Below are 57671 nucleotides of genomic sequence, written 5' to 3'. Positions count from 1 at the left end.
TCCGAAGTTTGCCTCGTCGAAGCTGATGTCTATGTATGGTGGAATGGGATCTCTGAATGATGTAGTTATTTACAGTCGTGGCCAGGTATTGATTGCGGAGAGCAATGAGTTCGACATGCTAAGAACGCAGCTTTATGAGCTTGTAAAAGTTTAAAGGAAGGAAAACGGGGATAGACCACGTTTTCTGCATATCGGTATGGTTCGCGATCAATAGAGTGAAACCAGCAGGAAAAAAGGGGACAAGGAAAAAAGGGGACAGATTTATTTTCTAAGCCTTTGCTACGCTGTAAGCTTCCACGGAGGAGAGGTCAAATATGCCCAGGATGGGACGTATTGTTTTGCCGAATTACCCACACTATATCGTGCAACGCGGTCACAACCGTCAGGTAGTTTTTGCGGTCCCCGAGGATTATCAACGCTACCTGACGGATCTGCGCGAGCTCAAGGACGCGTTTGGGGCCAGGGTCTACGCCTATTGTTTGATGACCAATGATGTTCATCTGTTACTGGCTCCGGGTGAGTCCATCGCTGGATTGGGACAGATGATGAAGGCTTTAGCGGCGCGAGCCACGCGATACCGCAATCGACTCGAAGGGCGCTCCGGTACGCTATGGGAAAGTCGTTACAAATCCAGCGTGGCGCAATCAGATGCCTATCTCCTTGCCTGTTGTCGTTACATTGAATTGAATCCCGTACGCGCTCAAATGGTGGCCGATGTGGCGGACTACCTTTGGTCGAGCTACAGAAGCAGGGTGGGTGATGGGCCTGACAGCGAATGGCTGGATGTCGATCCCTGCTTCGTTGCTCTAGGCGCTACGGCTTTGGAGCGGCGTCGTAGGTATGAGGCTTTCGTGTGCGAGGCCATACCTGCAGAGCAGGTCCGTTTGATCCGTGATGCGTTGCAGCGAGGCCAGTTGACTGGGATGGGACGCTTCGTTGATGAGGTAGAGCGGATAGTTGGTATCCGGGTAGAACAACGAGGTCAGGGGCGGCCAAGGGTGAAGACTGGAAAATAAATCCGTCCCCTTTTTGTCTATACGACCACTGCGGTTAAAATTGCCAATCCAAGTCAGGTTTATTCATCGCTCAAGGGAAATATTGATACCGCCGCAGGGTTTACTGAGTACGGTTTGAAGGACGTAACAGTATCCTCTAGTCAAATTACTAGTCGTGAATTGCAAGTGGCAGTTCCAAAGGCTACGACGAGTGCTCAATGGGATCAAATTAATAGAGCTATGGTCAGAGCAAAGGCGTTACGGTGAAAATTACCAAGGTAGATTAAGATGAGTGATGTCGTAAAAACAGCTTGGGCAGATGCGAAAATGAATAAAAATTTCATTTCCATAAAAACGTTTTCTGGATATCGAAGTAGCCAAGCAGACCCACAAGGTGTAGAGCATTTTTTCAGCCCTGACGCTGCCGATAAAGAGCTAGGCCTTGCTGTGCTTGACGCCTTGGCTCATAGCCGATTTGTGCTTCCCGAGCCGCGTAAGGATGTTTGGATTCATCCTGAAGCTACTTTTGATATGGAGCTCTACGATTACAATCTGACCAATCAACGATATGATCAGTGGGCTGGCAGCACTTTGGAACGCTATGGCTACAAGACCAAGCGTGCATTATTTAAAGATATGAAAAAGTGCAGTATCGAAAATAAGAGCGATCAGATCACTATTCGCCCCAGCCATCACGAAAAGCTAGAGGCTTGGAGCGGCAAGGGTATAAGTGAGAGTAAGTATGTCACTATCCCCAGCGGTAGTAGCCCTTCTGATATAGGTGCGGCCCTGCGCTTGGCTTTTAGTAGGTGTACTTAATGTGTAGAGGTTTCGAATAATCTAACACCGGCTTCGTGCTGGTCCAAAAGGGCAAGAACCGAGGCAGAATCGGGGACAGGCAGCAGAATCGGGGGACAGACCACGTTATATGTGCGTTTCCCCGATAGCAGGAAAACGTGGTCTGTCCCCGTTTTTTTTCGGTGCAAATCCAAGGGGGAGCGTTAAGTGAAATGTATAAAATTAATGGCGGATTATCAGTGTTATCCGATTTGGAATATGTCTCCAGGTGAGTATGGGGACATGGACCCTTGTGAACTTCCGATTTCTAAAGAGCTTCAGGAACGTCTATTAAAATGGGCCGCCATTTATGACGAAACGCTGGATGTTGATTGTCCGCCAAACTCTGGGTTCAAGAGTGAGGAGTTGGAGCGTGAGTTTAAGTTTGAGGGGGAGCGATTAGTTATAAGTTTGAGGGGGGAGCTCTGGCCAGAATTTTATGTGTCTCTTAAAGTTTAATTGTTGCAAAAGTAACTGGCGGGGCGGTAGACCGTGCTACTACTGGGATTGAGTGGGGCAAGGGTATTCAAGGTCAAGGAAGAGAAAAAAGAGAAAAGAGGAGAAAAGGGGACAGATTTATTTTCTAAGCCTTTGCTACGCTGAAAGCTTCCACGGAGGAGAGGTCAAATATGCCTAGGATGGGACGTATTGTTTTGCCGAATTACCCACACCATATCGTGCAACGCGGTCACAACCGTCAGGTAGTTTTTGCGGTCCCCGAGGATTATCAACGCTACCTGACGGATCTGCGCGAGCTCAAGGACGCGTTTGGGGTCAGGGTCTACGCCTATTGTTTGATGACCAATCATGTTCATCTGTTACTGGCTCCGGGTGAGTCCATCGCTGGATTGGGACAGATGATGAAGGCTTTAGCGGCGCGAGCCACGCGTTACCGCAATCGACTCGAAGGGCGCTCCGGTACGCTATGGGAAAGTCGTTACAAATCCAGCGTGGCGCAATCAGATGCCTATCTCCTTGCCTGTTGTCGTTACATTGAATTGAATCCCGTACGCGCTCAAATGGTGGCCGATGTGGCGGACTACCTTTGGTCGAGCTACAGAAGCAGGGTGGGTGATGGGCCTGACAGCGAATGGCTGGATGTCGATCCCTGCTTCGTTGCTCTAGGCGCTACGGCTTTGGAGCGGCGTCGTAGGTATGAGGCTTTCGTGTGCGAGGCCATACCTGCAGAGCAGGTCCGTTTGATCCGTGATGCGTTGCAGCGAGGCCAGTTGACTGGGACGGGACGCTTCGTTGATGAGGTAGAGCGGATAGTTGGTATCCGGGTAGAACAACGAGGTCAGGGGCGGCCAAGGGTGAAGACCGGAAAATAAATCCGTCCCCTTTTTGTCGACGCGGGAGGTGGACGTAGGGAAAAATATTGGGACGGATAAATTTAATGATTTTTCTCCCACAACGAAAATGAGTGTGCTAACAGATGAGGCTGGGAATTTAGTGTCCGCGTTTCCTGGGGTGCTTAAATGAAACTTATAGGCAGTGTGACTGAGATGAAAATTAGAGAGACGCTAATTTGTTCAGCATGCTACATATTTAATAATGTAATAATTTTGACATTTCTTGAGGGAATGTTCGGCCCGATTTCGTCTGCCTATGTGCTTAGCCACACGCCCGACCAGGGAGAGGACTTTTACGTGCTTCTGGTAAACGGCTCTATTGTGGTCAGTTTTGAACTGTCTCGAAACTGTGGAGATCCGAAGCCTGAAAACTTCGTCGCTATTGAAATTGAACAGTATCGTAAAAAACTACGAGGTCGTCATTCTCAGTTAAAGTTAGCTATTGCGATGGATTTAGTTGTGAAGAGTTAAGCAAAGCCACAGCGGTGCAAAATGGGAAGTGTCCGGTCTTCTTCGGGAGTGTCAGATTTTTTGTGTGCGGGCCGGTAATGGCCTGCCGTCAGGCAGACCTTCATTGAGAAACGGGGACGGATTTATTTTTCTTTAACCCGGGCAGCGCATCCTCAATTGCGGAAAAAAGGGACGGATTTATTTTCCTCGTGACTAGCGGAGTGCTCAGCATTTTGACCTGATTTGCAGTGTGTCTAGTCCTGAAATAGGTTTACACCTATTTCACCCCAACGCCCGATGCATCGCATCGGGCGTTTTGTATTTCAGAGACAGGTGTGGACGCTCGCGGTTGTAGATCGATACCGACTCACTGACCATCTTCTTCGCCTGCGTTAAATCCTGTGGCCGCTGGAGCAAAAGCTCTGTCTTCAATATCCCGTTGACCCGCTCTGCCAAGGCGTTTTGGTAGCAGTCATAGCCATCAGTCATCGAGCACCTGATGCCGTGCTTCGCATGCAACTCCTGATACATTCCCGAGCAATACTGGCTGCCTCTATCTGAGTGATGCACCAGCGGCTGCTCCGTTCGACGGTATTTCACCGCTCGGCGCAGCGCCTGCGCGACCGACTTGGTGTGTAGGCTTTCATGGACGTGATAGCCCACGATCTTTCGTGAAAAAGCATCCGTCACAAGGCTCAAGTAGGCCACACCTTCCTGAGTGGGCAGATAGGTGATGTCAGCCACCCAGACTTGTTCCGGGCCGCTGGGAATAACTTGATTAGGGCCGGGTTTGAGCAGGTTTGGATGACGCCGAAAGCGGTGATGGCTGTCGGTTGTCTTGTGATACGCCCGCTTGCGGGCTACCAATAAACGCCGTTCACGCAGAATCGAAAACAGGCGATCTCGACCCACTTGCAGCTCAAGCTGAGGTTGGCACTGCAGCAAGTAATGCAGCTTTCGGGCGCCCAAACGTGGCTGCCGCTGACGTTTTTGCTGAACGAAATCGGCAACTTTCTGATCCAGAGCGAGACGCGCCGCATCGGCGCGATTGCGTTTGTAGTAAGCCTGGCGGCTTATCCCCATGAACTGGCAAGCCCTGCTGATGCTCAGGTTTTGGATTCGTTTTTGGGCGAGGACTTGCCGGGACGCTTTTTTACGACAGAGAGACCGTAGTCATTTTTCAAGACATCCACGACCGCCTCGAAAAACTGCGCTTTCTGATTGGACAGCGCCAACTGCTCTTCAAGCTCTTTGATGCGTTGCTCTGGCGTTAATGGTCGGTTTTTGTCGGGCATAGACCCCATCCTCGGCGAGCCAATGTATGCGCCTGGGCTCCAATCCTGCCGACCGTGCTTGCGTAACCACGTCAGAACGGTCGTTTTGCCTTGAATCCCGTAGCGCTCCTGAGCCTCTTTATAACTCAGCTCGCCTTTTTCGACCTGATCGACGACCGACAATTTAAAGGTCAGCGTGTAGTCTCGCTGACTACGCCTTTTTACTGACTCCATTACGTCCTCCTGAAAAAGCAGATCAGAGGTGTAAACCTTATTCAGGACGGGACAGTGACTGAAAATAAATCTGTCCCCTTTTTTTTCATGAAGGCTTTAGCGGCGCGAGCCACGCGATACCGCAATCGACTCGAAGGGCGCTCCGGTACGCTATGGGAAAGTCGTTACAAATCCAGCGTGGCGCAATCAGATGCCTATCTCCTTGCCTGTTGTCGTTACATTGAATTGAATCCCGTACGCGCTCAAATGGTGGCCGATGTGGCGGACTACCTTTGGTCGAGCTACAGAAGCAGGGTGGGTGATGGGCCTGACAGCGAATGGCTGGATGTCGATCCCTGCTTCGTTGCTCTGGGCGCTACAGCTTTGGAGCGGCGTCGTAGGTATGAGGCTTTCGTGTGCGAGGCCATACCTGCAGAGCAGGTCCGTTTGATCCGTGATGCGTTGCAGCGAGGCCAGTTGACTGGGACGGGACGCTTCGTTGATGAGGTAGAGCGGATAGTTGGTATCCGGGTAGAACAACGAGGTCAGGGGCGGCCAAGGGTGAAGACTGGAAAATAAATCCGTCCCCTTTTTGTCTGCAGTGTCCCGTCCTGAATAAGGTTTACACCTCTGATCTGCTTTTTCAGGAGGACGTAATGGAGTCAGTAAAAAGGCGTAGTCAGCGAGACTACACGCTGACCTTTAAATTGTCGGTCGTCGATCAGGTCGAAAAAGGCGAGCTGAGTTATAAAGAGGCTCAGGAGCGCTACGGGATTCAAGGCAAAACGACCGTTCTGACGTGGTTACGCAAGCACGGTCGGCAGGATTGGAGCCCAGGCGCATACATTGGCTCGCCGAGGATGGGGTCTATGCCCGACAAAAACCGACCATTAACGCCAGAGCAACGCATCAAAGAGCTTGAAGAGCAGTTGGCGCTGTCCAATCAGAAAGCGCAGTTTTTCGAGGCGGTCGTGGATGTCTTGAAAAATGACTACGGTCTCTCTGTCGTAAAAAAGCGTCCCGGCAAGTCCTCGCCCAAAAACGAATCCAAAACCTGAGCATCAGCAGGGCTTGCCAGTTCATGGGGATAAGCCGCCAGGCTTACTACAAACGCAATCGCGCCGATGCGGCGCGTCTCGCTCTGGATCAGAAAGTTGCCGATTTCGTTCAGCAAAAACGTCAGCGGCAGCCACGTTTGGGCGCCCGAAAGCTGCATTACTTGCTGCAGTGCCAACCTCAGCTTGAGCTGCAAGTGGGTCGAGATCGCCTGTTTTCGATTCTGCGTGAACGGCGTTTATTGGTAGCCCGCAAGCGGGCGTATCACAAGACAACCGACAGCCATCACCGCTTTCGGCGTCATCCAAACCTGCTCAAACCCGGCCCTAATCAAGTTATTCCCAGCGGCCCGGAACAAGTCTGGGTGGCTGACATCACCTATCTGCCCACTCAGGAAGGTGTGGCCTACTTGAGCCTTGTGACGGATGCTTTTTCACGAAAGATCGTGGGCTATCACGTCCATGAAAGCCTACACACCAAGTCGGTCGCGCAGGCGCTGCGCCGAGCGGTGAAATACCGTCGAACGGAGCAGCCGCTGGTGCATCACTCAGATAGAGGCAGCCAGTATTGCTCGGGAATGTATCAGGAGTTGCATGCGAAGCACGGCATCAGGTGCTCGATGACTGATGGCTATGACTGCTACCAAAACGCCTTGGCAGAGCGGGTCAACGGGATATTGAAGACAGAGCTTTTGCTCCAGCGGCCACAGGATTTAACGCAGGCGAAGAAGATGGTCAGTGAGTCGGTATCGATCTACAACCGCGAGCGTCCACACCTGTCTCTGAAATACAAAACGCCCGATGCGATGCATCGGGCGTTGGGGTGAAATAGGTGTAAACCTATTTCAGGACTAGACACAGGCGACGACGGCTCAGTTTGTTGATCCGGCCTTGTTCAATACCGCCTCCCAATGGTCCAGCAACAACAATTGGGCCAATGAGCCTGAGATCGTTCCCACGGCTTGGAGGGAGCAATTCGGTCGGGACGCCGTCACTTATCTTAGGGAAATCGCTGGAGTTTCCAGTAGCCGGCAAGAGTTCGACGACCTGGTGCAAAGGGTTTCAACTATAGTCGGCGGTGGGATCGAAAGGGTTACCTGGGATTTGGATGCTGCGCTTGCAGTTACGGGGGCGCCTGCGGTATTAAGGGCCTTGCTGGCTAGGCGGCTTGCTGCGGCTGGTGGTGCTGATGCGGTGGTGGTGGGTGCAAAAGGCGCAGGTACATCCTTAGAGCGAGGTCTTGCCTATGACAACCCATCAAACCTTGTCCAAAATCGTGTAAGTGAAATTCAGTCACAAATACCTGCGAACTCTCAAGGCCGAATAACTATGGGGGTTGCGGTAGTAGAGGATGCGAATGGTGTTCGCTCTGTTCTGGTCAGTACAAGTGAACCTCGTGGCTATCTTCGCCCTGGAGTGAGTTTGCAAGAAGGCGAGAAAGTAGTTGTTGGAACTGGCCACGCAGAAGCGGATATTGTCAGCTATGCCAACGCTAACGGATTGAAAGTTGTTGATATCGGTGCGACACGCCCTGTCTGTGCATCATGTCAGAACGTAATTGAGCCGACAGGGGCCAATGTGTCAACACCATTAAAACCACTGCCAAAGGCTAAACAATGATTATGCGTTTAGAAATGGTTGAGAAAGGCCTTGTAGAAAAGCTTAAGTTAGTCAGTCAAGAGCAACGAAGAAGTGCTGTAAAAGTGGCTTGTGAACTTGCTTTTCAGGCCTGTCCAGTAGAGGTGCCTATTGTTGTCGAATCTCTTAGGCAGCTACGATCTGGTAATAAACTCACGACTGATCAGGTTTCTGGGCTAGATGCTTTAGCTGCACAGTTAGATGAGAAGTATTTTGACTTGCAAGACAGCCTGGATGAAGGGCAAAACTTAAATGAAGAAGGACTTCAGTTGTTTAGCCAGGCCCGCGCTGTATCGGCGCTGTCCTTAGCTGGCGGAGAGGATTCGCTTATGACAGCGACCGAAGCAATATATGAGGCATCATCAGCCGTTGATGATGGAGCTTATATTTTTAAAGCAGTACTTTCGGTTTTGCCAGAGTCTTAATCAGCAGGTATTTTGCTTTGTCTGTGATCCGGCGCACTCTTGCGCCGGTATTTTCAGTTGCTGCTGCACCCTGATTGCGCCCTCTCTGCACTCAAGTTGCACCCGTTCTGTAGTCTTTCTGCACCCCAGTCTGACGACCTTCGGTCTACCTAACCAATACGCCCTTTTTGAGCATGATTTTTCGCCCCTTAACAGGAGCAAAATCTCAATACACAACACGCACCTCTCGCGAGGTGTCTAGTCCTGAAATAGGTTTACACCTATTTCACCCCAACGCCCGATGCATCGCATCGGGCGTTTTGTATTTCAGAGACAGGTGTGGACGCTCGCGGTTGTAGATCGATACCGACTCACTGACCATCTTCTTCGCCTGCGTTAAATCCTGTGGCCGCTGGAGCAAAAGCTCTGTCTTCAATATCCCGTTGACCCGCTCTGCCAAGGCGTTTTGGTAGCAGTCATAGCCATCAGTCATCGAGCACCTGATGCCGTGCTTCGCATGCAACTCCTGATACATTCCCGAGCAATACTGGCTGCCTCTATCTGAGTGATGCACCAGCGGCTGCTCCGTTCGACGGTATTTCACCGCTCGGCGCAGCGCCTGCGCGACCGACTTGGTGTGTAGGCTTTCATGGACGTGATAGCCCACGATCTTTCGTGAAAAAGCATCCGTCACAAGGCTCAAGTAGGCCACACCTTCCTGAGTGGGCAGATAGGTGATGTCAGCCACCCAGACTTGTTCCGGGCCGCTGGGAATAACTTGATTAGGGCCGGGTTTGAGCAGGTTTGGATGACGCCGAAAGCGGTGATGGCTGTCGGTTGTCTTGTGATACGCCCGCTTGCGGGCTACCAATAAACGCCGTTCACGCAGAATCGAAAACAGGCGATCTCGACCCACTTGCAGCTCAAGCTGAGGTTGGCACTGCAGCAAGTAATGCAGCTTTCGGGCGCCCAAACGTGGCTGCCGCTGACGTTTTTGCTGAACGAAATCGGCAACTTTCTGATCCAGAGCGAGACGCGCCGCATCGGCGCGATTGCGTTTGTAGTAAGCCTGGCGGCTTATCCCCATGAACTGGCAAGCCCTGCTGATGCTCAGGTTTTGGATTCGTTTTTGGGCGAGGACTTGCCGGGACGCTTTTTTACGACAGAGAGACCGTAGTCATTTTTCAAGACATCCACGACCGCCTCGAAAAACTGCGCTTTCTGATTGGACAGCGCCAACTGCTCTTCAAGCTCTTTGATGCGTTGCTCTGGCGTTAATGGTCGGTTTTTGTCGGGCATAGACCCCATCCTCGGCGAGCCAATGTATGCGCCTGGGCTCCAATCCTGCCGACCGTGCTTGCGTAACCACGTCAGAACGGTCGTTTTGCCTTGAATCCCGTAGCGCTCCTGAGCCTCTTTATAACTCAGCTCGCCTTTTTCGACCTGATCGACGACCGACAATTTAAAGGTCAGCGTGTAGTCTCGCTGACTACGCCTTTTTACTGACTCCATTACGTCCTCCTGAAAAAGCAGATCAGAGGTGTAAACCTTATTCAGGACGGGACAAGGTGAAAAAAAAAGGGGACAGATTTATTTTCTGAGCCTGTGATGATGGGGGGCGATCCGGACCTGGTTGATCGCGTGGGAGGTAAACGCCGATGGGAAAATAAATCTGTCCCCTTTTTTCCTCACTAAACGACCTGACGAACCTGGCGAAGGTCACTGATCAGTGGGAAAACGCAACGAGCGTGGCTGCGCTGGTCATACCTACCTCAGGCGGCGCGCGTGGTGCTGGCACTGGCGAAGCAGGGATCTCGCCTCGGGTTCAGGCGGCTTTGGATAAGTTTACTGAAGCCAAGGCCATACGTACGGGAGCGACCCTAACGGCAGAGAAAACCGCTTTGCCTGCAGGCTATCGTGAAGGCAGTTTCTCGGGAGCCAGCGTGACGGGTGGTTTGCCAGAGGGCTACCGTCGGGTCATTGGTAACACGGAAGTGTTGGCAGCGGACGGCAAGCTCTACCTTGAGACCAGTAATGGACTGACACCGAAGGCTGGGGGTAATCTTGCGGGGGCGGTTGATGCAGAAAAAAATATTGCTGGGACAACAAAAGAGGATGTAGCTAAGCTCCTTGACGATGCTAATCAAGAGCTAGAGAAGTACATTGGAACGTTTGGTAAGTATAAGCCGCCAACTGTTATCGGTGCGGTGGATCCATTAACAGGGAAAATAGTTACTACTTCTAGTGGAGCTGTTCCGAGTACGATTGCACCTGAACTGCAGGCGTACGCGGACAAGCTCGGAGGTTTGGGTATTAAAACAGCATGTGGCAACACCCTGGGTCGTTGTGCTGAGTTTAGAGCTGCTAATGAACTGCTTTTGAGCAATCCTAGCCTTAAGCTCAGTGATATTAAATTTACTCCTGCGATTCGCCCTCGAACAGGAGACGTAGTTCTACGTTGCGAGAATTGCACAAATATCTTTGGAGCGGAATAATGGAAATGGATGATGAGTTTTTGGAAGTCAATGACTTAGATTGGTTTGCTTCTTATAAAGATGGGTTTCTTGCGCATTTTGCGACTGGAGGAAAGGGGGGCGTTCCGCAGTCAATAAAAGAGTCCCTTTCTAAATATGAGTTGATATATGAGTATTTTGATTCGTTAAAAGAATGCTTTGAGGTTGAGGTGGTCGAAGAGAATCTACCAGTGTTCAGCTCCGAAGCTCAACGGAATAGATACTTGCAGTCGTTTGTTTCTATGGCGAAAAAGGGGCTGTATAGTCATGATTTTAGTGGGGGAGAATACAAGTTGGTCGCCAAACCCAAAAGTGGTAAAAAGGGATCTGAGCTGCCCGCAGAAATTTTAAATATTATTTGCATGCTGTCAGTGGGTTCCAGTGAGGGTGTGAATAGTATTAGCGATTTTTGATGTTTGTGAGCAGCAGAACCGGGGACAGACCCTGAGGGATCCCCACAAATCTACGCCAGGCTCTGCGCCTGATAATGCACCTCGTCACGCAGGGCCTGCTCGAGCTTTTCTAAATGCTCTCGTCCGCCAAAGTCCGTACAGCAACGCCAATACTCCAGTCCCAAGCGCCACAACGAAAGCACCCGTCTATCTTTTAGGCTGTTGCTTTGATAACGCTGTTCCAATTTGCTTTCACGGGCCTGTAGCCCTGTCAGGAAGATGAGGTAGTTGGCCAGAGCCGCAATCAACAGCAGCGCCTCAATGCGCCGAGGGCAATGACTTCTATGCAGGTTCAGCCCCAACCCCAAGTGCTCACTTTTTACATCCCGGAAGCCTTCTTCGATCTGCATGCGCCTTTTATAAATCGCGACGATTTTCGCCGGATTCCACTCACTGTGCTCCAGATTGCTCGCCAGCAACCAAGGTTCACGTTCACGCCTGGCGGACTGTCGACTGAGCTTGCTTTTGGCGATTGAGCCTGTGACGCGTTGATGCTTTCGTCCTTTGGCTGAGTGCCGGACACAATACAAGTCGATGAAATGGGGAGCGCTACGGGTCATCTCGACATGGCCCAACAATCTGGGTGATGAAGTGGCCAGAGCATATAGGCTTTTCACGGGTTGCCAGTCAGCGCCACCAGTGCGATAAAGCTCACGATTTCGTATGCGAGCTACGTAATACCAGCCCTGTGCTGCCACCGCCTTCATCCATGGACGTCGAAAACCCGCGTCAGTTACCAAGATGGGAATACAGCCGTCAGGCAGTAGTTCAGCCAGTGTGTTGAGCAATCGTTTTTGGTATCTCGGGCAACTCTCACGCTCATGCACACTTTCATAAATGGGAAATGAGCGTCCGGCCAACGGAATCGCTGCTCTCAACAAGAACGCGTCTCCTGGGGCGTCAATTCGAGACCAGTCGACCAAAATCAATGGATGTTTTAGCGAGCCCAGCAACGCTCGTAACATCACCCAGTAGAACAGTGGGCGCTCTGCTCTGAGGTGCTGATTACCCAGCAATCGATCTACTCGCTTGATGGCATGTTTGGGGTAAGCCCGGCCTGGCATCGACCGCCCTAGTCCTGTCAGCGTCAGACGACGGCCTTGCAGCAATGAACTAACACAACTCATCAACGTAGTCAGACGACGGGAATGGACAGAGGGAAGTGCTTGAGCGAGCGCTCTGTGTAAAAATCGGATGGCCTGCATGGGTTCGGGATCTTGTTTTTGCGTGGTGCAAACCAAGTTGCCGACTCATGCAGGTCTCTTCAATGTTCCAACTTCTTGATTTTCTATAAGAAAATTCGGGGATCCCTCAGGGTCTGTCCCCGTTTTTCCGTCCCCGTTTTTCCTGGCAGGTTGGAGCAGGTGCACGGCAAAACAGGAAAACACATTGGCGAATATTATTTTGATTTGGTTGCTGTTCCTAATTCAAAGGACACATCTGGTGGGCATGATTTGAGGGTTAAATAATGAAAGGTATCAAATTAGTCGATAGTCTGGCTCCAGCGATAACTCGTGGGCAGATATTCCGACTCCCTGCTAAATGGCCGTATGAGGAGATCGTAGATTTCATGGTCGTTGATATTCCGGACGACCAGTACGGGCATTCTATTGCCGTTGCGTCCGGTAATAAGGCGGGGCTTTTGGTGGTGCGCCTACCTCTTGAAAGTCGTTTTTCAGATACCCGAGAGATTTCAAGGGAATGGCTGATTAAGAACTGGGCCAAATGGATCTATCCCGATTGCCCTGTTGAGAAGGTTTATTTATTTAAGCAAGCAGCGATTCCGTCTAATTTTGTAGGTCGTTAAGTGTTGGCTTGTCCTTAAAAGGATGTCTAGTCCTGAAATAGGTTTACAGCCGTTTCAGGACCAGACAATACAAACCTTAAATGAGAGCACAGATGGAGCTAAGCAGAACCGGGGACAGACTACGTTATCTGTGTCCCTGGTTTTCTTTAGCTTTCCGCACATGTGAAAACGGCGACCCAAAGGTCGCCCGTTTTCGTCACTCAGCAGCTTGCGCCCGCAACCGTCTCCCAATTACATCCAGCACGTCACACCCATCACGCAACGCTATCGTCAGCATTTTGCAAAAGTCCGAAAGCACAACCGTATCGGAGCTGATATCCGAACGAAACGCGATGTTTTCCAGCAGTTGGGTCACGGTGCGGATGCGGTAGTCGGCGGTTTCGAAGAGGACGTCGAGTGGGGCTTCGGTGTCGATGAGCAGGGTGGCGGGCGTGCAGTCGACGCCAGTGATGGGCATGAATCTAGTCATAGCAAGAGCCTCGGAAGTTGATGAGTCTCTCTGTTTATTCGGGTCGCCAAACCCGGTCGCCTTTTTGGGCGACGAGGTGCTATAAGCTGGTCCACTCCGGAGCCACAAGACGCCGCTTTCTGAGCTTTATGTAGGACGTTTGGCCTGGCATTTGTCGGCTTAAAGCAAGCGACTGCTGCGCAGTCGAGCGGGAGCAAGCTCCCTCGCCACGGGGCGGTGCTCGGCTAGATTGTGCTTATCCGCATCAGTGGCCGCAGGGCTTGGCCTCTTAGCGTCCGTTGGGATGCGGATAAGTCCTCGTTTCTTCCATTTACGAGCTGTTTTGTCATCTGTCCGTTTGTAGGAAGTTTCAACCTTCGAGCGGGATCCTTCGTACTTCTATACGGGACGCGTCTGATTTCAGAAGGACGGTTTCGACAGTAGTCTCTTTGGTCAAAGGTGCGCCGCGTCGAACCATTGGTCTGATCAGTATGTGGTTGGCGTGGTGGGCTACACCGAACGGCGAGGCGATGAGGTCTGCATGTCTCCACCCGATAGCTACTAAATAGAAGGCATACGTTATGTCGGAAACATCGAAAACCGATTGGGAGCGCCTGCTCAAGATGAACGACTCGGACATCGATACCAGCGATATACCTCCGCTAGACGAGGACTTCTTCCACCGCGCCGAGCTGATTAACATGCACAACCCTCCCCATCCCGGGGTGTTCATTACTGAGACTTATCTAGAGCCCAACGGCATCAGCAGCCGTGAGCTGGCAGTAAAACTCGATGTAGCCCCCTCGGCACTGAACGGTGTCTTGAAGGGCACTAGCCCCGTGTCGCCCGAAATGGCGATGCGGCTGTCTGTAGTATTTGGCCGCTCGCCGGAGAGTTGGCTGGCGATGCAGGATGCTTACGATCTCTGGGTGGCTCGTCAGCACATTGATTTGTTGTAGTTAAGAAGCTCGCTTTCGCCTGAGCCATCCTGTTGGTGCCCGCGGACACAGAAGGCGACCGCTGCGCAGTCGAGCGGGAGCAAGCTCCCTCGCCACGTCGCTCGACTGGGCGGGCTGACGTATCAGCTGTGGCAGCAACCCTGGGGCCTGGCCTCTTCGTACTTATCATGATGCCGCACCCAATCCATGATCTCGTCTTCATTGCGGCCCTTGGGCGTGAGGTCGAGGTAGTTGTAGGTGCCGACGAGGATGTCGAGGCCGCGGGCGTAGGTGGAGTAGGTGTGGAAGATGTCGCCGGCTTCGTTGCGATAGAAGACACTCAGGCCGGGGAGTTCGCCTTCGGTGGTGTCGGTTTTTTCGTAGTTGTAGGTGGCTGTTCCGGCGGCGGTGTCTTCGGTTTTGAAGCTGACGCCGAAGTCGTAGTTGAAGTCGCAGCCTTGCGACGAGACCCAATCGAAGGCCCAGCCCATGCGGCGTTTGAAGGGTTGGAATTCGGTGAAGGGCGCGCGGGAGACGGCTACGACGGCGACGTCGTGGTGGGCCAGGTGTTGGTTGGCGCCGTCGATGTGGTCGGACAGGAACGAGCAGCCTTGGCAGCCTTCGGTCCAGCCGGGGCCGAACATGAAGTGGTAGATGATCAGTTGGCTGCGGCCGCCGAACAGGTCGGCGAGGCTCAATTCGCCGTGGGGGCCTTGGAAGCGGTAGGGTTTGTCGATTTTTACCCAGGGCAGGGCGCGGCGTTCGGCGCTGAGTTTGTCTCGTTCACGGGTGAAGGCTTTTTCGTGGGCCAAGTGTTCGCGGCGGGCGGCGAGCCAGGCTTCCCGCGAGACGACCGGAGGGTGCTCGATGTTCATGGGGCTTCTCCTCAGGGATTCAATTATCGACGTTTGCAATGCCTAGTCGTTTGGGCGGCCACGGTTTCGACACACCGTTGGTCGGTTGGCTGGTGGATCCGTTGGAAAACCAAGCTGAACGGCGCTGAACCGCCTCGGTCACACTTTAAGTAGGCATCTCACTCTTTAAGCATTAGAGGATGGACCAGGATGACGACTTATAACTGGGACTTGATCGAACGGTTGCTGCACGAAGTGCAGAACGGCGCCGGCCACAGTTTTACCCCTCGGCCCTACGCGGAGCAGCACGCGGCGGAAAAGGCGGCTCAGGGCGAGGAAATCGAGAACCTTGATCATCTGAAAGCGGTCGCCGGAGAGTACGAAAAATTACTGCTGGAGCGTGGGTATATCGAGCCTCGGCCGGAGGAAGAGGGCGGTAATGGCGAAAACTTCGTGCTGACGCCTCGCGGCTCGCGGTTGTTGAGCCTGATCGACAGCAGTATTCCGGGCAATGATCATCCGCGTCAGGTGCTGGATGAACAGGAAGATGCGCTGGATGAGTTTACCTTTGATGATTTGGCTTCGAAGGCGCAGATTGCCTGAAAGGCTGGCACTGAACCGTGTGGGAGCGAGCTTGCTCGCGATGGCGATTAAACAGGCAAAACACCTGTTGAATGTCAGGCCGCTATCGCGAGCAAGCTCGCTCCCACATTGGATCTTCCACATGGATCACAGTGGTTTTACGAGCGTGCTGCCTTCAAGCATTTCAGATCACTGAAATCCTTCTTTACGCCGTCGATTTTCTGCAATAGCCGTTCACGCTGCGCCGGGGTGCTGTCGGCCATCAGGTCCACCAACAGGCTGCGGGCCTGGGCTTCGGTTTTGTTGTAGGCCTCGCGATAAGCGGGCGTCCACAGGCTCTCGCGGTTTACCAGCAGTTGCTCGATGCGTTTCGGGAAGTCGGGGCTGTGGCGTTGGGCGACGGCCTCGCTGAACTGGTTTTGCCAGTGGGCGCGGTTGGCGATCCATTGCTGGTTTTGATCGCCAAGAGCGGTAGACCAAGCCATCACACGCTGGCGCTGGGCGTCGTTGAGCGGGCCGATCCAGTCGTTGAGCCGTTTCTCCATGCGCTCGGCACGTTCCTGGATCTGCTGCTGCAACGTCGGCTTGAGGTATTCGCGCTGACGCTTTTGTTGGTCCTTGACGAACGCGGCGTCCATGTCGGCGACTTGTTCGTCGCTCAGGCCTTGCAGCAGTTCGATGGCCGACGGGGTGATTGCCCGGGCGGTTTCGGCGATGGCCGCCTTCGCCTCGCGGGTGCGTTGCTGCAGGGCTTCGTCGGTTACCGCGTTGGTTTGCACCATGGTCTTCAGGCGGTCCAGCCAATCGAGATAGCCCGGCAGTTGCGTGGTGCAGTGCCAGCTCAGGTGTTCCTTGAGGCGATCGTCGAACCAGTCCTTTTGCTCGCCGTTGATCTCCAGGTAATCGTTGAGGGTCCAGGGAATGATCAGGTCGAGGTTGCGGTAGGCCAGGCCGACACGGCTGCAAGCGGTGAGTGTCAGCAGCAGGGCGATGAACATGGCGGTGCGTGTTAACCAGCGCGACATGAGCGGGTCCTTGCGAAGGCGGAGGTGATTTGTTTGAGCATGGCAGGCGCGCGGCAGTTCAGCCGAACGAATAAGTAACGCTTAGTAAAAAGGATGGGCCATCTTCAGGGTCAGCAGGCTGTCGCATTCGCTGTTGTGCCCGGAATAGGCCGAGCAACTGCTGCCGCTGAGGCTTGAGTCGCTGTAGATCAGGTCCAGGTCGATACCTTTCCAGGGACGGGATATTTTCAACGACCAGTCGCTGAAACTGCCCACGTAACCATTCTCCACCGAGACCGGGGTATTGAGTTGGTGGGTGGTGTACTTGGCGCTGATGCCGATGCCGAAGGGCACGTTGCCACCGAGGTCGGCGAACAGGGTGCTGTTCTGTTTGTCCGGGTCGTTGCTCAAGGCAGCACCGAAGCGGCTACCTAGAATGGTCAGGCCGCCATAGAATTCCTGGCTGTCGACGGTATCGACGGTGGGGTAGCTGTAATGGATCAGGCCGACTTCGTAACCCAAGGTCTGGTCGAAGGGCTGTTTGAAACCCATGTAGGAATCGACTTCCAGGTCAGCGGAGAAGCCGGCGCTGGGTGACCATTGTCCGACGTACCAGCCGCTGTCATGGCTCAGGTCCAGGCCGCCATGGAACGAGCCGGTGCTCGACGGCGTGACGAGGCCCTGTGCCATGCTGCGGCTGGGTGTGGTGCCGAGTTTAAGGTCGAAGTCACCGAGCTCGCGCTGAAACACCTGCCCATAAGAAGCAGGACAAGGGAGCAGACTGAACGCCAGCAGGACAACAGTAATGCGCAAATGCTTCACTCCATGAATAGCGAGGAGCAGGGAACCGTAACCAAGCTGAAACGCTTGAGCTAGAGAGGTGCAAGCATACCGGCGAATGCTCGACCGAGATGGCCGTTCGTCGATTTTTGCGGGGAAGGGGGCTGAGAGAGGGGTTCCAGTCCAAGCGCTTCGAGATTCAAAGCGCTTTGGGACCAGGTGACGCGGGGATTACTTCTTGCCCAGGCTGATCTGCTTGGACGGGCCGAATGTCTGGCCGCTGACACCTTTGGCAATCTGCTGGATTTCACCGCCGGACTTGAGGAACGCAGCGATCTGGTCGTTGATCGACTCGCTGGTTTCAACGGCTGGAGCTGGCTTTGCTTTGCTGTTGGATGCTTTTACGCGCATGACGGCCATTAACCTATGGATAATTAATTGGGCCAGGCATCGTACAGGAAATACTTGACAATTGCTTGGCAAATATCCCCCTGAATTATTTGCAGCAGGGCTGGAATATCGACCGACTCATGCCTGTGTATTGACCTAAGCCACTGTTTTAAATAACAACCTGTCTTGAAAATTAAAACGTAAGCGGGGCGATTCAAACCCAGTGTCTTCTGACGAATGGCCGCCTGCGGGCCAAAAAGCCAGAAAAATCAAGGGGCGCACGCCGATCGATGCTGGCGGCGACGAATCGCACGCCAAAACCGGGTAGAATGCCGCCCACGTAACGAGGGTATTTGGAAATGGCTTTAGTCGGGCGCTACAACAGTTTGCAAGTGGTTAAACATACTAACTTCGGTTTATATCTGGACGGCGGCGCGGACGGTGAAATCCTGCTGCCCAACCGTTATATCCCCAAGGATATTCCCAGCGAAGATGAAGACTGGCTCAATGTTTTCATTTATCTGGACAGCGACGACAAACTGATCGCTACGACAGAAAAACCAAAAGTCCAGGTGGGCGAATTCGCCAGTCTGAAAGTGGTTGAAGTCAACAGCATCGGCGTGTTCCTGGACTGGGGCCTGCCCAAGGATTTGCTGTTGCCGTATTCCGAAGAGAAACGCCAGCTGACCGCCGGCGAGTACTGCGTGGTCCACGTCTATCTGGACAAGCACACCCGCCGCATCACCGCGACGGCACGCCTGGATCGTTATCTGGACAAGACCCTGGCCAACTACACGCCTGGTCAGGAAGTGGATTTGCTGGTCGCCGAAGCCACCGACATGGGCTTCAAGGCAATCATCAATAACAAGCACTGGGGCTTGATCCACAAGAACGAAATCTTCAAGTTCATGCGCGCCGGCAAACAGGAAAAGGGCTTTATCAAGGAAGTCCGTCCGGACGGCAAGATCAGCCTGAGCTTGCAGCCGGTGGGCCAGGAAGCGGCGACCAGCCTCAACGCCAAGATTCTTGCCAAGTTGCGTGAGAACAACGGCACGCTCGCGGTGAGCGACAAGAGCGATCCTGCGCTGATCACCAGTCTGTTTGGCGTCAGCAAGGGCAACTTCAAGAAAGCCATTGGTGCGCTGTACAAGAATGGCCAGATTATCATTCATGCTGATCGTATTGAGTTGACTTGATCGTTAGGCCGAGCAAACCACCGTTGGCTAGGTCATCCTGTGGCGAGGGGATTTATCCCCGCTGGGCTGCGAAGCAGCCCTGATTCGAACGCCTCGGTGTACCTGCCAGATTGAGTGGTTATTCTTGGGGCTGCTCCGCAGCCCAGCGGGGATAAATCCCCTCGCCACAAATCTTCGCTGTATACAAAAATCCTTGCACCTTAACCATGCACCCGCGCCCCGTTCGTGGGCGTTCTGTTGTGTTCGTTCGGTTTTTACCTGCGCTGAAAAGCGCGGTTTGTCTCGTATCCACCATCCATGGCACGCATTCTGCGTAGGAACCCGTATACAAACCACGCCGGCTCCCGTGCGCAGTATGGTGGACAATCAAACGCGGGAGCACGGCGGCACCCCAAGGAGCCCCGCAATGTCCGAGCAATTGCCCAACGGCTACAGCCCCCGCCTCTATAACGAAGACCTGGGCCCGCTGCCGCAGAAATGGAATTGGTACAACATCTTCGCGTTCTGGATGAGTGATGTGCACAGCGTCGGCGGTTATGTGTTTGCTGCCAGCCTGTTCGCCTTGGGCCTGGCGAGTTGGCAGGTGCTGATTGCCTTGCTCGGCGGGATTTGTATCGTGCAGTTGATTGCCAACCTGGTCGCCAAACCGAGCCAACAGGCGGCGGTGCCTTATCCGGTCATTTGCAGGCTGGCGTTCGGCGTGTTCGGGGCGAATATCCCGGCGGTCATTCGTGGGCTGATCGCCGTGGCTTGGTATGGGATCCAGACGTACCTGGCGTCCAGCGCTCTGATCATCGTGGTCCTGCGGTTTTTTCCTTCGATGGAAGTCTACGCGACGCCACATTTTGCAGGGTTGTCCTACCTGGGATGGTTCGGTTTCCTTGGGCTGTGGTTTGTTCAGGCGCTGGTGTTCTGGACGGGCATGGAGTCGATCCGTCGCTTCATCGACTGGGCCGGGCCGGTGGTGTATGCCGTGATGTTCCTGCTGGCCGGCTGGATCGTCTGGAAGGCCGGCTGGAGCAACATCAGTTTTACCTTGGCGGAAAAATCGCTGTCCGGCTGGCAGGCATTCGGCCAAGTGATCGTGGCAACGGCCCTGGTTGTGTCGTACTTTTCCGGCCCTACCTTGAATTTCGGTGATTTCAGCCGGTACTGCCGGAGCATGTCCGACGTACGTCGCGGCAATTTCTGGGGGCTACCGGTGAATTTCCTGGCGTTCTCCCTGGTCACCGTGGTGATCGTTTCCGGGACGTTGCCAGTGTTCGGCGAGATGCTCCACGACCCGATCGCCACCGTGGCACGCATCGACAACGACGTGGCCGTCTTGCTGGGAGCCTTTGCGTTCGTCACCGCAACCATTGGCATCAACATCGTCGCCAACTTCGTGTCCCCGGCTTTTGATTTCGCCAACGTCGCGCCGAGCAAGATCAGCTGGCGCGCCGGCGGCATGATCGCGGCAGTGGCCTCGATTTTCATCACGCCTTGGAACCTGTTCAATAACCCTGAAGTGATCCACTACACCCTGGACGTGCTAGCGGCGTTTATTGGCCCGCTTTTCGGGATCCTGCTGGTGGATTACTACCTGATCAAGAAGCAGCAGATCGACGTTGATTCGCTATTCAATGATGGCCCGACCGGGCGCTATTACTACAGCGGGGGCATTAACTGGACAGCAGTCAAAGCGTTGATCCCGGCGACGCTGATGGGCGTGGCGATCACTTTCACGCCGCTCCTCCAGCCAATGGCCAACTTTGCCTGGTTCACCGGTTGCTTCCTTGGAGGCGTGTTGTATTTCGCCTTGGCCCGACGCCAACCCTTCCTACACCTGAACCCGTCGTTAAACCCGGTCGGCCCGGCTTGATCAGCGCAGGGCGGTCTGGGCGCAAGGTTTCACCGCGCTCGCATTGGTGGGCCGCAGCAACAGGCCGCCCGCCAGCACCAGGCCGCTGCCGGCAACGATCAATGCCGGTTGCAAGCCGCCGCTGAAGTGACTGCTCAGTGCCGCCAACAGGGGGCCGCTGAGTTGGCCGACGGCGAAGCATGCGGTCAACAAACCGATGTTGCGCTGGGTGGCATGGGGCGCCAGTTCCCGGGCGCGCATCACCATCAATTGCATGCAGGCCAGAAACGGGGCGCCACACAGGATCACGCCCAGCGCCAGGCCTGTGCCACTGCCCAGCATGCAGGCAAACACGCCCGCGGCTTGCAGCCATAAAGTGGCCATCAACCACCGGGCAGTGGTGTCCGGGTTCGGCCGCCGCAGACTCACCAACAGCACGCCCGTGGCGGCCGCCAGGCCGAAACAAGGCCAGAACAGATCCGCCTGCCATTGCCCGTGGAACTGCGCCGAAGCCATCTGCGACAGGAACGTCGCCGGTATGATGTAGCCCACGCCATACAAGGCGTAGACCACGCAAAGCCGGGCGATGCCGCGATTGCTGGATGCAACGACGGATGCTGCTGGGGCGGCTGCCGACGTGGGTTTCGGCAGGGCCGGCAGGATCACCAGCAACATCAACAGTGCCGCGCCGGCATATACCAGCCACAACACGTCGGAGGTCTGGCCCAGCAGGTTCGAGCCAAGGGCCAACAAGCCTGTGAGAAAAATCCCCAGCCCCGGTCCGGCGAATACCAGTGCACCAAGGCGTGGCCGTCCTGCCGCCGCAGCCAAGGGTTGGCTGAGGGCGGTGATCATCACCATCACCCAAGCGCTCGCCACGCCTGTGCCGAAGCGCAGCGCCAAGTGCGGCCAGAAGCCCCAGGCCCAGAACGACGCCAGCGTCAGCAGCACGCACAACCACAGGCCGCCCAATAAACGCCGCTGTACCTGTTCGGCGCGACGAGCAAACATGGCGTCCAGCGCCCCGAGGAAATAACCCAGGTAGTTGGCGGCGGCGATCAGACCGGCGGCGGTCAAGTCCACCTGGCCTTCGCCGATCAAATGAGGTAACTGCGGTGTAAGGGCGAAGCGGCCGATGCCCATGGCCATCATCAGGGCTATGAAACTGGCGAGCAGGCGAATCAAGGGCGACATGGTCGTACTCCAGCGCTGAGGCGAATGACCGTCAGGCTAGGACTGATTGACTTTCATTAAAAATGAATAATAGTGAGTAACTTGTTCTTTTTTGGAGAAGGTCATGGAGTTCAGCCAACTTAGGATTTTCCAGGCCGTGGCCGAGGAAGGTTCGATCACCCGGGCTGCCGAGCGCTTGCATCGGGTGCCGTCGAACTTGTCGACGCGGCTCAAACAGCTCGAAGAGCAGTTGGGCGTGGATCTTTTCCTAAGAGAGCGTCAGCGTTTGCAATTGTCGCCTGCGGGAAAAGTCCTGTTGGACTATGCGACCAAGCTGTTTGCCCTGCATGACGAAGCCCACGCGGCGGTGCAGGGCGGTCAGCCGGCCGGGGATTTCCTGCTCGGCACCATGTACAGCACGGCAGCGACGCATTTGCCTGACTTGCTGGCGGCTTATCACCGGGCCTACCCGGCGGTGAACCTGCAAGTGCAATCGGGGCCAAGTGGCGAATTGCTTGAAGGCCTGCTCACCAATCGCCTCGACGCGGCGCTGGTGGACGGCCCGCTGGAACTGGCGGGGCTCGATGGCGTGCCGTTGTGCGACGAGCGGCTGGTGCTGATCACCGAGGCTGACCACGCACCGGTACGCGGTGCGCTGGACGTGCAAGGCCGCGCAGTGTTCACCTTTCGCCGGGGCTGTTCGTACCGGATGCGCCTGGAGGCCTGGTTTGCCCATGATCATGCAACCATGGGGCGGGCGATGGAGATCGAGTCGTACCAGGGGATGCTGGCGTGTGTCATCGCCGGGTCCGGGGTGGCGCTGATGTCCGAGTCGATGCTCGCCAGCCTGCCGGGGCGCGAGCGTGTGATGGTCCATCCACTGGCCGAGCCATTTGCGAATGCGACAACGTGGTTGATGTGGCGTAAAGGCATGGTCGGAGCCAACCTGAACGCCTGGATTGAGATGCAACAACAAGCGTGGCCGCGGGCGCCAATGATGACGGCGCAATCGGCTTGAACTCACAGCCTGGGATTCGGATCAATTCAGTAACAGATCATTGCAATCTGTAACGAGCATTGCGTAGGACTTCGGACTATTATCAGTGCGAAGGGGCCACAGAAATCTGCCGCTCGCACCACCTGAGGGGGCACCACGATGAAAGAGAAAATCCAGAACTGGCTTCACGACTTGGGTGTCGCGCTCGGCCTGATCGAGCCGCCCATGCAGCCGATACCGATCCGCACTGACGATGAGCAACGCCGCCGCCAGCCGCGCCGCCGGTAAACACCGCCGAATTTGGAGAGATCGCAGCTGCGGACCATTTCAGTCGAGATGGCCCGCAGCTGCGATCTTTTTATTTCTGAAAGACAGAACCTGTGGGCGGGAGCTTGCTCGCGATAGCGGTGACCGGCATGCATCCATGTTGAATGTACCGCCGTCATCGCGAGCAAGCTCGCTCCCACAGGAATCTCTTCTTGCCGAGAGTTGACGATCAAGCCGCCTTTGGCACCACATTCGACCGTGGCGAAAGCAGGCTGACCACCACGAAACTCACCAATGCCACGCTCAGGCTGTAATAGATCGGCGTATTCGCGTCCAGGCCATCCTTGACCATGAAGAACAGCGCGGTCACGAAGCCCAGCGACATGCTGGTAATCGCGCCGGCCGTGGTAGCGCGTTTCCAGTAAATGGCGCCGATCAGCGGGACCAGCATGCCGCCCACCAGCAGGTTGTAGGCCAGGGTCAGGGCGCTGATCACGTCGCTCACCACCAGGGCGATCGCCAGGACCACGGCGCCCAGTAGCAGGGTTGCGATGCGGTTTTCATGGACGTCGCCGTTGCCGCTTTCACGACCCTGGCGCAGACGCGGCAGCAGGTCCTGGACCACGGTGGTGGAGGCCGCCAACAGACCCGCCGCCGCAGTGGACATCAGCGCCGCGAGGGCCGCGGCGATCACCAGACCGCGTATCCCGTTGGGCAAGCTGTGTTGCACCACGCTGGCGAAGGCGTTGTTGACGTTTTCCAGGTCCGGCAGCAGCACCTTGGCGGCCATGCCGATCAGCGCACCGGCCAGGCCGTAGAGCACGCAATACAGGCCGGCGGCGGTGCCGGCGACTTTTGCCACGCCTTCGCTGCGGGCGGTGAACACCCGCTGCCAGATGTCCTGGCCGATGAAGATGCCAAAGAAGTAGATCAGGAAGTACGTGATGATGGTGTCCCAGCCAATGGCCGTGAAATCGAAATAGCGCGCCGGCAAGGCCACCACCATCGCGTCCCAGCCACCCGCGTCACTGATGGACAGGGGCATCAGCAGGAACACCAGGCCGATGGTCATGATCAGGAATTGCACGATGTCGGTCAGGGTCAGCGACCACATCCCGCCAATGGTTGAATACAGCACCACCACGCCGCCGCCCACCAGGATCGAAACCCAGAAGGGCAGGCCGAACAGCACCTGCATGACCGTGCCGATGGCGATGGTCGAGGTGGCGCCGATCATCAGCGCGTAGACCAGCATGATCAATGCGCTGGCATGGCGTGCGGCCGGGTTGTAACGGCGCTCTAGCACTTGGGTCACGGTATAGATCTTGAGCTTGAGCAACGGCTTGGCGAGAAACAGGCTCAGCCCGACGATGCCCAGGCCGATGGCGCCGCACAGCCAGAATCCGGAAATGCCATGGACATAGCCCAAGCGCACGGTGCCGATGGTCGATGCGCCGCCGAGCACGGTGGCGGCCATGGTGCCCAGGTAGAAGCCCGGGCCGAGGTTGCGTCCGGCGACGAGGTAGTCGTCACGGGTCTTGGCGCGGCGCATGCCGTACCAGCCGAGGGCGATCATGCCGGTGGCGTAGATGAGAACGACGATTAAATCCAAGGCCATGATGGCGTGTCTCCGATTTTATTTTTTATGTACGGGATGAAGTGCTGCCGTCCCTGGCGAACGAGCGTTGGTGGCGAGGGAGCTTGCTCCCGCTCGACGGCGCAGCCGTCGTCGCTTTTCAGTTCAGAAAACCGGGGCTGCTGCGCAGCCCAGCGGGAGCAAGCTCCCTCGCCACGGAATTTGTCAGTCAGGCGGCCTGCCGGAGCGCTGGTTTCGTGAGCGGCGCTATGCTCCGCGGATCCTGCGGCCCATACACCGCCGCCGGTTCCGGAAACAGCCCCAGCAACGCGAGGTACACCACCGAGGCCAGCCCCAGGGTCACCGGCAGGCTGATGTCGATCCCGCCGGCCAATTCACCCAGCGGCCCGACGAACTGTCCCGGCAAGTTGACGAAGCACAGCCCGACCAATGCACTGGGAATCCACGCTCCCAGACCGCGCCAGTTCCAGCCGTGGCTGAACCAGTAGCGTCCGCCGGTCTCGCCTCGGGTGAACACTTGCAGGTCATCCGGGCAGTAGAAGCCGCGGCGCACCAGCAGCCCGATGATCATGATCACCATCCACGGCGTGGTGCAGGTGATGATCAGCACGGCGAAGGTCGAGACGCTCTGCACAAGGTTTGCCGCGAAGCGGCCGATGAAGATGAAGGCAATCGACATGACGCCGATCAACAGCGTCGCCTTGACCCGCGACAGCACCCGTGGGAATACGCTGGACATGTCCAATCCCGTGCCATACAGCGACGTGGTGCCGGTGGACATGCCACCGATCACCGCTATCAGGCACACCGGCAGGAAGAACCATCCCGGCGAAACCGCCAGCAGCCCGCCCACGTAGTTGTTTGCCGCGATGTAGTCCGGCGCCTTGGTCGCCACGATGGTGGCGGTGGCGAGGCCGAACAGGAACGGGATCAGCGTTGCCAACTGAGCGGCAATCACCGCCAGCATGATGTGTCGCTTGGGGGTATTTCGCGGAATGTAGCGCGACCAGTCACCCAGGAAGGCACCGAAAGAAATCGGGTTGCTCATGGCCACCAGTGCCGCGCCGATGAAGGCGGCATAGAAGCCTGTTTGGCCGAGGGCGACCGTGCCGGCGAACTGGCTGTCGAAACTCGGCGCGAAGGCGAAGATGCCCAGCAGGAACAACAGGCTCGCGGCCCACACGGCGATGCGATTGACCCACAGCATGAAGCGGAAGCCGTAGATGCACACCGTCAGCACCAGCAGGGCGAACAGGCCGTAGGCCAGGCCCAGACTCAAGTCGGTTTCCGGCACACCGACCAGCCGCTTGGCGCCGCCGATCAGCGCGTCCCCCGAACTCCATACCGACAGGGAGAAGAACGCGATAGCGGTCAGCAGCGACAGGAACGAGCCGACGATCCGGCCGTGAACACCGAAATGCGCGCCGGACGAAACCGCGTTGTTGGTGCCGTTGAGCGGGCCGAACAGGCCCATCGGCGCAAGGATGATCGAACCGACCAACACCCCCAGCACGATCGCCCAGACCCCGGCCTGGAACGAAAGGCCGAACAACACCGGGAAACTGCCGAGCACGGCGGTGGCAAAGGTATTGGCGCCGCCGAAGATCAGTCGAAACAGATCACCCGGGCCGGCGGTTCGTTCATGGTCCGGGATCTGCTCGACCCCGTTGGTTTCAATCTGCGTAAGGCTTTTATCGTTATTGTTATTCATGATCTGCTCCGATCATCAAGGCGCGTTCATCGTGCGTGAACGTCGCCTGCTTGGCTAAGGGGGTGGCAGCCCTTCCGGCATTGCGGACAAATGTTCATGACAGGCCAGCCATAGGCCTTGTTGTTCTTGGCGAAACACGATGGTTTCGCGCTCCTGGCTAAAGTGAAGCTCCCCTTGCATGCGCAGCTCGGTGGCCACGTCATGGATGAAAATCGCCACGTTCCCTTGCAGGCTGACGAAGGCGTTGCTCGAGGTGCAGCTCAGCACCTCGAAGCCATCCTCGGACCGCCAGCGATCCCACAACGCCTGGTAGGCATCGCGCGACAGCAGCGGCTGTTCGAGGGTGTGGAACACGAAGCTCGCATCGGTGCTGAACGCACCGAAGTAAGCCTCGCGATCGTTGCGGGCGAAGGCCGACACCAGATCGGCGGCGGCTTCGAGGACTTGATCTCGATCGTTCATGGCCGCGCCTCAGCGATGAACCACGCCGGGCAGTACGCAGAGCATCTCGTACAGCAGGTTGGCGCCCAGCAGCGAGGTGTTGCCGGTGGTGTCGTACGGCGGCGAAACTTCTACCAGATCGCAACCGACCAGGTCGAGGCCCTGGCAGCCGCGGACGATTTCGATTGCCTGGATGGTGGTCAGGCCGCCGATTTCCGGGGTGCCGGTGCCTGGCGCCCAGGCCGGGTCGATGCCGTCGATGTCGAAGCTCAGGTACACCGGTCCGCCGCCGACTTTCTCGCGCACTTCGGCCATCAGCGGTGCCAGGGATTTGTGCCAGCACTCTTCGGCCTGGACCACGCGAAAGCCCTGGTTGCGACTCCAGTTGAAATCCTCGGCGGTATAGCCCTGGGCGCGAAGCCCGATTTGCACCACGCGGTCGCAATCGAGCAGCCCTTCTTCCACGGCGCGGCGGAAGGTGGTGCCGTGGGCGATTTTCTCGCCGAACATGTGGTCGTTCACGTCGGCGTGGGCGTCGATGTGTACGAGGCCGACCTTGCCGTGTTTCTTGTGGATGGCCCGCAGGATCGGCAGGGTGATGGTGTGGTCACCGCCCAGGGTCAGCGGGATGACGTTGTGTTCGAGGATCTTGTGGTACGACTCCTCAATGATTCGCACGGCATCGAGCAGGTTGAAGGTATTGATCGCCACGTCGCCAATGTCCGCCACCGACAAGGAGTCGAACGGCGCGGCACCAGTGGCCATGTTGTAGGGGCGGATCATCACGGATTCGGCGCGGATTTCGCGCGGCCCGAAACGGGTGCCGGCGCGCAGGGACGTGCCGATGTCCAGCGGCACGCCGACAAAGGCAGCGTCCAGGCCGGCGGCGGTGGGCACGTGGGGAAGTCGCATCATGGTGGCGATGCCGCCGAAGCGCGGCATTTCGTTGCCGCCCAGTGGTTGGTGAAGAATCTTGTCCACGGGTAGGGCCTCATCGTTTGTTTTATTTATCAGGGGCCGATTCTGCGAAAAGCCTGTGCCGTGAAGAATCGCTGGCGGCAAATACTTAGTTCAGATTTTTCTAAACTAATGGCGGGCGGGGCGATAGACTCCGATCCGGCGCAGTTGTAGCGGACATGATGCCCCCTGTGGCGAGGGAGCTTGCTCCCGCTGGGCTGCGAAGCAGCCCCAAAACCATTCACCTCGGTGTATCAGGTAGATCGCGTGGGCAGGTTTTGCGACGGCTGCGCCATCGAGCGGGAGCAAGCTCCCTCGCCACAAGAGCGCTACTAAGCCCTGAGTAATTCGGAGACCCCCATGGCCAACGCTCTACCCGACCTGAAACTGCTGCGCATCTTCGTCAGCGTGGTCCGGCACCAGGGGTTTGCCAACGCGCAGCACGAGCTCAACCTCTCCACATCCGCCATCAGTACCTACATGAGCCAACTCGAATCGGCCCTGGGCCTGGTGCTCTGTCATCGCGGGCGGGGTGGGTTCAGCCTGACCAGCAAGGGCGAGTTGTTCCATCAGGAAACCTTGCGCCTGCTCGGCGAACTCGAAGGCTTCGAGCAATATGCTGCGGCCCTCAAGGGCGAGTTGCGCGGCACCCTGAACCTGGGGGTGATCGATTCCACGGTGAGCGACAAAGCCTTGCCGTTCGCCGAAGCCATCGGCGCGTACAGTCAGGAACACCCGGCGGTGCATCTGCACCTGTCGGTCCTGAGCCCTTACGAATTGCAACTCGGCGTCCAGGACAACCGCCTGGACCTGGCCATCGGCGCGTTTTCCACGCGCATGAGTGGGCTGGTCTACATGCCGCTGTACCGCGAGCAGCACTGGTTGTATTGCAGCAGTCGCCACCCGTTGTTCGGTGAACGACGTATCCCGGAGCAACTCATCACCCAGCAGCGCATGGTCGGACGCGGTTACTGGAGCCAGGCCGAGCTGGCCCGCCATGGCTTCAAGCACAGCGCGGCGACAGTGGAAAGCATGGAGGCACAGTTGATCCTGGTACTGTCGGGCGCCTACATCGGTTATCTGCCCGAACATTACGCTCAGGCCTGGGTCGACAAGGGCGATTTACGCGTGCTGCTGCCGGCGACGTTTGGTTATCAGGCGCCGTTCTCTATGATCGTGCGCCGTGGCCGCAGCCGCGAGCCGCTGATCCAGACCTTCCGTGATCTGCTCAAAGCTCAACTGAACCAGGCCTGACCATGTCCAGAATCCACTGCCCACGTTGCCTCAGGCCGCAAAGCCATTGCCTGTGCCCTTTGATCCCCAGCCTCGACAGCCGCACCCGCGTGTTGCTGTTACAGCATCCCAGCGAGGTGAACCATGCCTTGAACACCGCACGGCTGGCGGCGTTGGGGCTCAACAATGCCGAATTGATCGTGGGCGAGGTGTTCGAGGATCTGTCACGGCTGCTCGATCAACCGGGTTACCGGGCGCGGTTGTTGTTTCCCGCCGACGATGCGCAGCCGCTGCAAGCCTACACCCCCTGCGATGAGCCGCTGCTGTTGGTCGCTCCTGACGGCACCTGGCGCAAGGCCCGCAAGTTACTGCACCTCAACCCGCTGCTGGCGGCACTGCCAAGGGTGACCTTGGCCGACGGCGGCGTGTCCCGCTATCGTTTGCGCAAGGCGCCAGGGCCAGGGGCGTTGTCGACGGTGGAGGCGATCGCCCAGGCGTTGCAGACGCTTGAGACACCGGTGAGTTTCGAGCCGTTGTTGCGGCCGTTCGAGGCGTTGATCGAGGGGCAGATTGCGGCGATGGGGGAGGAGACTTACCAGAAGAACCATGGAGGGGTATAGAGACCCCTGTGGCGAGGGAGCTTGCTCCCGCTCGGCCGGTCCGACGCCTCGGGCGCAGCCGTCGTAAAACCTGCTGGCGCGGTCTGCCTGACACAACGAGGTGAATGGTCTTGGGGCTGCTGCGCAGCCCAGCGGGAGCAAGCTCCCTCGCCACGAGATCGGCGTAGATTCGGATTACCGCTCGCGCATCGCCTCGGTCCGCGCCTTCAACACCGGCTTGAGCAGGTAGTCCAACACACTTTTCTCCCCGGTGATGATGTCCACTGTCGCCACCATCCCCGGAATGATCAGCAACGGTTTCGCATCCCCACCCAAGTGGTTCTTATCGGTGCGCACCTGGATCAAATAGAAACTGTTGCCCTTGTCGTCGGTGATGGTGTCGGCGCCGATCAGCTCGAGCTTGGCGCTCAGCCCACCATAGATCGTGTAGTCGTAGGCGCTGAACTTGACCATGGCTTTCTGGCCTGGGTGCAGGAAGGCGACGTCCTGTGGGCGGACCTTGGCTTCGATCAGCAGGTTGTCTTCCAAGGGCACGACTTCGATCATGTCGCTGCCCGGCTGGACCACGCCGCCGATGGTGTTGACCTTCATTTGCTTGATTACCCCATGCACCGGCGAGACTACGGTGGTGCGGGTCACGCGGTCATCGATGGCGATGCTGGAGGCGGTGATTTTCGACAGTTCCGTGCGTTTCTCGTTGAGTTCCTTGGCCGCGTCGGAGCGGAAGGTCTGTTCCGATTCGTCGATCTTGCTCTTGATCTCATTGATGGCCGACTCGGCCCGAGGGATCGCCAGGGTGGTGGCGTTGAGCGAGCCGCGGATTTCCACCGCGCTGCGCTTGAGCCGCAGAATCTCCACCGGCGACACCGCCCCGGTACGCACCAGCGGCGCCGACATGTTCATCTCTTCCTGCAGCAACGCCAGTGCCGAGCTGAATTGGCCTTGCTTGGAGCGAAACTCCGCCAGTTCCTGGGTTTTCTGCCGCAATTGTTCGGTCAAGGTCCGTTGCTCGCTGGCCAGGCGACGCTGGCGCTGCTCATGGAGCGCACGCTCGTCCTCGGCCACTTGTGGCGCCTTGCCGGTCACTTCGCTGGATAACTGCAATGGTCGTCCTTCGGCCTCCGCCGACAAGCGTTCGACCTGGGCCATCAACGCATAACGGTCGGCCTCGCTCTCGCCCTTGTTCGATAGGAACCGCGTGTCATCCAGGCGCAGCAAGGTGTCGCCCTTGTTCACCATCTGGCCTTCGCGCACGAAAATCTCGGTGACGATGCCGCCCTCCAGGTTCTGGATCACCTGGATCTTGCTCGATGGAATCGCCTTGCCTTCGCCGGTGGTGACTTCCTCCAGGACCGCCAGTTTCGCCCAGACCAGCCCAGTGACAATCAGCCCGGCCGCCAGCCAGACAGTGACCCGCGAGCGACGGGGCGAGTCCTGCAGCGTGGCACCGGCGGTTTCCGGCATGAACTCGCTTTCAGCGCTTTTGCTGAAGCTGCCGAAGTAGCTTCGGGCGGCTGAATCGGATGTTTGAGCAGACATGGGCGGTACCCGTTGGTTAAATGAAATAGAGCTGGATGCTGCTTCTTGTGGCGAGGGAGCTTGCTCCCGCTCGATGGCGCAGCCATCGCAAAACCAGTCGATGCGGTCTGTCAGATACACCGAGGTGAGTGGTTCTGGGGCTGCTTCACAGCCCAGCGGGAGCAAGCTCCCTCGCCACAGTGTTAACCCTGTCCCCGGACCAAACAGATTATGTGTTGGCTTCTACACCGCAGCAGAGCCCACCCGTCCCTTGCGCAGCGCATCGATCACCGCGTCCTTCGGTCCGTCCGCCACGATCCGCCCGTTATCCAGCACCACCAACCGGTCAACCAGGCTCAACATCGAGGTACGGTGGGTGACCAGCAGCACGGTCTTGCCTTGCACATGGGTATGAAGCTTCTGGCGCAGAGTGTCTTCGCTGCTGTTGTCCATGGCGCTGGTGGGTTCGTCCAGCAGCAGGATCGGCGGGTCGAGCAACAAGGCCCGGGCCAGTAGCACGGCCTGGCGTTGGCCGCCGGACAGCAGTTGCCCGCGTTCGCCCACCGGGCGGTCGAAGCCTTGGGGATGTTGACGGGCCAATTCGGTAACGCCGGTCAGTTCCGCCACTTCCAGCATGCGCCCGTCGCTGATGTAACGCGCGCCGAGGGTGAGGTTGTCCCGCAGGCTGCCGGCCAGCAGCGGCAAGTCATGGGCGACATAGCCGATCTGCTGACGCAAGTCGGCAACGTCCAGTTGCCGCAAGTCCAGGCCGTCCAGCAGCAACTGGCCTTGCTCCGGCGCATAAAACCCCATCACCAGCCGCGCCAGGGTGCTTTTGCCCGAACCGCTGCGACCGATGATCCCGACCCGTTCGCCGGGCTTGAGGCTGAAGCTGACATCGGCCAGCGCCGGAGCGTCCTGGCCGTTGTAATGGAAGGTGATGCCGCTGACGTCCAGGGCACCTTGCAATTGGGTTCGGTCCAGCGGGCGCTGCTTGGCGTCGCGCTCCTGGGGCAAGGCCATCAGGGCATCGGTGCTGCGCATGGTGAGCTGCGCTTGCTGGTAGCGGGTGATCAACCCGGCGATCTGCCCGAGCGGAGCCAGCACGCGGCTGCCGAGCATGTAAGTCGCCACCAGTGCGCCGACGCTGAGGTTGCCGGCGATGATGCTGTAGACCCCGGCGACGATGGTCGCCATGCCCGCCAGTTGTTGCAGGAACAACGTGCCGTTGGTCGCCAGGGCCGAAAGATTGCGCGCATGGCTGTCGAGGCGGGTGAGGGCGCCGTGGGTGCTTTCCCACTGATGCTGGCGTTCGCTTTCGGCGCTGCAGGCCTTGAGGGTTTCCAGGCCGCCGAGGGTTTCGATCAGCAGGGCTTGGCGCTGGGCGCCCAGGGCCAGGCTTTTTTGCACGGTGTCGCGCAGGCGCGCCTGGATGATCATCGCGAATACCACGGTGATGGGAAACGCCACCACCGGAATCACCACCAGCCAACCGCCCAGCAGCCCAATCACCACCAGCATCAGCAGGGCGAAGGGTAGGTCGATCAGGCTGGTAAGGGTCACGGCGGTAAGAAACTCCCGCAGCCCTTGGAAGTCATGGATGCTTTGGGCGAATCCGCCGATGGTCACCGGCTTGGCTTTCATGGCCATGCCGGTGATGCGCTCGAACAGGGTGGCGGAAAGAATCACGTCGGTTTTCTTGCCAGCGGTGTCCAGCAGATGAGCACGCACCACCCGCAACACGAGCTCGAAACCGGTGCCGATCAACAGCCCGACGGCCAGCACCCACAACGTGGAGGTGGCCTGGTTCGGCACCACGCGGTCGTAGGTCTGCATGACGAACAGTGGCACCATCAAGCCCAGCAGATTGATCAGGAAACTGGCCAGGATTGCGTCGCTGTACAGCCAGCGGGACAGTTTCAAGGTGTCGCGAAACCACGCTTCGACCCGTGGCACCAGGGGCGCGCGCAGGTCTTCAAGCTCATGGCGCGGCCGGGCGAAGAGCGCCTGGCCGCTGTAATCGGTGGTCAGTTCCTCGCGGCTGACCCATTGTTCACCGCCATCGGCCTCGCTGGGCAGGATCAGCGCGCGACCGTCCTCGCCCCAGCGCCGCAATATCGCGCAGCGGCCCCCGGCGAGGATCAGCATCACTGGCAAATTCAGCGCCGATATATCCCCCAGCTCGCGGCGCAACAGCCGCGCCTGCAAACTGGCCCGGGCCGCTGCGCGGGGCAGCAGGTCCAGGCTCAGACGTTGGTGCGCCATAGGAAGCCCGGCGCTGAGGCTGGCGCGGCTGACGGTCGCGCCATGGAGTTTGCAGAGGATCAACAAGCCGTCCAGCAAGGGATCATCGAAGTTCAAGCGCGGGTCGGTGCCGGGAATTGCCGGTTCCATGCGGGTCATGCTGATCACTCCCACTGGATTACTTCAGTTCCGGCAGCCGTGCCTGGTTCTTGACTTCGGTCTGCGCGACCGCATCGGCCGGCAGCACGATCCGTTGTTTCTGCAGCAGCAGGCCCATGTTCGCCAACACCCGGTACATCGAGTATTCCTCGGTGTAGCGCACCTCGGTGTAACGGCGGTTGGCGTTATACAGCTCGTTTTCACTGTCGAGCAGGTCAAGCAGTGTGCGTTGGCCGAGGCCGAACTGATCTTGATAAGCCGCGCGCACACGAGAAGTGGTGTCGGCGTATTCCCGGGCGGTCGGGGTCTGTTTGCGGGCGTTGAGCATTGCGTTCCAGGCCAGGCGGGTGTCTTCGTTGAGCTGGCGCAATGCGTTGTTGCGGATGTCCATCGCCTGGTTGATCTGGTGGGCGTTGGATGCCAGCCGCGCCTTGTCGCTGCCGCCGCGGAACAGGTTGTAGTTCATCACCACGCCCAGCCGCCAGTTGTTGTCGTGGCCTTCCTCGCCACCCAGGTTGTTGTTGGCGCCCACGGCTGCTTCGGCGTCGAAGCGCGGATAGAACGGTGATTTCGCCACCTCGTATTGGCTTTCGGCGGACTGGATGTCGGCCTGGGCCGATTTCAGGTACGGGTTGTTATCCACCATGCTTTGCTGGGCTTCGCGCAGGTCCACGGGGATCTCGCCTTTGGTGGACGGTGGGGTTTCCAGCTCATCGGGCATGCGTCCGACCACGCTGTAGAAATTTGCTTCCGCGTCCGCCAGGTCGACCTGGGCGGTGTCGTAGTTGTTTTCCGCCAGGGCCCGACGTGCATTGGACTGATCGGAGTCGGCGGTACTGCCCACGCCGCGCTCGGTGCGCAGGCCGATCTGGTCATTGACGCGCAGGTGCGCTTGCAGGTTGTTCTTGGCCAAGGTCACCAGTTCGCGACGCTTGAGCACTTCCAGGTAGACCTCGATGGTCCGCAGCGCCAGATCCTGCGCGGTGCCCTGGGCGTAATAGGCCCGGGAATTGACCACGCCCTGGGTACGTTCCACTTCATTGGCGGTATTAAAACCGTCGAAGATCATCTGCCGCAGGCGCAGCTCCGACTGGGTGTAGGTCAGGATGTTGGTGTGATGGTTGCCCAGTGCCCGGGTATTGGTGTTGTCGCTGTAGCCACGGCCATAACCGGCGTTCAAATCCACCGACGGAAAGAAGCCTCCTCTGGCGACCTTCACGTCCTCGTTGGCCGACAGACGGCTGTCTACCCGTTGCGCCAGTTCCGGGTGAGTCGCGATGGTGCTCTGGATCGCCTCGGTCAGGGACATCGCCTGAACCTGAGAGGAGCAGGCCATGGCCAGTAGAACCGCGCTGCAGAGGGGGGTAAGAACGCGCATGGGGTGCTTCTCCTGAGGTCTGTTGTACTTTGTTGTCGCCAGAATATTGACGTTTAAAAGATCAAAACCGTTTCAACCTTGTAACAACACAGCTAAGAACATCCTAGGAAAAACCTAAGAAGAATTTCTCATAACAGTTATTCCAAAAAAAACTTATGAGCTTGGAAAAATCCAGCACATTGTTCAAAGCGAAAGCCTCGCCGAATAAGGGTTGCGTCGGTTTGTAGGCGTCAATAAAAAGTTCCACATAATTTTTGAAACGATGTGAAGAGGTGCTGAAGGGTTCAAAAGTGAGACAGTTTTGAGTGACGTTTTTTTGTCGTTATGGCAATTTGACTGTCCCTCGTACGGTCTCGAAAGCTGGCAGATTTTCCAAATTCTGGCGGCTACCCAGCACCGATCTTCACCCAGACAGGTGCCGACTGTGGTTGGCAGCGGAGGGAATGCACATGGCAGCGCTCATCGGTACCGTCAGCAAGGTGGTAGGGCAGGTTTTCGCACAGGACGTCGGCGGGCTGCGGCGTCCTCTGGTCGAAGGTGACCGGCTGTATGCCGGCGAGCACCTGGTCACCGGGGCCGAAGGCGCTGTCGCGGTGCAGTTGCAGAACGGCCATGAGCTGACCCTGGGTCGCGGCAGCGACTTGACCTTGACCCCACAATTGCTCGCCGATCAGCAGGCGCCGCAGGTGGACACGCCGCAAACGCCGACGCCCAGCGAGGCCCAACTGACCGATGTGCAGAAGCTGCAGCAAGCCATCGCGGCCGGCGCCGACCCGACCCAGACTGGCGAGGCCACGGCCGCCGGGGCCGAGGGCGGCAACCCCGGCGCAGTGGGCGGCGGGCACAGTTTTGTGTTGCTGGAAGAAGTCGGTGGGCAGGTCGATCCACTGATCGGCTTCCCCACCGCAGGCTTCAATGGCATACCCGAATTTCCGCTGCTGGAGGTGGCGGCTGACCCGGATGGCGACGACGCAGCCGTTGCGCCGATCATTCCTGAGACCCCAGACAACCCCGTCACCCTCGACGGCCTGACCGTGGACGGTGGCGAATTGACCGCCAACGAGGCCAACCTCGCCGACGGCACCGCCAGTAATGCTGGTGCATTGGTGCAAAATGGCACCTTTACCATCTCGGCTCCCGACGGCCTGAGCAGCTTGAGCATCGGCGGCATCAGCGTCATCACCGGCGGCGTGCCCGCAGGTTTCCCGCAGTCCATCACTTCGGCCCTGGGCAACACGCTGACGATTACCGGATACGACCCCGCCACTGGCGTCGTCACCTACAGCTACACCTTGACCGACAACGAAGCGCATCCGGCGGGCGGTGGTGCCAACACCATCAGCGAGCAATTCCCGGTGGTGGCAATCGACACCGACGGTGATATCGCGAACGGGAGCCTGGACGTCAACATCACCGACGACGTGCCCCAGGCGATCGACGACAGCCACGCCAGTACCGCGTCGGAAACCCTCGTGAGCCTGACCGGCAACGTTTTGCCCAACGATCACCAAGGTGCGGACCGCATTCCCACCGGCCCTGACAGCGGGCCGATCATTGGCGGCACATTTACCGGCACCTACGGTACTTTGGTTCTCAATCCCAATGGCACCTACACCTACACGCTGAACACCAGCGATCCGCAGTTTGTCGCGTTACACGGCGGCGGCAGCGGCACGGAAACCTTCACCTACACCCTGACCGACGCCGATGGCGACACCAGCACCGCGAACCTGGTGCTGCAAGTCCACAACAACGACGACCCGGTGATCATCACCGGCCTGGATACCGATGGCGGCGAGCTCACGGTCCAGGAAAACAACCTCGACGACGGCAGCAGCCCGGACACGTCGGCGCTGACGCAAAACGGCACCTTCACCGTGACCGCGCTGGACGGCGTGCAGAGCCTGAGCGTTGGCGGCATCACCGTGGTCAGCGGTGGCGTGGCCGCCGGATTTCCACAATCGATCACCACGGCGCTGGGCAATACCCTGACCGTGACCGGCTTCAACGCCGCCACGGGCGTGGTCAGCTACAGCTACACCTTGCTCGACAACGAAGCCCATCCCAACGCCAGCGGCGCCAACAGCCTGGGCGAGCAATTTACCGTGGTGGTCACGGACGATAACGGCACCACGGCCACCGGCAACCTGGACGTGAATATCGTCGATGACGTGCCCAACGCCGTGGACGACAGCAACACCGGCACCGCGTCGGAAAGCAGCCTGACCCTCACCGGCAGCGTGCTGCCCAACGACACCCAAGGTGCCGATCAGGTGGCGTCCGATCCGATCACGCCCGGAACGTTCACCGGCACCTATGGCACCCTCGTCCTGAACGCCGATGGGTCCTACACCTACACGCTCAATGCGTCCGATACCGATTTCAAAGGCCTGAATGGTGGCGGCAGCGGCACGGAAACCTTCACCTACACCCTGACCGACGCCGATGGCGACACCAGCACCGCGAACCTGGTGCTGCAAGTCCACAACAACGACGACCCGGTGATCATCACCGGCCTGGACACCGATGGCGGCGAGCTCACGGTGCAGGAAAACAACCTCAACGACGGCAGCAGCCCGGACACGTCGGCGCTGACGCAAAACGGCACCTTCACCGTGACCGCGCTGGACGGCGTGCAGAGCCTGAGCGTTGGCGGCATCACCGTGGTCAGCGGTGGCGTGGCCGCCGGATTTCCACAATCGATCACCACGGCGCTGGGCAATACCCTGACCGTGACCGGCTTCAACGCCGCCACGGGCGTGGTCAGCTACAGCTACACCTTGCTCGACAACGAAGCCCATCCCAACGCCAGCGGCGCCAACAGCCTGGGCGAGCAATTTACCGTGGTGGTCACGGACGATAACGGCACCACGGCCACCGGCAATCTGGACGTGAACATTGTCGATGACTTGCCTACCGCTCATGCCGACTCCGCCTCGGTGGATGAGGGCGGGACGGTCAGCGGCAACGTTCTCAACAACGATGAGGGCGGTGCCGATGGGCCTGCGGCAAGCGGCGCGGTGATCGGCGTTCGCGCTGGCAGCGATACCTCGACCTCGGCCGTCGGCGGCCTCAATACCCAGATCAACGGCAGCTATGGTTACCTGACCCTGGATGCCAATGGCAACGCTGTGTACCACAGCAATCCAAATGCCGTCAGCGCACCGGGTGCCACCGACGTGTTCACCTACACCGTGCGCGACGCCGACGGTGACGAAAGCACCACCACCATCACCATCGACGTGCATAACAGCTGCCTTGTCGCCGCACCGGATGATGAAGTCAGCGTGCGTGAAAGTGCGCTCGACCTGAACCAGGACGGCCAGGACCTGGCTCCCGGCACCGTCACCGGTAGCCTGCCGAACGCCACCAGCGAAACCGCCAGCGGCAGCCTGCTGGACTCGGTGACCGGTGCCGTTGGCGCCGTCACGTTCGCCCTGGTCGGCAATGCCACCGGCGCCCACGGTCAACTATTGCTCAACCCGGACGGTTCCTACACCTACACCCTGACGTCGCCCGCCACGACAACGCCCGCCGCCAACGATGGCCCGAATGAACTGAGTGAAAGCTTTACCTATCAGGCCACGGATGCACTCGGCAACACCGTCACCAGCACCATCGTCATCAATATTGTCGACGATGTGCCCAAGGCGCATTGCGATACCGCAGCGGTGGTGGAGGGCGGGACGGTCAGCGGCAACGTTTTGCACAACGACGTGCTTGGTGCCGACGGTGGCACGGTGGTTGGCGTGCGCGCTGGCAACGACACCTCAAGCCCCGCCAACGGCGGCCTCAATACGCAGATCAATGGCGCTTATGGCTACCTGACGCTGGATGCCAACGGCAATGCGGTCTATCACAGCAATCCGGACTCCGTCGGCGCGCCAGGTGCAACTGATGTGTTCACCTACACCGTGCGCGACGGTGACGGCGATGAAAGCACCACGACCATCACCATCGATGTGCACAACAGTTGCCTGGTTGCCGAGACCGACCATGACATCACCGTCTACGAAAAGGCCCTGGACCTGAAACAGGACGGCCAGGACCTGGCGCCCGGCACCACGACCGGCAGCGAGCCAGGCTCCACCAGCGAAACCGCGACTGGCTCCCTGGTAGGCTCGGTCACTGGCGCAACCGGAGCCGTCACGTTCGCCCTGGTGGGTGATGCCAACGGCGCCCACGGCCAATTGTCGCTCAGCCCCAATGGTTCCTACACCTATACGCTGACGTCTGCGGCGGCAACGTCGCCCAATGCCAACAATGGCCCGAACGTATTGACCGAGAACTTCACCTATCAGGCTACTGACGCCCTGGGCAACAGCACCACCGGCAACCTGGTGGTCAGCATCGTCGATGACGTACCCAAGGCTGTCGCGTCCGAGCGTTCGGTCACGGCGACCGAGATCGACTCGAACCTGCTGATCGTGCTCGACGTCTCCGGCAGCATGAAAGATGCCTCCGGTGTCCCGGGGCTTTCGCGAATGGACCTGGCCAAGCAGGCGGTCAGCGCCTTGCTCGACAAATACGACGACATGGGCGACGTGAAAGTCCAACTGGTGACCTTCAGCGGCAGCGCCACCGACCAGAGTGCCGTCTGGGTGGACGTTGCAACGGCCAAGACGCTGATCGCCGCGCTGAAAGCGCACGGTGACACCAATTACGACGCGGCCGTGGCCACGGCCCAGACTGCGTTCGCAACCTCCGGCAAACTGGTTGGCGCACAAAACGTCGGCTACTTTTTTTCCGACGGCAAACCGACCTTGGGCGAAATCGGCTCGGCGGACGAGGTCGCGTGGAAAGCCTTTCTCGATGCCAATGGCATCAAGAACTACGCCATCGGCCTGGGCAGCGGCGCGAGAAACATCAATCTCGATCCGCTGGCCCACGACGGCAGCACCCACACCGACACGAACGCGGTCGTGGTCACCGACCTGAACCAGCTCAACTCGGTGCTTTCCGGCACCGTGCAGGGCGTGCCGGTCACCGGCAGCCTGCTCGGGGAGGGCGGTTCGTTCGGCGCCGATGGCGGATTTGTCAAAAGCCTCCTGGTGGACGGCACGACCTACAGCTACAACCCGGACGCCAACGGTGGCCATGGAGCACTGACTGCCAGCGGTGGCGCCAATCATGGGGTCTTCAATACGGTGACAAACACGGTCAGCATCGCCACCGGCCACGACGGCACTCTGGTGGTGAACCTCGACACCGGGGCGTTCAGCTACACCTCCCAGACCACCACCGGTACGTTGATCACCGAGAACATCGGCTACACCCTCAGTGATAACGATGGCGACCTGGCCAGCTCCAACCTGGTCATCAAGGTCCAACCCAACAGCCCGCCGGTGGCGATCGATGACAACGTCATAACCAACGTGCTGTCGGGCAATATCGTAGTCCCCGGTGAGCTGTTGCTGGGCAACGACAGCGACGCCAATGGCGACCCGCTTACCGCGTCGCCGACCAGTTTCAACACGGGCTGGGTTGCCAAGGGCGCGGACTTCACCGGCAGCATCGGTACGGCCAGCTTCACCGGCAACAACGTTCAGTCGATCAACCTGAACCGCAGCGCCTTCGTCGCCAATGCCGCGAGCATGACAGCGGTGCTGGTGGTCAGTGGCGCGCTGGGGGCGGTGTCGAACAGCAACGCCAACGATGAAGACCGGCTCAACATCAGCCTGAAGCAGGGCGAAACCCTCAAACTGGATCACAACCTGGCCGCGGGCCGCATCGCCATGGAGTACTCCTTGAATGGCGGGCCCTTCATCGCGATCAGCGACGGTGCCTCGTTCACGGCGGCGGCGACTGGCAACTACCAGATCCATGTGACCAATATTCCGAATCCTGGCAACGGCAATGGCTCGGAAAACTACCAGCTGACCCTGACGGTCAACTACGCGGGCGCTCAAAACAGCACGCCGGATTTCCATGGCACCTACACCGCCAGCGACAACCATGGCGGCAGCGATAGCGCCGGGGTAGGCATCAGCTATCAAGCCGGTCACACCCTGACGGGGACGGCGGGCGACGACGTGCTGCTGGCCGGCAATGGCGACAACGTGCTGAACGCCGGCGGTGGCGATGATGTTCTCAGCGCGGGCACCGGCAATAACGCCATGCACGGTGGGGCAGGGGATGATGTGCTCTACAGCGGCGTCGGCAACGACCTGCTCGACGGCGGCACCGGCAACGATACCGCCAGCTATGCCCATGCCACGGCAGGCGTCACTGTGAACCTCGGCCTGCTGGCCGCGCAAAACACCCTCGGGGCCGGGACCGACACCCTGGCCGGCATCGAAAACCTCGTTGGCTCGAATTTCAACGACACCCTCACGGGCGACGGCTCGGGCAATCGCATCGATGGCGGCCTTGGCCATGACGTGCTCAACGGCGGGGGCGGCGACGACATTTTGATTGGCGGCCTGGGCAATAACATCCTCAGCGGCGGCAGCGGCGCGGACACCTTCCAATGGCAGGCTGGCAACAGCGGCCACGACGTCATCACCGACTTCACCCCGGGCCTGGACAAACTCGACCTGTCCCAACTGCTACTGGGCGAAAACGGCAGCGCGGCGTCCCTGGACGACTACCTGCACTTCACCGTCACCGGCACCGGCGCATCGGTCGTGACCAGCATCGACGTCAGCAGCACCGCGGGCGCCACGCCGAACCAGACCATCGACCTGGCCGGCATCGATCTTGCCAGCCATTACGGGGTGACGCCGGGATCGGGTGGAATGATTGGCGGGGCTGATACGGCGACGATCATCAACGGAATGCTCAATGATCGTTCGTTGAAGGTGGACACGGTTTGAGCTGAAACGAAGTGGGCAGCACCCGGCGAAATGCCGGGTGTTGTCTATTCAGCCACGGGAGGGCTCTGCTGGAACGGGTCATGCTATGAGTTCACGCACCAACAAGTTGAGCACCGATGAGTATTCATATTCCCGCGTGCCTGCGCGCCACAAGGTATAGCTCACCCTGACACGTCGGCCCATGTTCGGCATGACAAATTCTGTCCCCACCGCGAACCGCACCGGACGGCCTTCGAAGACGTCGGAGACGGTCAATTTGCTGCTGGTACACCCCAACGAATCTTCCCCAAGCCAATAGCACCTAAGAATGTCGTTGCGAGCCATTTGCGGATATTCGATCAGCACGTGAACGACTTCGAACTCTTTGCCAGGGTCGAACACATCCGGCGGGGAGGCCTCTTCCAACCTGGGGCAGGGCAACGTGGCACGCACGGTAGGGGGCAGCCGTTTGGCTGCATGGCGGGCGCGAGGCGATACTTGATTGGCGTAGGAACCGAGTGGGAAGGAAATGTCGGGCATGACCACGCTCCTTGGGGCGACGCTATGGTTGAAGCATGACGAAATGATGACATTGAGCCTCGACCGTGGCGCGCTGGCTACTGTCAAGGTTGACAGGTCGGCAGCGATTCGCGACGAAAGGTGCAGAACCTTTGCGACGCTACGCGACCTTCTGCATCAGGGCCGGCGCAGCGTTTTTTGCCGGAGTATGTAAACCGTCACCAGCACCGCGCTGGTCAGCATGAAGACCCGCGCCCACGGCAATGGCACCAGGTAGCACGAGAGCAGGATGCTTACCCACATCAAGCCGATGGCGTAGACCTTGCCCTTGAGCGGGATGCCGTTGCCGCTGAGGTAGTCGCCGATCCACGGGCCGAGGCGGGGATGTTCCACCAGCCATTGGTAGAAGCGCGGCGAACTGCGAGCGAAACAGGCAGCGGCCAGGAGGAGGAAGGGGGTGGTGGGGAGAACGGGAATGAAGATGCCGATGACCCCCAGCACCACGCTCAGCCAGCCGACGGCCAGCAGAGCGTAACGCAGGATCAGCGGGCGCTTGCCGATAGGGGCGCGCACCCGGTGACTCAGTGGTGGCGAGGCTTGAGAATCGCCGGCTTCTCGTCCGGTGCGTTGCATAGCAGATACAGGGCCGTCAGCGCTTCCGGAATCTGCACGATCATGTCGTCCATCAGGTTCGCGTCCTTGGCAATGTCTTCGAACTCCGGTTGCTCGTCGAACAGGCCGGAACCGACCATGATCGGCAGCAGCATTTCGCTGACTTCTTCCTCGGCGGTTTCGAACCAGGCGGCTTCGCGCAGGAACACGCCTTCCATGAAACCGATGCACCAGCCGCGCAGTTCCGAATCGTCCGGGTCGTCGCCCAGGTCCAGCTCGCACGGCAACTCGAATTCCTCATCGGAAGCCAGTTGACGCGCGATGTGGGCCTTGAGGCCCACCAGCGTGGCTTCGATTTCAGCGCGCTGGGCTTCGTCGGCGTAGTGCGGTTCTTCGGCGAACAGGGCGTCGATCCACTCACGATCGGGCACCGATTCTGCGCAGATCGACAGGGCAGTCAGATAGCCATGAGCGGCCACGTAATCCAGCGCCTCTTCGTGCAGCTCATCGGCGTCGAGGAAGACTTGCAGGCGGGTCAGTTGCTCAGCGAAGGACATTACGGGCTACCTTGGGGAATAAACAATGCGGGAATTCTAGGCCTTCTTGAGCGCCCAGGCCAGCCGCGTGGTGGATTTGCCTCTTCGTTGGCCGGGCATGACTCAATGTCAGGGCGATCTGTGGCAGGTCTGGGCCTGGTCCAACACTCGCCGCTAGCGCCTCTTGTCAGCAACCCCCTTCGCAACGAAGCCCTCGGGTATACTGCCGCGTTTTGTGATGCCCTGCGGCGTCCCGCCGGTTCGAAACGCCCACTTACGATTTGTCGGTGCAGTCTTTTGGATTCTGAACCAGCCTTGCAGGGATGTTTTGGTGATTTTGGAGTTTCTATGCTCGAACAGGCTCAACGCGTTCTCAAGGACATCTTCGGCTACGACAGTTTCCGTGGCCGCCAGGGTGCCATTATTGAGCGCGTGGCCAGCGGTGGCGATGCCCTGGTGCTCATGCCCACCGGCGGTGGCAAGTCCTTGTGTTTCCAGGTGCCCGCGCTGCTGCGCAATGGTCTGGCGGTGGTGGTTTCGCCGCTGATCGCTTTGATGGATGACCAGGTCGCCACGCTTGAAGAGCTGGGTGTCGCCGCCGCATCGCTCAATTCCACCTTGAGCGCCGAGCAGCAGCGGGACCTGGCGGCGCGCATCAAGCGTGGCGAGGTGAAAATGCTGTACCTGGCGCCGGAGCGCCTCGTGCAGCCGCGCATGCTGGCTTTTCTACAGGGCTTGGAAATAGCCCTGTTCGCCATCGACGAAGCTCACTGCGTGTCCCAATGGGGTCATGATTTCCGTCGCGAATACCTGCAGTTGGGACAACTGGCGGAGCTGTTTCCCGATGTACCGCGGATCGCGCTGACGGCCACCGCCGACAAGCGTACCCGTGAAGAAATCATTGAGCGGCTGCATCTGCAAGACGCCGAGCGATTCCTCTCCAGTTTCGACCGCCCGAATATTTTCTATCGCATCGTGCCCAAGGAGCAGCCACGCAAGCAGTTGCTGGCGTTCCTCGCGGAGCGGCGCAGCGACGCGGGCATTGTCTATTGCCTGTCGCGCAAGAAAGTCGAGGAGGTGGCGGCGTTCCTCAGCGAACAAGGTTTCCCGGCATTGCCCTATCATGCGGGGCTACCCAATGACTTGCGGGCCTATCACCAGAAGCGCTTTCTCAACGAAGAAGGCTTGATCATGGTCGCCACCGTGGCGTTCGGCATGGGCATCGACAAGCCCAACGTGCGTTTCGTCGCTCATCTTGACTTGCCCAAGTCCCTCGAGGCCTATTACCAGGAAACCGGGCGTGCCGGTCGTGACGGCTTGCCGGCGGATGCCTGGATGGCCTACGGCCTGCAAGACGTGGTGATGCTCAAGCAGATGCTGCAGAACTCGGAGGGCGATGAACGTCACAAGCGGTTGGAGCAGCACAAGCTCGACGCGATGCTTTCACTGTGCGAAGAAACCCGCTGCCGACGCCAGACCCTGCTCGCCTATTTCGACGAAGACATGCCCCAGCCTTGCGGGCACTGTGACAACTGCGTCGATGGAGTGGAGACCTGGGACGCCACCGAGCCTGCCCGCCAGGCACTCTCGACGATCTATCGCACGGGCCAGCGTTATGGCGTGGGGCATCTGGTGGATGTGCTGCTGGGCAAGGACAACGAGAAGGTCCGTGGTTTCGGTCATCAGCACTTGTCAGTCTTTGGCGTGGGCAAGGCCCGCAGCGAAAGCGAATGGCGGTCATTGTTCCGGCAACTGGTGGCCCGCGGGCTGGTGGACATCGACCTGGAAGGCTACGGCGGCTTACGCCTGAGCGCGAGTTGCCGCCCCTTGCTCAAGGGTGAGGTCACCCTGGAGCTGCGCCGCGACCTCAAGCCCGCGACAGCGGTCAAGAGCAGCAAGAGCCAGGCCAGCCAACTGGTGCGCGGCGAAGAGCGCGATCAGTGGGAAGCCTTGCGCGCCCTGCGTCGCAAGCTGGCCGAGGAACACGGTGTACCGCCGTATGTCATCTTTCCCGATTCCACTTTGCTGGAAATGCTCCGCAGCCAACCGACTTCCCTGGCGGAAATGGCCCGGGTCAGTGGTGTCGGCGCGCGCAAGCTGGAGCGTTACGGCGAGGCCTTCCTCCAGGTGTTGGGCGGCGAAGCCGAGACACCGCCAGCGGTGGCCGATGTACGCCACGAACTCATCACCTTGGCTCGAGCCGGCATGACCCCGCTGCAGATTGCCGGACAGTTGCAATGCTCGGAAAAGAACGTCTACACGATGCTGGCCGAGGCCATTGGCGAGCAACAACTGTCCCTGGAGCAGGCGCTGGATCTGCCTGAAGAATTGATGGGCGAGGTTCAGGATGCGTTCCTCGATGGGGAGGGCGAGTTGCCTCCCGTATCGGAAGTTGCCGCATTGTTTGTAGGACGTGTCCCAGAAGGAGTTTTGTATTGCGTCAGGGCTGCATTGCAATCGGAATTTGAAGTCTGATCAGCCAGTTACATTCCTTTAACGATTCACTACAGTGCGAGCCTTGCCTGAACCTCAAGCTCATGCTTAGCTGACTAATAATTAGTTTTTCTCTATTTCAGATTTGATGAGTTTTTTATGCCTTTGACCGATCAACACCGTTTTGGCATGCAGTTGGCGCAAATGTCCCGAGGCTGGCGCGCCGAACTGGATCGTCGTCTCGCCGGACTGGGCCTGTCCCAGGCGCGCTGGCTGGTGCTGCTGCACCTGGCCCGTTTCGAGCAGGCGCCGACCCAACGCGAGTTGGCCCAGAGTGTCGCCGTCGAAGGCCCGACCCTGGCCCGCTTGCTCGATAGCCTGGAAACCCAGGGGCTGGTGCAACGCCAAGCCGTGGCCGAAGACCGTCGGGCCAAGAAAATCGTGCTGTGCGCCCCGGCGTTACCGCTGATCGAACAAATCGAAACCATTGCCACGCAGTTGCGCCGGGAGTTGTTCGAGGGCGTCGATGAAGCGGACATGCGGGTTTGCATGCGGGTTCACGGCACGATCCTGGCCAACCTTGAAAAATCCTGAGGCATATCCCTGGCATCCGACTTTTGAGATTCGACGGTTAGCGAACTATAACCAGTACTAAGCGATCGTATTGGAAGCGTTTCGCATAGGTCGTTGATCAAAGGGATACCCATGCTTGAAAGTTTGCAGTCCACGTTGCGCAGTTGGATCAACGTGTCGGTCGTCGTGGGTGTCCTGGGATTTCCAGCCCTGGCGTCGGCGCTGGGGCTGGGTGAGATCACGCTCCATTCCGCCCTGAACCAGCCGTTGCGCGCCGATATCGCCTTGGTTGACGCGGCGGGCCTCAGCGAGGGCGACCTGTCCGCCAGCCTGGCGGGGGCGGAGGATTTCAGTCGTGCGGGCGTGGAGCGGGTATTCTTCCTCAATAATTTGCGCTTTACCCCCGTGCTGCGTGGCGGGCGCAGTTTCATTCGGGTGACGTCCAGCAAACCGGTGGAGGAGCCGTTTCTCAACTTTCTGGTGCAGCTCAATCAGCCCAACGGGCGTTTGTTGCGCGAATACACCGTGTTGATCGATCCACCGGGCGCGCCCGGCATAGCTCCGTCTGTTGATGAGCCTTCCGCCCCGGCCGAAACAAAGGCAGCCATCAAGCCGCCTCCGGCCACACAGGGCAAACGCTACACCGTGGTGCAGGGCGACAACCCTTGGATCATCGCCAAGCGCCTGCACGATGCGGGCAGCAATGCATCGGTCAATGAACTGATGCAGGGGATACAGGCCTTGAACCCCGGCAGCGAGCGACTTTCCATCGGCCAACGCTTGTTGCTTCCCGATTCGGCCATCCTGCCTGCTCCAGCCCAGAGTGCTGTCAGCCCGGCTCCCGCCGCGCCCGACAACAATGCCGAGCAATTGGCAGCCAGTGTGCTGCAAGGCCAGCAGCAACAGCAGACTATCGAACAACTGCAAGCCAGGATCCAGGCTCAGGACCAGGAAATCGCCGCTCAACGCCAGCAGATCAGCGATCTCCAGGCGCAACTGACCCAGGCATCGTCACCTGAGATCACCTCGGAACTTGCTCCGGAACCTGCCGAATCAACCGAACCCGCCGAAGCCTTGCCGATGGACGAGACAGCACCAGCGACGCAAACCGAAGGCGTCGACTGGTTGTGGGTAGGGGGATTGGTGGGGCTGGTTGGGTTGCTTGCGCTTTTGCTGTTCCTTCGTCACCGTCAACAACGGGAAGTGACAAGGCCTGTGCCATTGGCCGAGCGTCCGGACCTGGCCCTGGATGACGACACCGAAACCTATGCCGAGAGTGCCGACAAAGAGCATCCCGAGGTCGCCTCGTCGTTCAACAATGGCGATGCGCCTTTGGGAGACGTGCTCGAGGGCGTTGGGATCTACCTGACGTATGGCCGTTTCACTGAAGCCGCGGGGCTGCTGCGCGCGGCACTGCTGGCCGAGCCGGACCGTACCGACCTGGGCCTGAAGTTGCTGGATGTATTGGGCAAGCAGGGCGATGTGATCGGCTTCCAGGCCCAGGAGAGCCATTTATCGGCCCAGGGCGTCGATCGCCAGGCACTGGAAGACGTCCGCAAGCGTTACCCCAGGGTGACCCTCGTTAATGCTGCGACGCAAACGCCGACAGAACTCCAGGCACCAGTGCCCGCGCCGAAACCTGTGGCCGCGCCCAGCGATGAGTTCGAGTTGAACCTGGATGGACTTTCCCTGGAGAACAGCTGGGACCTGGCCGATGACCAACGGGCATCCCCAGAGCCCCCAAAACCGCCGGCCGCTGCCGCCGATACGCTGACCCTATCGGGCTTCGATGAGACGGACCTGCAATGGGGCGCGCCGTTGGAAACGGAGTCGTTGGACGATGATTTCCTCGATGGGTTTGCCGATGAGGAGCAAGCGCTGGAGTTGGAGCCAGCGCCCGTTGAACCCGAATTCGAATCCCTCTCCCTCGAACCTGTCTCCTTCGAACCGCACACATCGGAGCACTCGGAGAAACTCGAAGAAGCCCAGAATTGCATCGACGAGGGCGATCTGAAGAGCGCCATCACGTTGCTGGAAGAGCTGCTGCAAGAGGGCGATGAACCGCTCAGGGAAACCGCCCGGGTTTTGCTCGCCGGGATTCGCTGAGACGATTGCAAGGCCGACGGGAATCCTGTGTGGGCGCGCGCCTGCTCGGGATGACAGTTGTGTATTCACAGCCAGTGCTAGCCGGTCTACCGCATTTGGGAGCAGGCTCGCTCCCACAAGGTAGGGGCTGTGTTCTTTAGAACGTCTGCCCCAGGTTCAAATACACCGCCTGCTCATCGTCGTCATTTACGCCATAGCTGAAGTTCAAGGGGCCCAGCGGCGTGTCGAAGCCTAAGAAGACACTGGCGGCATTGATGTAGCCACTGTCGAACTCGTTGTCGTTGTTCCAGGCCCGACCACGCTCCAGCGAGCCGCCGATATACAGCGGGAAATCCAACGGCAGGTAGGCCCGAGGCGTGAGCCTGCGGTAATACACGGCGCGCATCAGGCTCATGTTCTGGCCGGATATCCCGTCCTCGCGAAAGCCTGATAATTGCCGAGCGCCGCCGAGGACAAAACTGGAGGTCACTACTTCGGCGGTATCGAGGGTGCGGCCGTAGCGACCGCCCAGGATGAACGTATCCGGGCCGCTGCTCAGGGCCTTGTCCAGTTTGAATTCCCATTGGCGGTAGCGCTGGTCCGAGCCCAGGCCCGGTTCGTACTGACGCCAGGACAAACCGATGTCTTCGCCTTCGTGGGGGAAGTACACGTTGTCCAGGGAGTCGAAGGAATACTTGAGCTCGTAAAAGCCCTCATTGAAATTCTCGCTGGGCTGGTCGTGGTCGCCGATGCGCACGTCGGCCTTGCCCCAGGCCTGGCCGACACCGAAGCGGATCTCCCCGCTGTTGCCGATCTGGCGACCCAGGTTCAGACCAAAGCCATAGCGCTCGACCCTGTACTGGGCCACCGGATCGTTGTCGAGGATCGAATCGACGTTGCGCGATTCGAACCGTCCATAGGGCGCGACGAAGTAGCGCGAGCCGACATCCAGCGGTTGGTAGAACTCGCTGTACAGCTCCTGTTTGTCGCCGATCTGCGCCCGGGTCAGCCATTCCGCACCCAGTCGATTGATACCGTTGACCCGATAGCTGGCGCCAAGGTTGAAGGCGCTGTCGCCGCGCATGTCGTCCGACAGGCTCAGGCCCACGCGCAGGTAATCGGTGCCGGTGCGTCTGCCCCGGGCATTGATCACCAGCGTGTTGTCCGCGCCCTTGTGTACGACGCGGTATTGCACCTGCTCGAAATAATCCAGGCCGTACAGCGTGCCCATGTCGGTTTGCAGGCGCCCCAGATCCAGCGGCTCGCCGATCTTCTGGCGAATGTAATAGCGGATCACGTCGTCACCGACTTTCGAATCGTTTTCCACCCGGATCGCGGTGATGACCGGGGTGCGCTCGCTCGGGGTGCGCGCCGCCAGCAGTTCGGCGTCGGCCGGCTCGGCGGGACGCAAGTGCGCCAGGCGCGTTTGGAGTATCCGTGTGGCGCGGTAACCGGCATCGACTATTTCCTGCGCTCGTCCGAAGTCGGTGGAACCGAAGCTTGCCAGGGCCGGTTGGATCAACACGTCATCTTTCCCCAACGTGGCCAATTGCTCTTCGGAGTTGCGCCGGGTCATCAGCGTCGTTGACTGATTCAGCACGTCCACCACCGTGACCAGTTGCTTGCGGGTGCGCAGTGGGGTGCCGATATCAACGACGATGGCCACGTCCACCCCCATTTCCCGAGCCACATCCAAAGGGATGTTGTCGGTCATGCCACCGTCCACCAGAAGGCGGCCGTCCAGCTCCACCGGCGCAAACACGGCCGGGATCGACATGCTGGCGCGGATGACCTTGGGCAGGTGGCCCTTGCGAAACACGACTTTTTCACCGGTGGCGATGTCGGTCGCCACGGCGCGGAAGGGGATTGGCAGTTTGTCGAAGTCCCGGGTATCACTGGCGTGGGCCAGGAGACTTTCGAGCAGCAGGGCCAGGTTCTGTCCCTGGATCACTCCCAGCGGCAGGCCGAGGCTGCCGTCGTCGCGAAAGCTCAGTTTCTGCTTGACCAGGAAATCCCGGTCATCCTGCTTGCGCCTGAAGGGTACGTCCTTGCGCGGCGGGGCATCGGACAGGGCTTGTTGCCAATCAATGCCCAGGGCGAGTTTTTCCAGCTCGTCGATCTTGTAGCCCGAGGCATAGAGGCCGCCGATCACCGCGCCCATGCTGGTGCCGGCGATGGCGTCGATCTTGATGCCTTGTTCCTCCAGGGCCTTGAGCACGCCGATGTGGGCCAGGCCACGGGCCGCGCCGCCGGACAGTACCAGGCCGATCTTCGGGCGCGATGTTTCGACGGCGGGCTCGTTGGCCTGGCCGAGCAGGGGCAATAGCAAAAGTAGCAGGCAAGGCAGCAGGCGGCGCATCGTCAATTCCGGGTAGGCAATCAAAGGCGAGTAGTATAACGACGCCTTTGCAACCAGGAGTTGATCCCATGACCGCGCAGAAACCGGAAATCGTCATCACTTATTGCACACAGTGCCAATGGCTGCTGCGTGCCGCCTGGTTGGCCCAGGAACTGCTAAGCACGTTCGGCGACGACCTCGGCAAGGTGTCCCTGGTGCCAGGCACCGGTGGGGTTTTCCACATTGGCTGCGATGGTACCCAGATCTGGGAGCGCAAGGCGGATGGAGGTTTTCCCGAGGCCAAGGTGCTCAAGCAGCGGGTCCGCGACCAGATCGACCCGGAGCGCGACCTGGGGCACAACGACAGAATCCAGTGACCGGGCTCAGTGAGACGGGGCCTGGGCACCGGCGCTGGATTTCTTTGTGCCGTCCAGCTGGCTCGACACCACGATCGCAACGATGATCAGCGCGCCACCGAGCAACATGCGCAGGGTCGGGTCTTCGTCGAACAGCAGCCAGGCGATGGTGATGCCGTAGACCGGCTCCATGGCGAACACCACCGCGGCGGTGCGGGCCTTGATCACCGCGAGGCTGGCGACGAACAGGCTATGGGCCAGGCCGGTGCAGAACACCCCGAGCAGGCCGATCCACAACCAGTCGAGCGGACGAACGTCGGCCAATTGCGGCGCGGCCATTGGCAACAGGCAGAGTCCGACCACGACGTTCTGGCACAGCGCGGCCTGCACCGGGGGCACGTGTCCTGAACCGGCGCGATTGGTCAGTGATAACAACGAGAACAACAGCCCCGAGGCCACCGCCCAGAGCAGCCCGGTGGTAGCGCCGCTCGCCAGGTCGAAGGTTGGCGTGACCAACACCAGGCCGACGCTCACCAGCACCACCAAGAGGATTTCGTTGGCGCGGATGCGCTCGCGGAAAATCAGCCCTTCAAGCAGCACCGTAAAGGCCGGAAAACTGGCGAATCCCAGGGTGGCGATCGCAACGCCGGCGACTTTCACTGAAATGAAAAAACTCACCCAGTGCCCGGTGAGCAACAGCCCGCCAAGCAGCAACCTGCGCAGGTCCCGGCCCCGCAGCTTTTCCCAGCGGGTAGGGCTGGCGAACCGGGCAAACGCCGCCAGCGCCAGCACGGCGAACACCGCGCGACCAAACACGATGACGGCCGGCGAGGCTGCGGCGAGCTTACCGAACACGCCGGTGAGGCCGAACATGAGTGCGCCGATGTGCAGGGCGCCGAGGGCGGTACGGGGTGTCATTGCAATCCTTGTTCAACGGTGGGACGTTCGGCTATTAAGCCCGCTGCCAAGCGCTTTCGTCTGTCGCGATCCTAGCGATTTTTAGCGCGAGACTAGCGCGGTTGCCGGAGCTTGCCCGGCGGGACGCCGAATTCGCGCTGCACGGCTGCGGCAAAAGCGCTTTGCGAGCTGTAGCCAACGCGATGGGCGATCTCGCCGATCGCCAACTGCGAGTCACGCAGCAGCTCAAGTGCCTTGTGCAAGCGGCGGCTGCGGATGTATTCCATCGGTGTCTGGCCGCATTCGGCGACGAAACGGGCGTGCAGGCGAGCACTGGAAAGCCCTGCGACTTGCGCCAGGTCCGCTACCTGTAGCGGATAAGCGGCATATTGGTCGATGTGAGCGTTGAGCGCCGCGTAGGGCAGGCGCCGGCCACCGGTGGTTTCCACACGCCCGCCGTTGAGGCTGGCCAGCAACAGTACCGCGCCTTGCTGTGCAATCACCGGGTCGTCTACCGGGCTGCCCGCCAACCAACTGACCAGTTGGCTTTGCCCCGCATCCAGGGGCAGGCGGGTGTTGTTGTCGAGTAATCGGCGGCTGGCATCGGCATGGTCGCCCAGGCATTGCCCGATCCATTCATCATCCGGCACGTCCAGTACCAGGCAACGGCTGCCCCGGGGGCTGCCGCACGCATGATGAGCACCGGCCGGTACCACCACGAAACTCTGCTGCACCACCTGGCTGCCACGCCCTTCGACTTCGAAGTCCAGCGCGCCAGACAACCCGAACACCAGTTGCGCGTGGTCGTGGCTGTGGACAATCAGATCGTGGCTGTAGTGGCGTAGCGTGAGGATCGGTCTCATCGCAGTCTCCCTTGTCAGGCGGCCAGTCTACACCGAGGGCGCGGCGCCCCGCGCTGTCATGTAATCGACTTATTGCTGTCACGGAGCATTAACCGCTCGGGTGCACTGTGGTGAAAACGATCAGAGGGTTGCCCCCATGACCAGCGCCGAGCTCGCCAGGCCCAGCCGCAAGCAACGTGTACGCACCCTGTGGATTTCCGATGTGCACCTGGGCACTCGGGATTGCCAGGCCGAACACCTGTCGCACTTCCTCAAGGGCTACCACGCCGACAAGGTCTATCTGGTGGGCGATATCATCGACGGCTGGAAACTGCGCAGCGGCATGTATTGGCCCCAGGCCCATACCAATGTCATTCGCCGCCTGCTGACCATGAGCAAGCGCGGCACCGAGGTGATCTATGTCACCGGCAACCATGACGAATTCCTGCGGCGTTATTCGAAGCTGATACTGGGCAATATCCAGTTGGTGGACGAAGCGGTGCACGTCACCGCCGACGGCCGGCACCTGCTGGTGATCCATGGCGATCAGTTCGATGTCATTACCCGTTACCACCGTTGGTTGGCGTTCCTTGGGGATTGGGCCTACGAATTCACCCTGACGCTGAACCGTTGGCTCAACCATTGGCGGGCCCGTTACGGCTACGGCTATTGGTCGCTGTCGGCGTACCTCAAGCACAAGGTCAAGACCGCCGTCAGTTTTATCAGCGATTTCGAAGAAGCCATCGCCCATGAATGCGTGAAGCGTGAATTGCACGGGGTGGTCTGCGGGCACATCCACCATGCCGAGATTCGCAAGGTGGGCGAGGTGGAATACCTTAACTGCGGCGACTGGGTCGAATCCTGCACGGCGCTGATCGAACATTGGGATGGGACGATCGAGCTGTATCGGTTGGCGGACGCCCAGGCGCGGGAGGCGCTGCTCAAGGCTGAGTTGAAAGTGGCTGAGCCTGCTTAGAGCGCCGGCCTGTCTATCCACTCACTTAGAACCTGTGGCTGCGTCTGCAAGAATTCAGAGCTGTTCGGCCATCGCCGCCTTGTAGATGGATTGCTTCGGCGCGGCGAACACCCTTTCCAGCATCGGCTCGAAGAAGCTCAACGGCAGCGTGTCGTATTCGGGATCGAACGCCGCGGCGTCGTATTTCGCACAGAAGTCGATGGTCGCCTGGTACTGAGGATGTTCGCAAAATTGCTCGCGCAAATGCCGGTCCATGCCCAAGTGATGGAAAAAGTAGTAGCCCTGGAAAATCCCGTGTTTTTCCACCATCCACAGGTTTTCGGCGCTGACGAACGGCTTGAGGATCGCCGCGGCGATGTCCGGATGATTGTAGGTGCCCAACGTATCGCCGATGTCATGAAGCAGGGCGCAGACCACGTACTCCTCGTCCCGCCCGTCGCGGTAGGCGCGCGTGGCGGTTTGCAGGGAATGGGTCATGCGATCCACCGGGAACCCGCCAAAATCGCCGTCGAGCAATTTCAAATGAGCGAGAACCCGACTCGGCAGCTGCCGCGCATAGGCGCTGAAGTCGGCCGCGATGATCGCCCAGTCTTCCTGGGTCCCGTCCCGCATGTGGGTGAAGCGTGCGTGAGAATTCATCGACAGCCCTCCTAGAACGCGACTTTGCCCAGCAGCATGTCGCGGTACATGACAAAGTCACCGAGCAGGCTGTAAAGGGGATGTTGGAAAGTGGCAGGACGGTTTTTCTCGAAGAAAAAATGCCCGACCCAGGCGAAACCGTAGCCCGCCACCGGCAGGGCGACCCACAGCCACCAGGCACCGACCACCAGCGCCGTGGCGAAAACCAGCAGGACCAGGGAGGTACCGATGAAGTGCAAGCGTCGGCAGGTGCTGTTGCGGTGTTCGCTGAGGTAGTACGGATAAAACTCGGCGAAGGTGTTGAATCGTCTAGTGTTTTCCAAGACTGCGGGCTCTTTGGTTATTGTTCTGGCGACCGGTGTTTCATGGCTCATGACCAAGTCTAGAGCGGCCGTTCGCAACGGCCAGTGACAATCAGCGCCACTCTAGTGTCCTGTCTTACAAATACTGTTCGTATGACAGGACACTGATATCCTCCGCAAATCCAGCCGTACCCTGCGGCTCGTCATGCAAGTAAACGTCATGAGCGAACGAACCACTTCTTCAAGCTGGGCGATGGGGATTGTCAAGGCGTTGGAAATGGACGGCCTGGACTGTCGGGCGCTGTTCAAGCAACTGGGGCTGGATTTCGAGGCGCTGGACGATCCGGACGCGCGCTTTCCCCAGGATTCGATGACACGGCTCTGGCAGCTTGCGGTGGAGCAGTCGGGCAATGCGGCCATCGGCTTGAACATGGGCAAGGTGGTGCGCCCGGCATCGTTCCATGTGGTCGGTTACGCATTGATGTCCAGTCGGACGCTGGCCGAAGGGTTCCGCCGGTTGGTGCGTTATCAACGAATCATTGCCGAAAGCGCCGACTTGAGCTTCCGCCATTTGGATGAAGGGTATGGGCTGATCCTGACGGTGCACGGCGACCACCTCCCGCCCACCCGGCAAAGTGCCGAAGCGTCCCTGGCTTGCGCGCTGGCCTTGTGCAGTTGGCTGACCGGGCGCACTTTGCATCCGGTGAAAGTGCTGTTCCAAGGCAACGAACCCGTTGACGTTGCACCTTATCGACAGGCCTTCGGCGCGCCGCTGGTTTTTGACGCACCCTACGATGCGCTGATTTTCCAGCAGGACGACATGGAAACACCACTGCCCACGGCCAACGAGGCCATGGCGCTGCTGCACGACCGGTTCGCGGGGGAATACCTGGCGCGGTTTTCAGGCAGCCGCGTGACTCACCAGGCGCGGCAAGTGCTGTGCCGGTTGCTGCCCCAGGGCGAGCCCAAGCGTGACGTGGTGGCGCAGACGCTGCACTTGTCCCAGCGCACCTTGCAGCGGCGCTTGCAGGAAGAGGGCACCAGTTTCCAGAGTTTGCTGGACGACACCCGACGCGAGCTGGCCGAGCAATACCTGGCGCAACCCAGCATGACCTTGCTGGAAGTCGCCTACTTGCTCGGGTTTGCCGATCCGAGCAATTTTTTCCGGGCCTTCCGCCGTTGGTTCGGTACCACGCCCGGCGACTATCGGGCGCGGGGCGTGGCCAAGCCGGTCAGTGACGCCAGAACGCAGGAATACACAGCACGAACACCGTGATGATCTCCAGCCGGCCCAGCAACATGCCGCCCGAGAGGATCCACTTGGCCGCGTCCGGCAGCGGCGCGAAGTTGCCGGCCGGGCCGATTGTCTCGCCGAGCCCAGGGCCGACGCCGGACACGGTACTGGCCGCGCCGGTCAACGCTGTCATCCATTCCACGCCCAACAGCGACAACAGCAGCGCGATCACGCAGATGGTGATGGCGAAGAAGAACGAGAAGGTCAGGATCGAGCGCACGATTTCTTCATCGAGGCGATGGCCGTTGTATTTCTGCTTGATCACCGCACGCGGGTGGATCAGTTGGTTAAGGTTGGCCCGAAGCAGGATGTAGGCGACCTGGAAGCGGAAAATCTTGATTCCGCCGGCGGTCGAGCCCGAGCAGCCGCCGACGAAACCCAGGTAGAAGAACAGCATCAGTGAGAAATTGCCCCAGAGGCTGTAATCGCCCAGGGCGAAACCGGTGGTGGTGACGATGGACGTCACGTTCAGCGCCACATGCCGCAGCGCGTCGAGCCAATGCAGGTCGGTGGTCGCCCAATACCAAGTGCCAAGCACCAGCCAGGTGACCAGCAGCACGCCGATAAGCCCCTGGACTTGCTGGTCCTTGATCAGCGCCCGGCGATTGCCCCGCAGCGTCGAGACATACAAGGCGAACGGCAGGCTGCCGAGGATCATGATCACAATAGTGACCCAATGCACCGCTGGCTGGGTCCATTTGGCCAGGGACAGGTCCGAGGTGGAAAAACCACCGGTGGAAATCGCCGACATCGAATGGTTGATCGCATCGAACAGGCTCATCCCGGCCCACCAGAGCGCCAGCGTGCCGAGAACCGTAATGCCCACATAGGACGCCACGATCAGCCGCGCCACCATGTGCGAGCGGGGCATGACCTTTTCCGAGCGGTCGGACGACTCGGTCTGGAACAGCCGCATGCCGCCGATGCGCAACAGCGGCAGGATCGCCACGGCCATGCCGATAAAGCCGATGCCGCCAAGCCAGTGCAACAGCGATCGCCACATCAGGATTCCGGGCGACATCGTGTCCAGGCCGCTCAACACCGTCGCGCCGGTGGCGGTAATGCCTGACATGCTTTCGAAGAACGAATCGGTGTAGCTGATGTGCTGGGTCAACAGGAAGGGGAGCGCGGCAAACACACACACCACCAGCCAACTGC

Annotated in this window: 49 protein-coding genes and 5 pseudogenes (2 of these 54 cut by a window edge); 29 read left to right on the top strand and 25 right to left on the bottom strand. The window is 59.0% G+C overall.

Annotated elements, in window-relative coordinates:
* The 7 genes from J3P90_RS18695 to J3P90_RS18665 all read left to right on the top strand — a co-directional run.
* Positions 1 to 154, top strand: partial view of a DUF6966 domain-containing protein gene (locus J3P90_RS18695; RefSeq protein ID WP_434675207.1) — the 3' portion only. 119 nt of this gene lie to the left of the window's left edge; the window shows 154 of its 273 coding nt (coding positions 120-273); the start codon falls outside the window, past its left edge; the stop codon is at positions 152 to 154.
* A 160-nt stretch (positions 155 to 314) separates the two neighbouring features.
* Positions 315 to 1016, top strand: a complete 702-nt coding sequence (locus J3P90_RS18690) for a transposase (protein WP_434675206.1) — start codon at positions 315 to 317, stop codon at positions 1014 to 1016.
* Positions 1017 to 1262 carry a hypothetical protein gene (locus J3P90_RS18685; RefSeq protein WP_434676591.1) on the top strand — a complete coding sequence of 82 codons (246 nt, stop codon included), beginning with the start codon at positions 1017 to 1019 and terminating at the stop codon, positions 1260 to 1262. It begins immediately after the preceding gene.
* A 21-nt stretch (positions 1263 to 1283) separates the two neighbouring features.
* Positions 1284 to 1814: a contact-dependent growth inhibition system immunity protein gene (locus tag J3P90_RS18680; protein WP_434675205.1), complete on the top strand. Its 531-nt coding sequence runs from the start codon at positions 1284 to 1286 to the stop codon at positions 1812 to 1814.
* A 186-nt stretch (positions 1815 to 2000) separates the two neighbouring features.
* Positions 2001 to 2291 (top strand): hypothetical protein, encoded by a 291-nt coding sequence (locus tag J3P90_RS18675; protein ID WP_434675204.1) that lies wholly within the window; start codon positions 2001 to 2003, stop codon positions 2289 to 2291.
* 170 nt (positions 2292 to 2461) lie between these two features.
* On the top strand, positions 2462 to 3163 hold the full coding sequence (locus J3P90_RS18670; protein WP_434675203.1) for a transposase: 702 nt from the start codon (positions 2462 to 2464) through the stop codon (positions 3161 to 3163).
* A gap of 147 nt (positions 3164 to 3310) precedes the next feature.
* On the top strand, positions 3311 to 3655 hold the full coding sequence (locus J3P90_RS18665) for a hypothetical protein (protein WP_434675202.1): 345 nt from the start codon (positions 3311 to 3313) through the stop codon (positions 3653 to 3655).
* A 233-nt stretch (positions 3656 to 3888) separates the two neighbouring features.
* On the opposite strand, the pseudogene J3P90_RS18660 reads toward J3P90_RS18665, so the two are convergent.
* A pseudogene (locus J3P90_RS18660) lies at positions 3889 to 5142 on the bottom strand (IS3 family transposase).
* 87 nt (positions 5143 to 5229) lie between these two features.
* On the opposite strand from J3P90_RS18660, the pseudogene J3P90_RS18655 reads away from it, so the two are divergent.
* The 4 genes and pseudogenes from J3P90_RS18655 to J3P90_RS18640 all read left to right on the top strand — a co-directional run.
* Positions 5230 to 5700 (top strand): annotated as a pseudogene (locus J3P90_RS18655) (transposase); the annotation flags it as partial.
* A gap of 77 nt (positions 5701 to 5777) precedes the next feature.
* Positions 5778 to 7031 (top strand): annotated as a pseudogene (locus J3P90_RS18650) (IS3 family transposase).
* A 36-nt stretch (positions 7032 to 7067) separates the two neighbouring features.
* Positions 7068 to 7796 carry a hypothetical protein gene (locus J3P90_RS18645; protein WP_434675201.1) on the top strand — a complete coding sequence of 243 codons (729 nt, stop codon included), beginning with the start codon at positions 7068 to 7070 and terminating at the stop codon, positions 7794 to 7796.
* The gene (locus J3P90_RS18640) at positions 7793 to 8239 is read left to right on the top strand and encodes a hypothetical protein (RefSeq protein ID WP_434675200.1); all 447 of its coding nucleotides are present in this window, start codon (positions 7793 to 7795) and stop codon (positions 8237 to 8239) included. The genes J3P90_RS18645 and J3P90_RS18640 overlap by 4 nt, the downstream gene beginning before the upstream one ends.
* 237 nt (positions 8240 to 8476) lie before the next feature.
* On the opposite strand, the pseudogene J3P90_RS18635 reads toward J3P90_RS18640, so the two are convergent.
* Positions 8477 to 9730, bottom strand: a pseudogene (locus tag J3P90_RS18635) (IS3 family transposase).
* Between the two features lie 236 nt (positions 9731 to 9966).
* On the opposite strand from J3P90_RS18635, the gene J3P90_RS18630 reads away from it, so the two are divergent.
* Positions 9967 to 10713 (top strand): hypothetical protein, encoded by a 747-nt coding sequence (locus J3P90_RS18630; RefSeq protein ID WP_434675199.1) that lies wholly within the window; start codon positions 9967 to 9969, stop codon positions 10711 to 10713.
* Positions 10713 to 11144 carry a hypothetical protein gene (locus J3P90_RS18625; protein WP_434675198.1) on the top strand — a complete coding sequence of 144 codons (432 nt, stop codon included), beginning with the start codon at positions 10713 to 10715 and terminating at the stop codon, positions 11142 to 11144. Before J3P90_RS18630 ends, J3P90_RS18625 begins: the two co-directional genes overlap by 1 nt.
* Positions 11145 to 11194: 50 nt before the next feature.
* On the opposite strand, the gene J3P90_RS18620 is transcribed toward J3P90_RS18625, so the two are convergent.
* Entirely contained in the window at positions 11195 to 12388 is a 1194-nt protein-coding gene (locus tag J3P90_RS18620) for an IS4 family transposase (protein WP_434675197.1), read from the bottom strand.
* A 263-nt stretch (positions 12389 to 12651) separates the two neighbouring features.
* Here J3P90_RS18620 and imm45 point away from each other — a divergent pair, with 263 nt between their 5' ends.
* Positions 12652 to 12990 carry an Imm45 family immunity protein gene (gene imm45 / locus J3P90_RS18615; RefSeq protein ID WP_420766645.1) on the top strand — a complete coding sequence of 113 codons (339 nt, stop codon included), beginning with the start codon at positions 12652 to 12654 and terminating at the stop codon, positions 12988 to 12990.
* 196 nt (positions 12991 to 13186) lie between these two features.
* Here imm45 and J3P90_RS18610 read toward each other — a convergent pair whose 3' ends face one another.
* The gene (locus J3P90_RS18610) at positions 13187 to 13459 is read right to left on the bottom strand and encodes a hypothetical protein (protein WP_420766644.1); all 273 of its coding nucleotides are present in this window, start codon (positions 13457 to 13459) and stop codon (positions 13187 to 13189) included.
* Positions 13460 to 14139: 680 nt separating this feature from the next.
* On the opposite strand from J3P90_RS18610, the pseudogene J3P90_RS18605 reads away from it, so the two are divergent.
* Positions 14140 to 14420 (top strand): annotated as a pseudogene (locus J3P90_RS18605) (HigA family addiction module antitoxin).
* Between the two features lie 99 nt (positions 14421 to 14519).
* On the opposite strand, the gene J3P90_RS18600 reads toward J3P90_RS18605, so the two are convergent.
* The gene (locus J3P90_RS18600) at positions 14520 to 15251 is read right to left on the bottom strand and encodes a DUF899 domain-containing protein (protein ID WP_434675196.1); all 732 of its coding nucleotides are present in this window, start codon (positions 15249 to 15251) and stop codon (positions 14520 to 14522) included.
* Positions 15252 to 15440: 189 nt separating this feature from the next.
* Between J3P90_RS18600 and J3P90_RS18595 the strand changes: the two genes are divergently transcribed.
* Positions 15441 to 15833: a hypothetical protein gene (locus tag J3P90_RS18595; protein ID WP_030141150.1), complete on the top strand. Its 393-nt coding sequence runs from the start codon at positions 15441 to 15443 to the stop codon at positions 15831 to 15833.
* A 137-nt stretch (positions 15834 to 15970) separates the two neighbouring features.
* Here J3P90_RS18595 and J3P90_RS18590 read toward each other — a convergent pair whose 3' ends face one another.
* The 3 genes from J3P90_RS18590 to J3P90_RS18580 form a co-directional block, all read right to left on the bottom strand.
* Positions 15971 to 16837, bottom strand: a complete 867-nt coding sequence (locus tag J3P90_RS18590; protein ID WP_434610195.1) for a DUF6279 family lipoprotein — start codon at positions 16835 to 16837, stop codon at positions 15971 to 15973.
* A gap of 81 nt (positions 16838 to 16918) precedes the next feature.
* The gene (locus J3P90_RS18585; protein WP_434675195.1) at positions 16919 to 17629 is read right to left on the bottom strand and encodes a TorF family putative porin; all 711 of its coding nucleotides are present in this window, start codon (positions 17627 to 17629) and stop codon (positions 16919 to 16921) included.
* Positions 17630 to 17827: 198 nt separating this feature from the next.
* Positions 17828 to 18016 (bottom strand): hypothetical protein, encoded by a 189-nt coding sequence (locus J3P90_RS18580; RefSeq protein WP_018607615.1) that lies wholly within the window; start codon positions 18014 to 18016, stop codon positions 17828 to 17830.
* Between the two features lie 329 nt (positions 18017 to 18345).
* Here J3P90_RS18580 and J3P90_RS18575 point away from each other — a divergent pair, with 329 nt between their 5' ends.
* The gene (locus J3P90_RS18575) at positions 18346 to 19182 is read left to right on the top strand and encodes a CvfB family protein (RefSeq protein WP_434675194.1); all 837 of its coding nucleotides are present in this window, start codon (positions 18346 to 18348) and stop codon (positions 19180 to 19182) included.
* A gap of 406 nt (positions 19183 to 19588) precedes the next feature.
* Positions 19589 to 21043: an NCS1 family nucleobase:cation symporter-1 gene (locus J3P90_RS18570; protein WP_434562925.1), complete on the top strand. Its 1455-nt coding sequence runs from the start codon at positions 19589 to 19591 to the stop codon at positions 21041 to 21043.
* On the opposite strand, the gene J3P90_RS18565 is transcribed toward J3P90_RS18570, so the two are convergent.
* A complete protein-coding gene (locus tag J3P90_RS18565) occupies positions 21044 to 22216 on the bottom strand; it encodes an MFS transporter (RefSeq protein ID WP_434562927.1) in 1173 nt (390 codons plus the stop codon).
* Positions 22217 to 22319: 103 nt separating this feature from the next.
* Here J3P90_RS18565 and ptrR point away from each other — a divergent pair, with 103 nt between their 5' ends.
* Positions 22320 to 23213 carry a putrescine utilization regulator PtrR gene (ptrR, locus tag J3P90_RS18560; protein ID WP_434675193.1) on the top strand — a complete coding sequence of 298 codons (894 nt, stop codon included), beginning with the start codon at positions 22320 to 22322 and terminating at the stop codon, positions 23211 to 23213.
* Positions 23214 to 23351: 138 nt separating this feature from the next.
* Positions 23352 to 23480 carry a PA1414 family protein gene (locus J3P90_RS18555; protein WP_256222727.1) on the top strand — a complete coding sequence of 43 codons (129 nt, stop codon included), beginning with the start codon at positions 23352 to 23354 and terminating at the stop codon, positions 23478 to 23480.
* 208 nt (positions 23481 to 23688) lie between these two features.
* Here the strand turns inward: J3P90_RS18555 and J3P90_RS18550 are convergent, their stop codons facing one another.
* The 4 genes from J3P90_RS18550 to speB form a co-directional block, all read right to left on the bottom strand.
* Entirely contained in the window at positions 23689 to 25077 is a 1389-nt protein-coding gene (locus J3P90_RS18550) for a sodium:solute symporter (protein WP_434610202.1), read from the bottom strand.
* Between the two features lie 187 nt (positions 25078 to 25264).
* Positions 25265 to 26767: a purine-cytosine permease family protein gene (locus J3P90_RS18545; RefSeq protein ID WP_434675192.1), complete on the bottom strand. Its 1503-nt coding sequence runs from the start codon at positions 26765 to 26767 to the stop codon at positions 25265 to 25267.
* A gap of 54 nt (positions 26768 to 26821) precedes the next feature.
* On the bottom strand, positions 26822 to 27229 hold the full coding sequence (locus J3P90_RS18540; protein WP_434675191.1) for a YybH family protein: 408 nt from the start codon (positions 27227 to 27229) through the stop codon (positions 26822 to 26824).
* A gap of 9 nt (positions 27230 to 27238) precedes the next feature.
* Positions 27239 to 28189 carry an agmatinase gene (speB, locus tag J3P90_RS18535; protein ID WP_420767428.1) on the bottom strand — a complete coding sequence of 317 codons (951 nt, stop codon included), beginning with the start codon at positions 28187 to 28189 and terminating at the stop codon, positions 27239 to 27241.
* A 336-nt stretch (positions 28190 to 28525) separates the two neighbouring features.
* Here speB and J3P90_RS18530 point away from each other — a divergent pair, with 336 nt between their 5' ends.
* Complete coding sequence (locus J3P90_RS18530) at positions 28526 to 29419, top strand: LysR family transcriptional regulator (RefSeq protein ID WP_420767427.1); 894 nt, start codon at positions 28526 to 28528, stop codon at positions 29417 to 29419.
* 2 nt (positions 29420 to 29421) lie between these two features.
* Positions 29422 to 30018: a tRNA-uridine aminocarboxypropyltransferase gene (locus J3P90_RS18525; RefSeq protein ID WP_434675190.1), complete on the top strand. Its 597-nt coding sequence runs from the start codon at positions 29422 to 29424 to the stop codon at positions 30016 to 30018.
* A 174-nt stretch (positions 30019 to 30192) separates the two neighbouring features.
* On the opposite strand, the gene J3P90_RS18520 is transcribed toward J3P90_RS18525, so the two are convergent.
* The 3 genes from J3P90_RS18520 to J3P90_RS18510 form a co-directional block, all read right to left on the bottom strand.
* Positions 30193 to 31557, bottom strand: a complete 1365-nt coding sequence (locus J3P90_RS18520; RefSeq protein ID WP_420767425.1) for an HlyD family type I secretion periplasmic adaptor subunit — start codon at positions 31555 to 31557, stop codon at positions 30193 to 30195.
* Between the two features lie 222 nt (positions 31558 to 31779).
* Positions 31780 to 33939 carry a type I secretion system permease/ATPase gene (locus J3P90_RS18515; RefSeq protein ID WP_420767424.1) on the bottom strand — a complete coding sequence of 720 codons (2160 nt, stop codon included), beginning with the start codon at positions 33937 to 33939 and terminating at the stop codon, positions 31780 to 31782.
* 19 nt (positions 33940 to 33958) lie between these two features.
* A complete protein-coding gene (locus J3P90_RS18510) occupies positions 33959 to 35317 on the bottom strand; it encodes a TolC family outer membrane protein (protein WP_420767423.1) in 1359 nt (452 codons plus the stop codon).
* Positions 35318 to 35766: 449 nt separating this feature from the next.
* Between J3P90_RS18510 and J3P90_RS18505 the strand changes: the two genes are divergently transcribed.
* The gene (locus tag J3P90_RS18505) at positions 35767 to 42132 is read left to right on the top strand and encodes a retention module-containing protein (protein ID WP_434675189.1); all 6366 of its coding nucleotides are present in this window, start codon (positions 35767 to 35769) and stop codon (positions 42130 to 42132) included.
* 78 nt (positions 42133 to 42210) lie between these two features.
* On the opposite strand, the gene J3P90_RS18500 is transcribed toward J3P90_RS18505, so the two are convergent.
* From J3P90_RS18500 to J3P90_RS18490, 3 genes are all read right to left on the bottom strand, one after another.
* Positions 42211 to 42651, bottom strand: coding sequence for a hypothetical protein (locus J3P90_RS18500; RefSeq protein WP_434675188.1), 441 nt, complete (start codon positions 42649 to 42651; stop codon positions 42211 to 42213).
* A 156-nt stretch (positions 42652 to 42807) separates the two neighbouring features.
* Entirely contained in the window at positions 42808 to 43203 is a 396-nt protein-coding gene (locus tag J3P90_RS18495; RefSeq protein ID WP_434562943.1) for a YbaN family protein, read from the bottom strand.
* 8 nt (positions 43204 to 43211) lie between these two features.
* Entirely contained in the window at positions 43212 to 43799 is a 588-nt protein-coding gene (locus J3P90_RS18490) for a UPF0149 family protein (RefSeq protein WP_420767418.1), read from the bottom strand.
* Between the two features lie 327 nt (positions 43800 to 44126).
* Between J3P90_RS18490 and recQ the strand changes: the two genes are divergently transcribed.
* The 3 genes from recQ to J3P90_RS18475 all read left to right on the top strand — a co-directional run bounded on the left by recQ (position 44127) and on the right by J3P90_RS18475 (position 48890).
* Positions 44127 to 46253 carry a DNA helicase RecQ gene (gene recQ, locus J3P90_RS18485; RefSeq protein ID WP_434610221.1) on the top strand — a complete coding sequence of 709 codons (2127 nt, stop codon included), beginning with the start codon at positions 44127 to 44129 and terminating at the stop codon, positions 46251 to 46253.
* Between the two features lie 117 nt (positions 46254 to 46370).
* Positions 46371 to 46805 carry a MarR family transcriptional regulator gene (locus J3P90_RS18480; protein WP_003199001.1) on the top strand — a complete coding sequence of 145 codons (435 nt, stop codon included), beginning with the start codon at positions 46371 to 46373 and terminating at the stop codon, positions 46803 to 46805.
* 111 nt (positions 46806 to 46916) lie between these two features.
* The gene (locus J3P90_RS18475; protein WP_434675187.1) at positions 46917 to 48890 is read left to right on the top strand and encodes a FimV/HubP family polar landmark protein; all 1974 of its coding nucleotides are present in this window, start codon (positions 46917 to 46919) and stop codon (positions 48888 to 48890) included.
* 136 nt (positions 48891 to 49026) lie between these two features.
* On the opposite strand, the gene J3P90_RS18470 is transcribed toward J3P90_RS18475, so the two are convergent.
* Entirely contained in the window at positions 49027 to 51228 is a 2202-nt protein-coding gene (locus tag J3P90_RS18470; protein ID WP_434610226.1) for a patatin-like phospholipase family protein, read from the bottom strand.
* A gap of 68 nt (positions 51229 to 51296) precedes the next feature.
* On the opposite strand from J3P90_RS18470, the gene J3P90_RS18465 reads away from it, so the two are divergent.
* A complete protein-coding gene (locus J3P90_RS18465; protein ID WP_420767414.1) occupies positions 51297 to 51584 on the top strand; it encodes a SelT/SelW/SelH family protein in 288 nt (95 codons plus the stop codon).
* Between the two features lie 6 nt (positions 51585 to 51590).
* Here J3P90_RS18465 and J3P90_RS18460 read toward each other — a convergent pair whose 3' ends face one another.
* Both J3P90_RS18460 and J3P90_RS18455 read right to left on the bottom strand, forming a co-directional pair.
* Positions 51591 to 52481 carry a DMT family transporter gene (locus J3P90_RS18460; RefSeq protein ID WP_420767413.1) on the bottom strand — a complete coding sequence of 297 codons (891 nt, stop codon included), beginning with the start codon at positions 52479 to 52481 and terminating at the stop codon, positions 51591 to 51593.
* Positions 52482 to 52573: 92 nt separating this feature from the next.
* Positions 52574 to 53323: an AraC family transcriptional regulator gene (locus J3P90_RS18455; protein WP_434675186.1), complete on the bottom strand. Its 750-nt coding sequence runs from the start codon at positions 53321 to 53323 to the stop codon at positions 52574 to 52576.
* A gap of 136 nt (positions 53324 to 53459) precedes the next feature.
* Here J3P90_RS18455 and J3P90_RS18450 point away from each other — a divergent pair, with 136 nt between their 5' ends.
* A complete protein-coding gene (locus tag J3P90_RS18450) occupies positions 53460 to 54278 on the top strand; it encodes a UDP-2,3-diacylglucosamine diphosphatase (protein ID WP_420767411.1) in 819 nt (272 codons plus the stop codon).
* A gap of 54 nt (positions 54279 to 54332) precedes the next feature.
* Here J3P90_RS18450 and J3P90_RS18445 read toward each other — a convergent pair whose 3' ends face one another.
* Both J3P90_RS18445 and J3P90_RS18440 read right to left on the bottom strand, forming a co-directional pair.
* Positions 54333 to 54917, bottom strand: a complete 585-nt coding sequence (locus J3P90_RS18445; RefSeq protein WP_434675185.1) for an HD domain-containing protein — start codon at positions 54915 to 54917, stop codon at positions 54333 to 54335.
* A gap of 11 nt (positions 54918 to 54928) precedes the next feature.
* A complete protein-coding gene (locus J3P90_RS18440; RefSeq protein ID WP_434675184.1) occupies positions 54929 to 55240 on the bottom strand; it encodes an Mpo1-like protein in 312 nt (103 codons plus the stop codon).
* A 199-nt stretch (positions 55241 to 55439) separates the two neighbouring features.
* On the opposite strand from J3P90_RS18440, the gene J3P90_RS18435 reads away from it, so the two are divergent.
* Complete coding sequence (locus tag J3P90_RS18435; protein ID WP_420767408.1) at positions 55440 to 56495, top strand: AraC family transcriptional regulator; 1056 nt, start codon at positions 55440 to 55442, stop codon at positions 56493 to 56495.
* On the opposite strand, the gene J3P90_RS18430 is transcribed toward J3P90_RS18435, so the two are convergent.
* On the bottom strand, positions 56452 to 57671 hold the 3' portion of the coding sequence (locus J3P90_RS18430) for a TrkH family potassium uptake protein (protein WP_420767407.1). 235 nt of this gene lie beyond the right edge of the window; only the last 1220 of its 1455 coding nucleotides appear in the window; the start codon falls outside the window, past its right edge; it ends in the stop codon at positions 56452 to 56454. The two genes, J3P90_RS18435 and J3P90_RS18430, sit on opposite strands and share 44 nt — an antisense overlap.

Source organism: Pseudomonas sp. D3-10 (assembly GCF_051132175.1).
Taxonomy (GTDB): Bacteria; Pseudomonadota; Gammaproteobacteria; order Pseudomonadales; family Pseudomonadaceae; genus Aquipseudomonas.
Note: the sequence above shows the minus strand (reverse complement) of the source record. Positions and strands in the feature narration are given on the sequence as shown.

Excerpts from the sequence above, each read along its gene's own strand:
- J3P90_RS18690 (WP_434675206.1), top strand. The coding sequence starts at position 315 with ATGCCCAGGATGGGACGTATTGTTTTGCCGAATTACCCACACTATATC.
- J3P90_RS18680 (WP_434675205.1), top strand. The coding sequence starts at position 1,284 with ATGAGTGATGTCGTAAAAACAGCTTGGGCAGATGCGAAAATGAATAAA.
- J3P90_RS18670 (WP_434675203.1), top strand. The coding sequence starts at position 2,462 with ATGCCTAGGATGGGACGTATTGTTTTGCCGAATTACCCACACCATATC.
- J3P90_RS18665 (WP_434675202.1), top strand. The coding sequence starts at position 3,311 with ATGAAACTTATAGGCAGTGTGACTGAGATGAAAATTAGAGAGACGCTA.
- J3P90_RS18640 (WP_434675200.1), top strand. The coding sequence starts at position 7,793 with ATGATTATGCGTTTAGAAATGGTTGAGAAAGGCCTTGTAGAAAAGCTT.
- J3P90_RS18625 (WP_434675198.1), top strand. The coding sequence starts at position 10,713 with ATGGAAATGGATGATGAGTTTTTGGAAGTCAATGACTTAGATTGGTTT.
- J3P90_RS18620 (WP_434675197.1), bottom strand. The coding sequence starts at position 12,388 with ATGCAGGCCATCCGATTTTTACACAGAGCGCTCGCTCAAGCACTTCCC.
- imm45 (WP_420766645.1), top strand. The coding sequence starts at position 12,652 with ATGAAAGGTATCAAATTAGTCGATAGTCTGGCTCCAGCGATAACTCGT.
- J3P90_RS18610 (WP_420766644.1), bottom strand. The coding sequence starts at position 13,459 with ATGACTAGATTCATGCCCATCACTGGCGTCGACTGCACGCCCGCCACC.
- J3P90_RS18600 (WP_434675196.1), bottom strand. The coding sequence starts at position 15,251 with ATGAACATCGAGCACCCTCCGGTCGTCTCGCGGGAAGCCTGGCTCGCC.
- J3P90_RS18595 (WP_030141150.1), top strand. The coding sequence starts at position 15,441 with ATGACGACTTATAACTGGGACTTGATCGAACGGTTGCTGCACGAAGTG.
- J3P90_RS18590 (WP_434610195.1), bottom strand. The coding sequence starts at position 16,837 with ATGTCGCGCTGGTTAACACGCACCGCCATGTTCATCGCCCTGCTGCTG.
- J3P90_RS18580 (WP_018607615.1), bottom strand. The coding sequence starts at position 18,016 with ATGGCCGTCATGCGCGTAAAAGCATCCAACAGCAAAGCAAAGCCAGCT.
- J3P90_RS18575 (WP_434675194.1), top strand. The coding sequence starts at position 18,346 with ATGGCTTTAGTCGGGCGCTACAACAGTTTGCAAGTGGTTAAACATACT.
- J3P90_RS18570 (WP_434562925.1), top strand. The coding sequence starts at position 19,589 with ATGTCCGAGCAATTGCCCAACGGCTACAGCCCCCGCCTCTATAACGAA.
- J3P90_RS18565 (WP_434562927.1), bottom strand. The coding sequence starts at position 22,216 with ATGTCGCCCTTGATTCGCCTGCTCGCCAGTTTCATAGCCCTGATGATG.
- ptrR (WP_434675193.1), top strand. The coding sequence starts at position 22,320 with ATGGAGTTCAGCCAACTTAGGATTTTCCAGGCCGTGGCCGAGGAAGGT.
- J3P90_RS18555 (WP_256222727.1), top strand. The coding sequence starts at position 23,352 with ATGAAAGAGAAAATCCAGAACTGGCTTCACGACTTGGGTGTCGCGCTC.
- J3P90_RS18550 (WP_434610202.1), bottom strand. The coding sequence starts at position 25,077 with ATGGCCTTGGATTTAATCGTCGTTCTCATCTACGCCACCGGCATGATC.
- J3P90_RS18545 (WP_434675192.1), bottom strand. The coding sequence starts at position 26,767 with ATGAATAACAATAACGATAAAAGCCTTACGCAGATTGAAACCAACGGG.
- J3P90_RS18540 (WP_434675191.1), bottom strand. The coding sequence starts at position 27,229 with ATGAACGATCGAGATCAAGTCCTCGAAGCCGCCGCCGATCTGGTGTCG.
- J3P90_RS18530 (WP_420767427.1), top strand. The coding sequence starts at position 28,526 with ATGGCCAACGCTCTACCCGACCTGAAACTGCTGCGCATCTTCGTCAGC.
- J3P90_RS18525 (WP_434675190.1), top strand. The coding sequence starts at position 29,422 with ATGTCCAGAATCCACTGCCCACGTTGCCTCAGGCCGCAAAGCCATTGC.
- J3P90_RS18520 (WP_420767425.1), bottom strand. The coding sequence starts at position 31,557 with ATGTCTGCTCAAACATCCGATTCAGCCGCCCGAAGCTACTTCGGCAGC.
- J3P90_RS18515 (WP_420767424.1), bottom strand. The coding sequence starts at position 33,939 with ATGACCCGCATGGAACCGGCAATTCCCGGCACCGACCCGCGCTTGAAC.
- J3P90_RS18510 (WP_420767423.1), bottom strand. The coding sequence starts at position 35,317 with ATGCGCGTTCTTACCCCCCTCTGCAGCGCGGTTCTACTGGCCATGGCC.
- J3P90_RS18505 (WP_434675189.1), top strand. The coding sequence starts at position 35,767 with ATGGCAGCGCTCATCGGTACCGTCAGCAAGGTGGTAGGGCAGGTTTTC.
- J3P90_RS18500 (WP_434675188.1), bottom strand. The coding sequence starts at position 42,651 with ATGCCCGACATTTCCTTCCCACTCGGTTCCTACGCCAATCAAGTATCG.
- J3P90_RS18490 (WP_420767418.1), bottom strand. The coding sequence starts at position 43,799 with ATGTCCTTCGCTGAGCAACTGACCCGCCTGCAAGTCTTCCTCGACGCC.
- recQ (WP_434610221.1), top strand. The coding sequence starts at position 44,127 with ATGCTCGAACAGGCTCAACGCGTTCTCAAGGACATCTTCGGCTACGAC.
- J3P90_RS18480 (WP_003199001.1), top strand. The coding sequence starts at position 46,371 with ATGCCTTTGACCGATCAACACCGTTTTGGCATGCAGTTGGCGCAAATG.
- J3P90_RS18475 (WP_434675187.1), top strand. The coding sequence starts at position 46,917 with ATGCTTGAAAGTTTGCAGTCCACGTTGCGCAGTTGGATCAACGTGTCG.
- J3P90_RS18470 (WP_434610226.1), bottom strand. The coding sequence starts at position 51,228 with ATGCGCCGCCTGCTGCCTTGCCTGCTACTTTTGCTATTGCCCCTGCTC.
- J3P90_RS18465 (WP_420767414.1), top strand. The coding sequence starts at position 51,297 with ATGACCGCGCAGAAACCGGAAATCGTCATCACTTATTGCACACAGTGC.
- J3P90_RS18460 (WP_420767413.1), bottom strand. The coding sequence starts at position 52,481 with ATGACACCCCGTACCGCCCTCGGCGCCCTGCACATCGGCGCACTCATG.
- J3P90_RS18455 (WP_434675186.1), bottom strand. The coding sequence starts at position 53,323 with ATGAGACCGATCCTCACGCTACGCCACTACAGCCACGATCTGATTGTC.
- J3P90_RS18450 (WP_420767411.1), top strand. The coding sequence starts at position 53,460 with ATGACCAGCGCCGAGCTCGCCAGGCCCAGCCGCAAGCAACGTGTACGC.
- J3P90_RS18445 (WP_434675185.1), bottom strand. The coding sequence starts at position 54,917 with ATGAATTCTCACGCACGCTTCACCCACATGCGGGACGGGACCCAGGAA.
- J3P90_RS18435 (WP_420767408.1), top strand. The coding sequence starts at position 55,440 with ATGAGCGAACGAACCACTTCTTCAAGCTGGGCGATGGGGATTGTCAAG.